The organism is Pseudomonas sp. URIL14HWK12:I6 (genome assembly GCF_000514195.1).
Taxonomy (GTDB): domain Bacteria; phylum Pseudomonadota; class Gammaproteobacteria; order Pseudomonadales; family Pseudomonadaceae; genus Aquipseudomonas; species Aquipseudomonas putida_A.
In genome coordinates, this window is sequence record NZ_AZVL01000003.1 from 57,672 (window position 1) to 114,608 (window position 56,937).

Sequence of the window (56,937 nt, forward strand, 5' to 3'; positions counted from 1 at the left end):
GCTCGACAAGCAGATTGCCGATGAAGGCTGGCACTGGCTCAACAATGCCCGCGAACTGTCGGATGTCGCCACGGCCATGGCCCGCGAGCGCTATCAGCTGGATTTCTGTGACCCGCGCGCTGACGGGCCGGGCGGGGCGGTGATCGATCGCGACTTTGAAGTGCTGGTGTATACCTGGACGGCGCGGTTGAAGAGCTTCGATCATCAACTCGATGAGATCGAGGTTCAGTATTCCTGATCTGCATTCATTTCACTAGCCTCTTCGCGAGCAGGCTCGCTCCCACAAGGGTAACACTGCACCTGTGGGAGCGAGCCTGCTCGCGAAGACGACCTGAAAAACGCCGAAACTCTCCCCGCCTGTCAGCTGTCCACACTCCCCATAGACACTCTTTAACCTTTAAACATTGGGCCGCCTCGCGCTGCCAGTGCTAATCTCCACCGCTAATTTCAGCGGAGTCGAGCCGCGACCCGGTCACGGGTTCAGGGAAGACGACCACACTTTCAGCCACGGACATTGATCAGGTCATTCATGAATAAATCAGCAGGCGTGCTTCTCGGGATTGTTGTTGCCATCGGTGCGATCAGCGCCGGCGGGGCTTGGTATACCGGGACCAAGATTGAAGGCGTACTGAACAACGCCGTCAGCAACGCCAACAAAGAGCTGCAGACCGCGATGGCCGGCTCCAATGGCACCGCGTCGCTGGAGCTGGTGTCGCTGGAGCGTCACACCTTCACCAGCACCGCGCACTACCGTCTCAAGGGCGAGGGCGAGATGTTCGGCGACCAGCCGGTCGAATTGCTGTTCGTCGACCACATCGAGCACGGCCCGCTGCCGTTCTCGCGCCTGGTGTCGCTGAAGTGGCTGCCGGTCATGGCCACCAGCAATTACGAGCTGGAAAAGAGCCCGGCCACCGAAAAATGGTTCGCCGCCGCCAAGGGCGCCGCGCCGCTCAAGGGCGTGACCAACATCGGCTACGACGAATCCACCACCAGCAGCCTTGAATTGCTGCCGCTGGAAACCGCGCTGGACGAGCAGTCGAGCCTGAAATTCTCCGGCCTGACCATGAACATCTCCGCCAGTGCCCAGGCGCAGAAGGTCAAGGCTGACGGCTACATGGACAGCCTGAAACTGGTCACCGTGTCGCAGGATCAAGCACCGGTGCAGGTCGAACTCAACGGTCTGACCCTGGCCAGCAACCTTACCAAGAGCAGCTACGGCTACTACACCGGGGAAAACACCCTGGAGCTGACCAGCAGCAAAACCACCTTCGGTCCCAAGCAGTCGGTGCTCGGCGTGAAGAACTTCGAAATGAAGAACCTCACCGAAGAGAGCGGCAGCAATGCCTCGGGCCGCGCTGACTACAAGGTGGGTGAAGTCACCCTCAACGACAAGAAAATCGGTTCGGCCAACATGGCCATGAGCCTGAAGAACCTCGACATCCCGTCGACCATGTCGCTGATGCAGATCTACCAGACCAAATTGCAGCCGTACGAGAAGGAAGCGGCGGCCGCTGCCGAAGCCGGCCTGCCGGCACCGGAGCTGAACCTGACCGAAGCCGAGTCGGCACAGGTCAAGGCTGACCTGCAGAAACTGCTGGCCGCCAGTCCACAGATCGCGCTGGAAAACCTGTCGCTGAAAACCGCCAACGGTGAAAGCCGCGCCAGCCTGGTGATTGATCTGACCAAGCCACAGTCGATGGATCTGCCGCCGGATCAACTGGGTAAACAGTTGGTCGCGCTGCTGGACCTGAACATTCAAGTGTCCAAGCCGATGCTGATCGATCTGCTCAGCGTGCAGGCGCAGCTCGACGGTCAGACTGACGCCAAAGCCATCGTTGATCAGGCAAGCGCCGGTGCCGACATGTTCTCCGGCATGGCAGTCGGTTCGCAGTTGGCGACGGTCGATGGCACCAATGTCGTGACCAAGCTGCATTACGCCGCCAATCAGGTGGAGTTCAACGGCCAGAAGATGACCGTCGAGCAGTTCGTCGGCTTCCTGATGAGCAAGTTCGCTGGCGTCACGCAAGTGCAGTAATCCTGCGCTCTTAATAGCAACGCCCGGCCTCTGATCCACGGACGCCGGGCGTTTTGCTGTCTGGTGTTCGGGTTTTCGTCTCAGCCGGCGCCGCGATTCTGAACAATTATTGCGTTCTGGATATTCGACTACGCTTGCATGCAAGACTGCCTGACTAAGCTTGGCTGGGTCTCTTTTGACTCGGTCTCCGTTACGAATGGGCAAGGGGGGCATTGCGACCCGGCTGGCCATGTAAGGATGCTGACGAATGCCGCGTATTGATGTTCCAGTTTTACATCGTGGTTTACGCCCGTTGTTTCGTGTAGCGCTGTGCAGCCAGTTGCTCTGGCCGGCACTGGCGTTTGCCGATACGCCCTATGATCAGATGGTGCGTGATGCCCGTGCCGGTCAGACCACACCTGCGCTGAACGTGCTGCGCCAGGTGCCACCGGGGCAATCGACCACCGGGCAGATCAGCGATCACCTGCAAATCGCCAGTTGGGCAGGTCTCGACGCCGAGGTGGTGCAGGTCTATGAGACCCAGGGCCGTGACCGGGTGCTGCCGGTGCAGGCACTGACCGCCACCGCGCGCGCCTATCGCAACCTCAAGCGTTGGGAGCAGGCGACCCAGGTCTACAACAAGGCCCTGGTGCTGGAGCCGGACAACGCTGACCTGCAACTGGGGCTGGCGCTGACTCAGGCCGACGCGGGCAAACCTGACGAAGCCGTGACCCGCGCCAAGGCCCTGGTCGCCGCCAAACCCGACGATCCCTCGCGCCGCCTTGCACTGGGCTATGCCCTGACCCGCGCCGGCAAGCAGTACGACGCACTGTTTGAATACGATCAGGCGTTCATGCGTGCCGGCAGCAAGCCGGAAGTCGCCCGTGAATACGTGGTCGCCCTGCAAAAGGCGCGGCTGCCGGAACCGGCACTGCGCCTGGCCAATCAACGTCCGGGGCTGATCGACCCGGTCACCCTGCGCCGCCTCGAAGGTGATCTGGCTGCCGAACGCGTGCGTCTGGCCGAACTCGCCACCCGCAGCGAAAAAGAACGCTATGTGATCGCCGACCGCGCGTTGGCCGATTACGACAAATTGCTCGCCACCTGGACCCCCGACGCCAGCGCCCACGATGACGTGATTCGCTGGCGCATCGACCGCATGGGCGCACTCAAGGCCCGGGCCCGCACCGCCGACGTCATCAGCGAATATCAAAAGCTGCAAGCCGAAGGCGTGAAGATTCCGACCTACGCCCTGCGCTGGGTAGCGGCGTCGTATCTGGATCAGCGCCAGCCGGAAGTCTCCACTGACCTGTATCGCCAGGTGCTGTCGGCCCCCGACGCCGATGTCGGTGATCGCCTCGAAGACACCACCGCGTTGTACTACTCGCTGCTGGAAAGCGACCGCGCCGATGAAGCGCGCAAAGTCGCCGAGGATCTGGCCAAGACCCAGAAACCGCGAGTCGAACTCAAGGGCCTGCCCATCGGCAACCCCAACGACGAATGGATGGACGCCCAGCAGCTCGCGGCGCAGGCCGGCACCTACGGCTCCGACTTGCCGCATGGCGAGGAGCGCCTGCAGGCCCTGGTCGATCAGGCACCGGGCAACCTCGGTTTGCGTCTGGCCCAGGCCGATCTGTACCTGGCCCGGCAGTGGCCACGCCGCGCCGAAAACCAGCTCAAGGAAACCGAGAGCATGGCCCCGCGCGACATGGGCCTGGAACTGGCTCAGGCGCGCACCGCGATGACCCTGCAGGAATGGCGGCAGATGGATGCGCTGACCGATGACGTGGTCGAGCGTTTCCCCGACAACCGTCAGGTGCAACGTGCGGCTCGCGAGCGTGAAGTGCACGACATGTCCGAACTGCGCGTCGAAGCCTACGGCGGCAAGGCCAATGGAGGTGGCGGCAGCGGTGGTGCGGGCGCGGTCAGTGGCAGCCGCGATTTCGGCATCCAGAGCACCTTGTACAGCCCGCCGATCGATGAGGACTGGCGGGTGTTCGTCGGTGCCGGTTATGCCACCGGCGACTTCGCCGAAGGCACCGGTACCGACCGCTTCCAGCGTGTTGGCCTGGAACGCCGTACCCGCGACATGAGCCTGGAAGCCGAGGTCTCCAACCACGATTACGGTTACGGCGCCAAGCAGGGCGCGCGTATCGCGATTGCCCGCGACATCAACGACCACTGGCAGTACGGCGGCAGTTTCGCCTACCTGTCGGCCGAGACGCCGTTGCGTGCGCTCAACAGCGACATCAAGGCCAACGGCGGCAACGCGTTCATCCGCTGGCGTGCCAACGAAAGCCGCGAGTGGAAACTGTCGGTCAGCCCGTCGCACTTCAGCGACGGCAACAACCGTGTCGAAGCCTTGCTCACCGGACGCGAGGGCGTCTACAGCGCACCGAACGTGCAGGTGGATGCCGGTCTGGAGGTCGGCACCAGCCACAACTCCAACTCCGAGGATGTGCCGTACTTCAACCCGAAGTCGGACTTCAGCGTGATGCCGACGGTCAACGTCAACCATGTGCTCTACCACCGCTACGAAACCTCCTGGAGCCAGCAGTTCCAGGCCGGGGCGGGTACGTACAGCCAGCGTGATCACGGCACCGGCGGCATGGCGATGCTCGGCTACGGCCAGCGTTATGCCTGGAACGACGTGTTCGAGGTGGGCGGCTTGTTCAGTGTGATCAACCGGCCCTACGACGGTGATCGGGAGACCGATCTGCGTCTGCTCGTCGACCTCACTTTCCGCTTTTAGAAGAGTTTGAAGATGCCTTTGATGACGCGTTTCATCCTTCTGCTGGGAGTGTTGCTGGTCAGCGCCTGCGCCCAGCAAGCCCCGGCCTTCGCGCCGCCGTCGCAACGTCCGGTGGCGGCCAGTGAAAAACCGTGGCCGAAAAACCACGTGTTGGGCATCGCCTATCACGACGTCGAAGATCGCGACCCCGATCAGGCCGTGGTGGCGGTGCGCACCGAGCGCATGATCGAGCAGCTCGCGTGGCTGCGCGAGAACGGCTACCAACCGGTCACCGTCGACCAGATCATGGCCGCGCGCAAGGGCGGTCCGGAACTGCCGGCCAAAGCAATCCTGCTCAGTTTCGACGACGGTTATTCGAGCTTCTATACCCGCGTGCTGCCGGTGCTGCGCGCCTACAACTGGCACGCCTTGCTGGCGCCGGTCGGCACCTGGATCGATACGCCGCTCAATCAACCGGTGGATTTTGCCGGTGCACCCCGCGCACGTTCGGATTTTCTGACCTGGGATCAGGTGCGGGAAATCTCGCAGTCGGGTCTGGTAGAAATCGCCGCACACACTGACGCCAGCCACAAAGGCATCCTCGCCAACCCGCAAGGCAACATGCAACCGGCAGCGGCAACCCGCCGCTACGATCCAGTCACCAAACGCTATGAGTCCGAAGAGGATTTCCGCGCCCGAATCAGCAATGACGTCGCGACCATTTCGGAAAAGATCCGCAAAGTCACTGGAAAAAAACCGCGCATCTGGGTCTGGCCGTACGGTACCGCCGACGGCACTTCGCTGACCGTGGTCGGCGAGCAGGGCTACGAAATGGCCCTGACTCTGGATGACGGTCTGGACGCCCTCGACAACCTGATGAGCAGCCCACGCTTTCTGGTCGCCTCCGATCCTGATGGCGAGCATTTCGCCAACAGCATCGTCGCGGCGCAGTCGGATTTCACCATGCGTGTGGTCCACGTCGATCTGGACAACGTCTACGACCCGGACCCGGCGCAGCAGGAAATCAACCTCGGCAAGCTGATCCAGCGCATGGCCGACATGGGCGCCAACACCGTGTTCCTGCAGGCCTTCGCCGATCCGAAGGGCGACGGACTGGTGCACTCGCTGTACTTCCCCAACCGTCACCTGCCGGTGCGCGCCGACATCTTTGACCGTGTCGCCTGGCAACTGCGCACTCGGGCGCACGTGAAAGTGTTCGCCTGGATGCCGGTCCTGAGTTTCGGCCTCGATTCGAAGCTGCCGCGTGTTACGCGCTGGGATCCGAAGACCGGCAGCACCTCGGTCGATCCGGGCCAGTATCAACGCCTGTCGCCATTCGATCCGCAAGTACGGCGGATCATCGGTGAAATCTACGAAGACGTGGCGCGTCTGACCTCGGTCGACGGCATCCTTTATCACGACGACGCGGTGCTCTCGGACTTCGAAGACGCCAGTCCGGAGGCCTTGAAAGCCTATACGGCGCACGGTTTGCCGGGTTCGATCGCCGCCCTGCGCGATGATCCGGCGGCGATGCAGCGCTGGACGCGCTTCAAGAGTAAATACCTGATCGATTTCACCAACGAACTGACTGCCAAGGTGCGTGCGATCCGTGGCCCGCAGGTGCTGACCGCACGCAACCTCTTCGCCGAACCGGTGCTCAATCCTGAGAGCGAAGCCTGGTTTGCGCAGAACCTCGACGACTTCCTCGTGACCTACGACTGGACGGCGCCGATGGCCATGCCGCTGATGGAAAAACAGACCCAGGCGCAATCCGGCCCGTGGCTCGAACAACTGGTGGCGAAGATCAAACAGCGCCCCGGCGCGCTGGATCGCACAGTCTTCGAACTGCAGGCCCGCGACTGGACGAAAAAGGATCAGGCCGACATCGATGGCGCCCAACTGGCCGACTGGATGGGCCGGCTCAAGCGTCAGGGTGCGACCAGTTTCGGTTACTACCCGGACAACTTCCTCGACAACCTGCCGGACCTGAAAACCGTAAGGCCTGCGCTCTCCAACAAATGGAACCCATGACATGCTGGATAGACTGTTAGCCCTGCTTGTTCTGGCGCTCGTCCTCGGCGTGCCGCTGGGGTTGATCTTCCTGGTCACCGGGCAATTCCTGATGGACTTCGTGTTCTTCTACCCGTTGTTCATGTCCGGGCTGTGGATTGCCGGCGGCCTGTATTTCTGGCTGCACTGGGAACGCCACTGGCCATGGAAGGACGACACTTTGCCGCCGCCACTGGAAGGCGAGCCGCTGATCTCGATCCTGATCCCTTGCTACAACGAAGGCGAAAACGCTGCCGACACCATTCACGCGGCGCTGGCCCAGCACTACCCGAACATCGAAGTCATCGCGATCAACGACGGCTCCAAGGACAACACCGCCGAAGTGCTCGACCGGCTCGCCCAGGAAGACCCACGCCTGCGGGTGCTGCATCTGGCAGAAAACCAGGGCAAGGCTGTGGCCCTGCGCATGGGTGCGATTGCTGCGCGCAGCGAATATCTGGTGTGCATCGACGGTGACGCGCTGCTGGCGCCGAACACTGCGGCCTATCTGGTGGCGCCGATGCTCGACAACGCGCGGCTTGGCGCAGTGACCGGCAACCCACGGATTCGTACACGTTCGACCTTGGTCGGGCGGGTACAGGTCGGCGAGTTCTCGTCGATCATCGGTCTGATCAAGCGTACGCAACGGGTGTTCGGGCGGATCTTCACCGTGTCCGGGGTGATCGTCGCGTTTCGTCGTACCGCGTTGAACCGGGTCGGCTACTGGAGCCCGGACATGATCACCGAAGACATCGACATCAGCTGGAAGCTGCAACTCGATCACTGGAGCATCTTCTACGAGCCGCGCGCGCTGTGCTGGATCCTGATGCCGGAAACCCTGCGCGGTCTGTGGAAGCAGCGCCTGCGCTGGGCCCAGGGCGGTGCCGAGGTGCTGTTCAAGAACATTCGCGGGATCTGGCAGTACCGCCATCGTTACCTGTGGCCACTGCTGTTCGAATACTGCCTGTCGACCGGGTGGGCCTTCACCTTCCTGCTATCGGTGATCTTTTGGGGCGTGGGCAAGTTCGTGGTCATGCCGGAATCGATTGCCGTGCATCACCTGATGCCCCCGGCGTTCACCGGCCTGTTGCTGGCGTTCGTCTGCCTGGTGCAATTCGCGGTCAGCATCATCATCGACCGGCGCTATGAACCGGGTCTGGGCCGAACCATGTTCTGGGTGGTCTGGTATCCGATCGCGTTCTGGCTGGTCAGCCTGCTAACCACCTTGGTCAGTTTCCCCAAAGTGCTGTTTGGTCAGCATCAGAAGCGTGCACGCTGGGTCAGCCCTGACCGCGGCATCAAGCCGGTTGGCGACGACGAAGAGGAGGTCATCAAATGAAAATCATCCGGACCCGCCAGCGGCCCTTCCTGGTGGTGGTCGACGTGGTCCTCACCGTGCTGGCCTGGGTCGGCCTGCTGTTTCTGCTGATTCGCGGACTGTGGCCGTTGATCGAGACCCACGCCGGTGGGCCACGCATCGATAATTCGGCATTCGAGGCCCTGGGTACGTTGCAGATCTACCTGTGGGTGGCGCTGGTCAACGCTGTGATCCTGATTGGTTGGGCGCGTTATCAGCAGCGCAAAAGCAGAAGCTTCGCCCAGCGTCGTTTGCCGGCACCGGTGGTCGATGATGAAGGGCTGAGCAAGAGCTTCCGCCTGTGCGATGACCGCCTGGAGAAGCTGCGCACACCCGGGGTGATGACCATCCACAACGATCAGGAAGGTGATATCAGCCATGTGGTGCTGAACTTTCGTCCACTGGCACCGACGGAATTGCCGCCACCGCTGGCGCCGCTGGAACATCCACGGGTGATCTTTCTGCACGCCGAGGATGACGCAAACCGTGATCCGATAAATCGGCCCACCTGAGTTTCCACATCGTCGAGCGTTCAGCTGCGAATCAGCCGCCAAGCCTCCTCCATGGTGAGCGGCTGCTTTATCCGTTCGGCCAGCATCGCCATGGCCCGCTCCTCCTCGCAAGCCACAGCGGCAACCACCACGCCGTTGTGGCCGAACAGGCCAATAAAGGGCGGATGCTCGGGCTCGCCTTTGAACTCGATTTCATCCCACTGACTGGCGTGGCCCAGGTAGTCGTAGTTCCTGCCGAAGTGCCAGGTCCAGAAAAACGGCACATCCAGATAATGCTCATCGGCGCCCAACATGTTGGCGGCAGCGATGCGTGCGTGCTGCTGGGCCAGGCGCCAATGTTCGATGCGTTGCGGCTGGCCGCTCAGGGTGAACGTGGCGATATCGCCAATCGCCCATAGACCTTCGCAGACCCGCAGACCGGCATCGACGCGCAGTGACTGGTCTTTCTCCCTTGGCAGCGAAGCGAACGCTTCTGTGGCCGGATGCACACCAACCCCCGCCAGCACCAGATCCGCCGAAACGCGCAAACCGTTGTCCAGCAGCACCGCCTCGACTTTGCCATCACCGGTGATTTCCCGGGCTTCGTGATCGGTGATGAATTTCACCCCGTGTTGTTCGTGGAGCGCGCGGATCGCCTTGCCCACCGCTTCGCCGAACTGCGCGGTAAACGGGATGGCGTGGCGGGCGATGACCGTGACGTCGAGGCCGAACTGACGCAGGGCCGAGGCGCATTCGAGGGCGATAAAGCTGTCGCCGATGATCAGCGCCCGCTGTTCGGGTTTGGCGGTGCGCATGATCTGTTCGGCCTGGGCTTTCGAGCGCAGGACGAACACCTGCGGCAGGTCGGCGCCGGGCAGTTGCAGCGGATTAGGCTCGCCGCCGGTGGCGAGCACCGCGGCGTCGTAACCAAGGGTCTGGCCATCCTTCAAATGCAGGGTTTTCGTTGTTGTGTCGAGGGCCGAAATTTCGCCTTGTCGGCGTTCGATGCGCTGCTCCTTATAAAAGCTTTCATCGCGCAGCGGCGGGGTTTCCTGCGCCGACATCTCGCCGGCGAGGACGAATTTGCTCAGCACCGTGCGGTCGTAACCGGCGTCCGCTTCGCGGTCGATCATGACGATCCGGCCGCCGAAACCTTTTTCCCGCAGAGCTGCCGCACATGCCGTGCCCGCTGCACCTGCGCCGACAATCACAAAGGTGCGTGAATCATCGGCCGGAGGCGTGTGAGCATCCGGCAGCGGTTGATCATCGACCCAGACTTCCTCGCCGCGTAGTTCCATCGGATAACGCTTGAGACTGTCGAGGGCCGGTGGTTCGCACAACGCGCCGTCTTCGGCGCGAAACGCGGCTTTGTGCCACGGGCAGACCAGGCGTCCGTTGCACAACGCGCCGTCAGCCAATGGCGCGCCAGCGTGTGGACATTCGCCCTGAAATGCACGCAGTTGGCCATTGGCGTGGAGCAGGACAATCTTGCGCTCGCCGATTTCGACTTGCAGGCCACGGTCTTCGGGGACATCGGCGACACGGGCGACACGGTGCAGGCTCATGTTCGTGCTCCTGACAGGCATTTCTCTTACGAGTTTGCGCCGCCGTGCGAGGTTCAGCCAATTGCCACTGCCAAGGTACGAACGGTACAGCTATAGTTTGCAGGCCGACGAAGGCCCAACTGCACAAGGTGCTCCCGGAATGACCCGATTGACCTCTCTCAACCCTTGGCTGGCGGCCGTCGCCGTCGCCCTTTGCGTGCAGTTTCCGGCGCAGGCGGCCGAGCGCTTTACCCTCGACATCCCCGGTGTCTCGGACAATCGCCTGTTCACCTCGGCCGCCGCGAGCGATGCGGCCGGTTGCGGTGGCAAGAACCAGTCCCCGGCACTGGCCTGGAACGCCGGGCCTGCCGGCACCCTAAGCTACGCGATCGTCATGCACGACCCGGACGGCCAGAAAGGTGCTGGCGTCGATCACTGGATTCACTACGGCATCAAGGCCACCACCCGGCAGATCCCGGCCGGCGTCGGCGCCAAATCCAGTCTTGAAGGCGTGGGCGGTACCAACAGTAAAGGCACCACCCATTACATCGGGCCGTGCCCACCGGTCGGCGACAGCGCCCACCACTACATCATTCAGATTTACGCCCTGGATCTGGCCCCGGACGCCTTGCCCGCCGGTCTGACCCGCGCCGAGCTGATGGACAAAATCAAAGGACACGTACTGCGTAACAGCAGCGTGGTGCGGCGTTATCACCGCTGAAAATATTTTCAGCGGCGCTTAACCCGATCTGAAGGGGCTGCCCGTCTCAGTGGATGAATGGATCACTTTCATCCCGAGGTCAGCCCCCATGTCCCGCTCCCTGCCTTTTCTGCGACCCGTTGCCGTCGGTGTGTTGTTGACCGTCGCCGGTTGCGGCGTGTCTTCCAATCCCGAATCGGCTGCCGTTCCGGCGCCGGCCCAGCCACAGGCGTCGCTTCAGCATGAGGCGCTCGTTACCGACAGTGCGCTGGCCAAGCGCAGTGCGCGTCCGGCGCCGATTGCCAGTTTCGCGGCGATGCCCGCCCAGGAAAGTTATCCACAAGGCTATCGCGACGAGCAGCGCGAGCAGTATCAGGCGCTGGCCGACAACCCGATCCACAACGTGGCCGAGGCCCCGGTCTCGACCTTCAGCGTTGATGTTGATACGGGTGCCTACGCCAACGTCCGGCGCTTGCTCAATCAGGGACGTTTGCCGCCGGAGGGCGCGGTGCGACTGGAAGAGATGGTCAATTACTTTCCCTATGACTACGCGCTGCCCAGCGATGGTTCGCCCTTCGGCGTAACCACCGAACTGGCCGCCACCCCGTGGAATCCACACACCCGCCTGCTGCGCATCGGCATCAAGGCCTCCGACCGGGCTGTAGCGGAACTGGCCCCGGCGAACCTGGTGTTTCTGGTGGATGTGTCCGGCTCGATGGATCGCCGCGAAGGGCTGCCACTGGTCAAAAGCACGCTGAAGTTGCTGGTCGATCAGTTGCGCGAGCAGGATCGGGTGTCGCTGGTGGTGTATGCCGGCGAATCCCGTGTGGTGCTGGAGCCAACGTCCGGACGCGAGAAAGCCAAAATTCGCACAGCCATCGAGCAATTGACCGCAAGCGGTTCAACCGCTGGTGCGTCGGGCATCGAACTGGCCTATCAAATGGCCCAGCAGGCGTTCATCCCCAAAGGCATCAACCGCATCCTGTTGGCCACCGACGGTGACTTCAACGTCGGCGTGAGCGACTTCGACAGCCTCAAACAAATGGCTGTGGATAAACGCAAAACCGGGATTTCCCTGACCACCCTGGGTTTCGGTGTGGATAACTACAATGAACACTTGATGGAGCAGCTGGCCGACGCCGGTGACGGCAACTACGCCTACATCGACAACCTGCGCGAGGCGCGCAAAGTGCTGGTGGATCAACTCGGTTCGACCCTGGCGGTGGTGGCGAAAAACGTCAAATTGCAGGTGGAGTTCAACCCGGCGCAGGTCAGTGAATATCGCCTGCTTGGCTACGAAAACCGCACCTTGAAGCGTGAGGATTTCAGCAATGACAAAGTCGATGCCGGTGAAGTCGGCGCAGGACACACGGTGACCGCGCTGTATGAAATTGTCCCGGCAGGTAAGCAGGGCTGGCTGGAACCGCTGCGCTACGGTAAATCGGAGAAGGTGGTTGCTGCGAAGGATGGAGAATTGGCGATGCTGCGTGTGCGTTATCAACAGCCCGAAGGTGGGAAAAGTCTGCTGATCGAGCGGCCGATTGCCAATCAGGTCGCACCGGCCAGTGAGGACCTGCGTTTCGCGGCGGCAGTGGCGGCGTTTTCCCAGCAGCTCAAGGACGCTCGCTACACTGGCGACTTCGGCCTGAAAGACACCGAAGCACTGGCCCGGGGCGCTCGTGGCGATGACCGTTTCGGTCTGCGCAATGAGTTCGTGCAACTGGTCGAACTGGCGCAGAGCCTGCTCAGCTCAACCGCATCGAATACGCTGCCCACTGAGCGACGGATTGAATAGTGAGTCGTCTGAAAGGCTTCATCAGTCAGCTGTTTGCTTCACCAGACAGCCCGGCCGCCGGCAGCGATGAAACGCTGCTGGCGCGTTATCGCGAGGGCGATGGCGCGGCGTTCGAGATCTTGTACGCCCGCCATCGTCAGGGTTTGTATCGGTTTCTGCTGGGCTTGAGCGGCAAGCCGGAACTGGCCGACGAAGTGTTTCAGGACACCTGGCTGAGCCTGATCCGCAGTACCAGTCAGCCACAAGGACGGGCGACGTTTCGTACATGGTTGTTCCAGATTGCCCGCAATCGGCTGATCGATCACTGGCGCAAACACGGCGCACATCAGCCGCTGCACGACAGCTACGACGAACAGCTGCATGCGATTGGCGACGAGACCAATGATCCCGAACAATTGCTGAACCTCAGCCGCGACAACCAGCGCCTGGAAAGCGCTCTGCAAACCTTGCCTGCCGACCAGCGTGAAGTGTTCCTGCTGCGTGCCCACGGCGACCTCGACCTGGCACAAATCGCCAGCCTCACCGAAACACCGCTGGAAACCGTCAAGAGCCGCTTGCGCTACGCCCAGCAAAAACTGCGTCGGCTGCTGGCCGAGGAGGTAATGACATGACTGACGCCCGCCAGACACCCGAAGATCCCGTGATCAAACATGTGCGCGAACAGCACAACGTTGAACCGCCGGCGCACCTTGATGCGTTCATCCTCAATGCTGCTCACCGCGAAACACCCGTGTCCAAGCCAGGCCTGTGGCAACGCTGGCTGCGGGCCTGTCAGAAGCCGCGTTGGCAGGTCGCATTTGCCAGCCTGGTCGGTGTGGCACTGATGCTGTCGCTGGTGCCACACACGCCGGAACCACAACCGCAATTCGACTTCGCCCCGGCGGCCAAACCGGCCGCGCCATTGGCGCGTAAACAAGCCCCGGAAGCGCAATCACTGCCCGCTCCACCCGCTGCGGCCATGTCCGCGCCGGCGCCGATGATGGAAATGGCCGCGCCGATGCAAAGCGACGCGATCAGCGGCGACCAAGCCAAACTCAGCAAACGCGCCGCCGCCCCGGCCAACGGCCTCGACACGCAACTGCGCGAAGTTATGCGCCTGCGCGACTCCGGCCAGTCGCAAGCCGCAGATGCGCTGTACAACAACCTACACAAACGCTACCCCGGGGTGAACCTCGACCTGCGACTTGAGCGCATCCGCCAGAACTGACCGCTTGTTCGCCCAGCCATTTGGCATTGCCCGGCAAAAACGCGCACTATCGGGCCATGGCTGAAGCGCTGGAGAACAAAGTGGCAGCAAAAATCGACCGCATCGCCCAACTCCTCAACTGCCCGCAGAAGGGCGAGGAGATGCGGCGCGCGATTACCGAGGCGCGCAAGGAGTTTCTGCTGAACCAATCGGAAGAAGAGGTCGTGGAAGAAGACGAGGTTTTTGAGGAGGTTGGGGAAGAAGACGAAGACGACGATTACGATGAGTTTGACTGGACGACGGAGTGAGCGTCGTTGCATGAAACACCGCGCCCACAAAAAAGCCCCGGACCATCACAGTCCGGGGCTTTCTCGTTTCAATTCATGGCGCACCAGGCGGGATTCGAACCCACGACCCCTGCCTTCGGAGGGCAGTACTCTATCCAGCTGAGCTACTGGTGCAGCGGGCGACATCATACCTAGGTCGGCTCGGGGCGTCCATGCCGGGTTTTGGCGGTTTTGTCAGTGCGCGTGTCCGTAGAATCGCTGCATTCCTTAAAGCTGTAACGTCCTGCAAAACCCTCGCTTGGCGCTTTTTTCTGGCTGATCTATGGTTTGGCTGCGGCCGGGGCTTTTTGCTCGTTGATCTGAAAAAACCAGCAAACGCTGGGTTTTTGTTCTTTTTTTCGAACGACCTATTGTCCTTTACCCCCTTTGCTCCTACGATCCGTTTGAGATTTCAAACGCTCTTTGACGGGGTGTGGATGCGCAGATGCTGTGAATAACGCACGATCGCTGCGCCTCACCCGGTAGATGATTTCCCTGACGGCAGCCTTGCGAGGCGCCTTTCTACAATCATAATTTTGCTCCGCGCAGGCCGCGGTGCTGTTAAGGAAAGCCGACATGCAGCTTAAAGATACCCAGTTGTTCCGCCAGCAAGCCTTCATTGATGGCGCTTGGGTCGATGCGGACAACGGTCAGACGATCAAGGTCAACAACCCGGCCACCGGCGAAATCCTCGGCACCGTGCCGAAAATGGGCGCCGCCGAAACCCGCCGCGCCATCGAAGCCGCTGACAAAGCGCTGCCGGCCTGGCGTGCACTGACCGCCAAGGAGCGTGCAGGCAAGCTGCGTCGCTGGTTCGAACTGATGATCGAGAACCAGGACGACCTCGCGCGCCTGATGACCCTCGAGCAGGGCAAGCCGCTGGCTGAAGCCAAGGGCGAAATCGTTTACGCCGCTTCGTTCATCGAGTGGTTCGCCGAAGAAGCCAAGCGCATCTACGGTGACGTGATTCCGGGCCACCAGCCGGACAAGCGTCTGATCGTGATCAAGCAGCCGATCGGCGTTACTGCTGCCATCACTCCGTGGAACTTCCCGGCGGCGATGATCACCCGTAAAGCCGGCCCTGCGCTGGCCGCCGGTTGCACCATGGTGCTCAAGCCGGCGTCGCAAACCCCGTTCTCCGCCTTCGCACTGGCTGAACTGGCCCAGCGTGCCGGCATCCCTAAAGGTGTGTTCAGCGTGGTCTCCGGCAGCGCCGGCGACATCGGCAGCGAACTGACCAGCAACCCGATCGTGCGCAAGCTGTCCTTCACCGGCTCGACCGAAATCGGCCGTCAGCTGATGTCGGAATGCGCCAAGGACATCAAGAAAGTCTCGCTGGAACTGGGCGGCAACGCGCCGTTCATCGTGTTCGACGACGCGGACCTGGATAAGGCCGTCGAAGGCGCGATCATTTCCAAATACCGCAACAATGGCCAGACCTGCGTCTGCGCCAACCGTCTGTACATTCAGGATTCGGTCTACGACGCGTTCGCCGAGAAGCTGAAAGTGGCGGTGGCCAAGCTGAAGATCGGCAACGGTCTGGAAGAAGGCACCACCACTGGCCCGCTTATCGACGAAAAAGCCGTGGCCAAGGTGCAAGAGCACATCGCTGACGCCGTGGCCAAAGGCGCCACCGTGCTGGCCGGTGGCAAGCCGATGGAAGGCAACTTCTTCGAGCCGACCATCCTGACCAACGTGCCGAAAGACGCGGCTGTCGCCAAGGAAGAAACCTTTGGCCCGCTGGCGCCGCTGTTCCGCTTCAAAGACGAAGCCGAAGTGATCGCCATGTCCAACGACACCGAGTTCGGTCTGGCGTCGTACTTCTACGCTCGTGACCTCGGTCGTGTGTTCCGTGTGGCTGAAGCGCTGGAATATGGCATGGTCGGCGTCAACACCGGGCTGATCTCCAACGAAGTCGCGCCGTTCGGCGGCATCAAGGCGTCGGGCCTGGGCCGTGAAGGCTCCAAGTACGGCATCGAAGATTACCTGGAAATCAAATACCTCTGCCTTGGCATCTAAGCCTCGGTAGAAGATCGCTGTAAACGCAAAGGGCACGAGAGCGCTGTCCCTTTGCGTCGTTTCAAACCGGAATTTTCTCTGCGGCCGGGAACGCCGTGGCAGTCGATCATCGCATGCTGCCACCGCCGATTCCTCCCGCTTAATCCTTGAACCACGCCGCCCGATGAGCGGTGAATGAGGACTGTAATGAGCAAGACTAACGCTGAACTGATGGCCCGTCGTACCGCAGCTGTTCCACGTGGTGTTGGCCAGATTCACCCGATCTTCGCTGAATCGGCGAAGAACGCTACCGTGACTGACGTTGAAGGTCGTGAATTCATCGACTTCGCCGGCGGTATCGCTGTGCTGAACACCGGCCACGTGCACCCGAAAATCATCGCCGCCGTGACCGAACAGCTGAACAAGCTGACCCACACTTGCTTCCAGGTACTGGCCTACGAGCCGTACGTTGAGCTGTGCGAAAAGATCAACGCCAAGGTGCCAGGTGATTTCGCCAAGAAAACCCTGCTGGTGACCACCGGTTCCGAAGCCGTGGAAAACGCCGTGAAAATCGCCCGTGCCGCCACTGGCCGTGCCGGCGTGATCGCCTTCACCGGCGCTTACCACGGTCGCACCATGATGACCCTGGGCCTGACCGGTAAAGTCGTGCCTTACTCGGCCGGCATGGGCCTGATGCCAGGCGGCATCTTCCGCGCGCTGTACCCGAACGAACTGCACGGTGTGAGCATCGACGATTCGATCGCGTCCATCGAACGCATCTTCAAGAACGACGCCGAGCCGAAAGACATCGCCGCGATCATCATCGAGCCTGTGCAGGGTGAAGGTGGTTTCTACGTCGCGCCGAAAGAATTCATGAAGCGTCTGCGTGCCCTGTGCGACCAGCACGGCATCCTGCTGATCGCTGACGAAGTGCAGACTGGCGCTGGCCGTACCGGCACCTTCTTCGCCATGGAACAGATGGGCGTTGCCGCCGACCTGACCACCTTCGCCAAATCCATCGCTGGCGGCTTCCCGCTGGCGGGTGTCTGCGGCAAGGCCGAATACATGGACGCCATCGCTCCGGGCGGCCTGGGCGGCACCTACGCCGGTAGCCCGATCGCTTGCGCTGCGGCGCTGGCCGTGATGGAAGTGTTCGAAGAAGAGCAACTGCTGGACCGCTGCAAGGCTGTTGGCGAGCGTCTGGTAACCGGTCTGAAGGCCATCCAGGCCAAGTACCCGGTGATCGGTGAAGTGCGTGCGCTGGGCGCGATGATCGCGGTCGAGCTGTTCGAAAACGGCGACAGCCACAAACCAAACCCGACCGCCGTTGCGGCTGTGGTGGCCAAGGCGCGCGACAAGGGCCTGATCCTGCTGTCCTGCGGCACCTACGGCAACGTGCTGCGCGTTCTCGTACCGCTGACCTCGCCGGACGAGCAACTGGACAAAGGTCTGGCGATCATCGAAGAGTGCTTCTCGGAGCTGTAATTCCGGGCACTGTGTGATCTGATCGAGAAAAACCCGCTTCGGCGGGTTTTTTTATGCCTCGGAAACCCTTTTGCGCTGTATCGATAGGCCAGCATTGGCTAAGGTTCAGGCATTGCAAGGGAGAGCGCGCATGACCGCCGTTGATTTACCCGCCGTACCCCGAGTGCTGATTGCCGAGGCCGATCCGTGGTCTCGTGACCTGCTTAAACAAGTGTTGCTCAACGTGCGCTGTGATGCGCGGCTGGACTTGTGTGCCGATGGCCAGCAAGCCATGTCGTTACTCAGCGAAGTGCCTTATGACCTGGCTATCGTCGATTGGGAGTTGCCGGGCATCGATGGTTTGAGCGTGCTGCGCAGCGTGCGCCAGCGCAAACGCAATCCGCCGCTGCCGTTCATTCTGATGAGCAGTCGCGCTGACAGTGCCAGCGTACGCGAAGCTCTGCCACTGGCGCCGACGGCGTATCTGACCAAGCCCCTGAACATGGAAACCCTGACCGAGCGCCTTCAAGGATTGCTGCTGGATGCCGGCGAAGAAGTGTTCTGCGAAGTGCCGACGCTGGCGCCGGGCATGACCTTGTCGGTGTTCCTTGAGCGGCGTCGCGAGCAGGCCGACGGCGCGCCATTGATGACCGATGTGCAAGTGGCGGTCAAACGCAGCCTCAACCCCAATGGCCTCGACCTGAAGCTGCTCGAAGAAGAGATCCGCACCGATCCGCAGATCACCGCCGTACTGATCGCCGCCGCCAACAGCGCGGCGCAGCACCATGGCGCAGCGGTACAGACCCTCGGACAGGCGCTGCATCGGCTCGGCACCGGGCAGAGCATGAACCTGATCCTCGGCCTGGCGCTCAAACGCAGCGCCAAGCTCAGTGACCCATGCCTGGCGGACTACGCCGAGCGCTACTGGGGGCTGTCGCTGCACACGGCGGAATACGCGCGTACGTTGGCGCGCCTGCTCGATCTGGATCAGGAACGTTGCTACTGCGCGGGCATGTTGCATCGTCTCGGTGATTTGGCCTTGCTGCGCTGTTTGCAGGAGTGGAAACAGGCCGGTGGCGAGCTGGATGAGTGGGAGGAAGTCGGTGACGCGCTGGCGGAGTTTGGCGCGGCCTACGGTTCGGCGCTGCGGACACGCTGGCGCCTGCCGCTGGAGCTGCGCGAGTTGATTGCGTCGGTCTATCAGCTCGGTGGCGGGGTCTATTCCCGGGAAGCGTTGGTGATGAACATGGCGGCGCAGATGGCCCGTCTGACCGAGCATGAGGGCATTGAGGAGCTGGCCAGGAGTCGTACGGCGCGGCTGCTGAAGATCGGGCTGCCGGAATTGATGCGGATGCGTAAATAACCGACGTTTTAACAAAACCCCTGTGGGAGCGGGCTTGCTCGCGAAGGCGGTGTATCAGCCAACATAAATGCTGAATGACCTACCGCCTTCGCGAGCAAGCCCGCTCCCACATTGGATATTGGGGTGGCTGAAATTCTGGATCAAGCAGAAATGATCCGGTTCTTGCCCTGCCGTTTTGCCTCGTACATAGCCGCATCCGCTCTGGCGAACAGGCTCTCGAGACTGTCGTCGCCATCCCTGAGGCTGGTCAGGCCCTGGCTGACGGTGATGCCGAATGTCTGCCCCTCGTGGTTGAAACTCAGGCGCTGAATCTCCTGCTGCAGCCGCTCGGCCACTTGCAGCGCCATGTCCGGTGCGCAACCGGGAAACACCGCAGCGAACTCCTCGCCGCCAATGCGCCCGAACAGATCGCCCCGGCGTAACGACCCACGTCCGCATTCGGCAATCCGTTGCAGCACGTTGTCACCCTCCGGGTGGCCGTAGCTGTCGTTGATCTGCTTGAAGTCATCGATGTCCAGCAGCAGGAAGGCCAGTGGTGCACCTTGCAGGCGTGCCTCTTCGAACTCGCGGTTGGCGCATTCGAAGAAATGGCGGCGGTTGCTGCTCTGGGTCAGTACGTCGGTGGTCGCCAGGCGATGCAACTCGGTTTCCATGTGCTTCTTGTCGGTGATGTCTTCGGCGATGCCGACGATGATCACCGGTTGCCCGGGTTCGTCCTGACGGTTGATGAAGCACTTGTCGCTGAGCCAGCGAACCTGGCCGTCGGCGGCGATGATCCGGTATTCGCGGTCTTCCACCGCGCCTTTGTGCAGCACTTCGGCCAGGCTGCGCTCGGCATAGTCGAGGTCGTCGGGGTAGATGCTGTCGCGCCATTGGTTGTAGTCAGCCAGCAACAGTCCTGCGGAACGACCGAAAATCCGCTCGTAGGCAGGGCTGACATAGAGCACCTGACGGGTTTCCCAATTGAATGCCCAGAGCACCGCGTTGACGCTCACCAGCAAGGAACTGAACAGTTGTTCGCGCTCGCTCAGCCGGGCGACTTCGCCTTGGGCGTGCATCAGCGCCATCAGGGTTTGCGCGGCCTCGGGCCACTGCGCAAGGGATGAGTCTTGTTGATTGTTGTTGACCATCGGCACATTTCTCAAAGGGCGTGCCGCGATTTCGACAACGGCCACAGTACAGCCCGCCGGGGTGGCGAAGTGTCTTTGAGATAGGGCTTTCGGTGCTAAGTTCCGCGCTTTTGTAGAGAGGGAGCCTGCTCCCGCCGGGCGGTAGAGATGACGCGTTTCAGCAATGAGAACGCGTCGACATATTTGCGGTAGCTGCGCTACCGATCGGGGATGAATCCCCTCGCCACAGGGGATTCGTTCATGGCGGTCAGGCTGCGGCGGGGCGCAGCGAGTAGGTTTTCAGCTGGTCGGCGAATTCACGCAGGGACTGGATGCCGCTGGCTTCGGCCTCGTGCACCCATTCCTTGATGGCGGCGAGCATGTCGTGGCCATTGGCGCTGGTCTTGACCCAGATCTGCTGCAGGGCCAGGCGTTTTTCGTAAATGACCTTCAGCGCCTGGCTGTGCTCGAGCATGTTCTGGATGCGCAAGTGATGACGGTCTTCCAGCAGGCTGGTTTCCCGCGACAGCAGGCGCTTGGCCCGATGGAATTGATGACGTACCGAATGATCGACCTTGTCCAGCTCCTGCTTGACCAGCGGGCCGATCACCAACTTGCGGTACTGGGCCATGATCTGGAAGCGGTTGTTGAGGATCGCCATGGCGGTGTCCATGTCCAGATGGCCCTTGCCTTCGACGCGGTGGGCAATCGGTGCCACACGCTGCACCTTGGCCAGACCGAAGAAGCTGAAGACCTTGATCCACGCCCAGCCGAGGTCGAACTCCCACTTCTTCACCGACAGCTTGGCCGAGTTGGGGTAGGTGTGATGGTTGTTGTGCAGTTCTTCGCCGCCGATCAGGATGCCCCACGGCACCAGATTGGTCGCCGCGTCGCGGCATTCGAAATTGCGGTAGCCGATGGCGTGCCCCAGACCGTTGACCACGCCGGCGGCCCAGACCGGGATCCACATCATCTGGATCGCCCAGATGGTGATGCCGATGGTGCCGAACAGCAGCAGGTCGATGACGCCCATGATCGCCACGCCCAGCAACGGGTAGCGGCTGTAGAGGTTGCGCTCGATCCAGTCTTCGGGGCAGTTCTTGCCGTAGATGCGCAGGGTCTCCGGGTTCTCGGCTTCGGCGCGATACAGCTCGGCGCCTTTGCGCAGCACGGTGGACAGACCCTTGATGACCGGGCTGTGCGGGTCATCTTCGGTTTCGCATTTGGCGTGGTGTTTGCGGTGGATGGCAGTCCACTCGCGGGTGTTCTGCGCCGTGGTCAGCCACAGCCAGAAACGGAAAAAGTGTTTCAGGCCGGCATTCAGCTCCAGCGAGCGATGGGCCGAGTAACGGTGCAGATAGACCGTGACGGCGACAATTGTCACGTGGGTCATCAGCAGGGTGACCGCGACCAGAGACCAGGCCGACAAGCCAAGAAAACCTTCGTACCACATAGGCTATAGGGCCCTCGATAAAGATAAAAACAGCCGTTGCATTATCACCAAGCACACAGATAAAACCAGTCGCCCTTTCAGATAAGAGTCGCTGGATGTTTCTTGACCTATAATTCCAACCTTTTTTGTAGGGACATGGACAGCCGAATGCCTGCCACTTACCGCGATGCCTTGCGTGCAGCGCTGCTTTACCTGTTGCTTGCTGTGGTCTGGCTGCAGGGAACTGGTTACTTATTGAACAGTTTCTTTGATGAGTCTGTCGATCTGCAGCGATGGCAACTGATCAACGGTTACGTCTGGGCTGCCGTCAGCGCTGGCCTGATTTTCCTGGCACGGGCCAGATTGTGCGAATTTCTCGGCATTGGAGCGCGGCTACGCGAGCGTCAGTCTGACCGTGAACGCTTGCGTCAGGCGGCAGCCGTGTTCGATTGCACCCGCGAAGGGGTGCTGGTCACCAACCGTCAGGGCCTGATCGTGCACGTCAACCGTGCGTTCATGGAAATCACCGGCTACCAGTACGACGAAGTTCTCGGCCATCAGCCAAGCCTGTTCAAGTCCGGCCACCATCCGCCGGGCTTTTACCAGGCGATGTTCGCCACGCTGGAGAGCGAGGGCGAATGGAGCGGTGAGATCTGGAACCGACGCAAGAGCGGCGAGATTTATCCACAGTGGCAGACCATCCGCGTGATTCACGATGATCAAGGCCGGCTCAGTCACTACGTGGCGGTGTTTTCCGACATCAGTGCGATCAAGGACTCCGAACACGAGCTCAAGCACCTAGCACATCACGACCCGCTGACCGACCTGCCCAATCGCCTGTTGTTCAGCGACCGCGCCGAGCAGGCGCTGGCCTCGGCGCAGATCCACAAGCGTGGCTGCGCCCTGCTGATTATCGATCTGGATCACTTCAAGATGATCAACGACAGCCTCGGGCACAACGTCGGCGATCGCCTGCTCAAAGCGGTGGCGGCGCGCCTGCAGGACCTGTTCGGCCCCGGGATTACCCTGGCACGGCTCGGCGGTGACGAATTCGCGGTGCTGGCGGAAAGTTGTCCACAACTGGTTCAGGCAGCGGCGCTGGCCCAGCGCATTCTCGATGCACTGAAGGAACCGTTCAGCATCGAGCGGCACCAGCTGTTCATCAACGCCAGTATCGGTATCAGCCTGTTTCCCAGTGATGCATTGAGTGCCGATCAATTGCTGCGCAATGCCGACGCCGCGCTGTTCAAGGCCAAGAGCAGCGGCCGCAACGGCTACGCGCTGTACACCGAAGAGTTGACCGCCCATGCGCAGCAACGGGTCGAGATTGCCTTCGAGCTGCGTCGCGCGCTGGAGCAGCAGGAGCTGCGCGTCTATTACCAACCGGTTCACGATTTGCACAGCAGTCGGCTGATCGGCGTCGAAGCGCTGGTGCGCTGGGAGCATCCGCAGCGCGGTCTGGTGTCACCGGCGGAATTCATCCCGATCGCCGAGCGCACCGGGCTGATCGCCGAAATCGACGCCTGGGTGATGCGTCAGGCGTGTTCGCAGATGTGTCAATGGCAGCAGGCCGGGATTGTGTTGTCGTTTGTCGCGGTGAATGTGTCGTCGCGCCTGTTTGCCCGGCGTGAGCTGTATCAGCAGGTGGCGCAGGTGCTGCACGAGACCGGGCTGGATCCGGCGTATCTGGAGCTGGAAGTCACCGAAAGCGCGGTGATGGATGACCCGGAAGTGGCGCTGGAGCAGATGCATCGCTTGCGTGAATTGGGCATTCGCCTGGCCATCGATGACTTTGGCACCGGGTACTCGTCGTTGTTGCGGCTCAAGCGCTTGCCGGTGCAGAAGCTCAAGATCGATCAGGGTTTTGTCGCCGGTCTGCCGTGGGACGAGGATGACGCAGCCATCGTTCGGGTGATCGTCGCCCTGGCACGCAGCATGGGCATGCAGGTGCATGCCGAAGGCATCGAGCAGGCCGAGCAGGCGGCGTTTCTGCTGGAGCAGGAATGTGATCTGGGGCAGGGGTACTGGTTTGGGCGGCCAGTGCCGGCGGGGGAGATCGATTGGGCGAAAGCACCTGTTATCGGTTAGCAGTCCTGTTATGGCTGACACAAAACCTGTGGTGAGGGGATTCATCCCCGATGGGTCGCGCAGCGGCCCTGAAAAACAGGGACTGCTACGCAGTCCATCGGGGATGAATCCCCTCACCACAAGGTTTCATAAAGGCTTCAAACACGGTGAACACCGCGCAAACCCTTGCCCCGTCAGATAATGTTTTCTAGTTATATAAACATTCTTAAATAGTCTTTTTAAGAATATCTGCGCCTCTCTTATATTGCTCCCACGCCGAACGCAGTGCCGCCCACTGCCAGGCACATCCCATTCAAAGGAGCAGCACCATGAGCGCATCCCTTCGCAGCGTTGACGGTCAGGACGAAACCACCATCTTGCGTGAAATCCAGAGCGCCCTGCGCGATCTGCGGTTTGGCGCGGTGGAGATCACTGTGCACAACGCCCAGGTCGTGCAGATCGAACGCAAAGAGAAATTCCGTTTGCAGCAGCCGGGTAACAAGCCGAGCTGAAAAAGATCGCAGCCTGCGCCAGCTTTTGCAGGGGGCTGTGCGCAAGCGCTGGCGCAGGCGGCGATCTTTGAATGAGCAACCCGATTCCAGCAACACATAAGAAAAAGCCACCACCAAGAATTCCAGGAGCTTTCACCATGTCGTCGATTCGCCGTTACGCTTTGGCCGCGCTGGCCAGTGCTGTGTTTGCCGGTTCCGCGGTTGCCAAGGATTACGAACTGCTCAATGTGTCGTACGACCCGACGCGCGAGCTGTATCAGGACTACAACGCCGAATTCATCAAGTTCTGGCAGAAGGATCATGCCGGCGACACCGTGAAAATCCAGCAATCCCACGGCGGTTCAGGCAAGCAGGGCCGTGCGGTGATCGACGGTCTGCGCGCCGACGTTGTGACCCTGGCACTGGCCGGCGACATCGACGAAATCGCCAAGCTCGGCAAGACCCTGCCGGCCGACTGGCAGAAGCGTCTGCCGGACGCCAGCACCCCGTACACCTCAACCATCGTGTTCCTGGTGCGCAAGGGCAACCCGAAAGGCATCAAGGACTGGGGCGACCTGGTCAAGAACGACGTCTCGGTGATCACCCCGAACCCGAAAACCTCCGGCGGTGCGCGCTGGAACTTCCTCGCCGCGTGGGCCTATGGCCTGAAAGCCAACGGCGGCAGCGAAGAAAAAGCCAAAGAATACGTACAGACCCTGTTCAAGCACGTGCCGGTATTGGACACCGGTGCTCGTGGCTCGACCATCACCTTCGTCAACAACGGTCAGGGTGACGTGTTGCTGGCCTGGGAAAATGAAGCGTTCCTGGCACTGAAAGAAGACGGCGGCGCTGACAAGTTCGATATCGTTGTGCCGTCGTTGTCGATCCTTGCCGAACCACCGGTGGCGGTGGTCGACAAGAACGCCGAGAAGAAGGGCAACGAGCAGATCGCCGAAGCCTACTTGAAGCACCTGTACAGCCCGGCCGGTCAGGAGATCGCCGCGAAGAACTTCTACCGTCCGCGTGACAAGGACGTGGCGGCGAAGTACGCCCAGCAGTTCCCGAAACTGGAGCTGGTGACCATCGACAAGGACTTCGGCGGTTGGAAATCCGCCCAGCCGAAATTCTTCAACGACGGTGGCGTGTTCGACCAGATCTATCAGGCGCAGTAATCTCACTCGAAACGAGCCTGAAGTTCAGGCACAAAACATGTGGGAGCGAGCCTGCTCGCGAAGGCGGTATTTCAGGCGACAGGGATGTTGACTGATACTCCCTCTTCGCGAGCAGGCTCGCTCCCACATTGATGCGTTTTTAACCAAGGACTTTTATGTCGCGTCGTATCTCCCCCGTCATACCCGGCTTCGGGCTGACGCTGGGCTACACCTTGGTGTACCTCAGCCTGATTGTGCTTATCCCGCTGGCGGCGATGTTCGTCCACGCCGCCCAACTCACCTGGGATCAGTTCTGGACGATCATCACCGCGCCACGCGTGCTGGCAGCGTTGAAGCTGAGCTTCGGCACCGCGCTGTGTGCGGCGATCATCAACGGCATCATCGGTACGCTATTGGCCTGGGTGCTGGTGCGCTACACGTTCCCGGGACGCAAGGTGATCGACGCGATGATCGACCTGCCGTTCGCCCTGCCGACGGCGGTGGCCGGTATTGCCCTGACCGCGCTGTACACCCCGACCGGCCTGGTCGGCCAGTTTGCCGCCGACCTTGGGTTCAAGATCGCCTACACCCCGTTGGGCATCACCCTCGCCCTGACTTTCGTGACCCTGCCGTTCGTGGTACGCACGGTGCAACCGGTGCTGGCTGACATTCCCCGTGAAGTCGAAGAAGCCGCCGCCTGCCTTGGCGCGAAACCGTTGCAGGTGTTTCGCCATATCCTCCTGCCAGCGCTGTTGCCCGCCTGGCTGACCGGTTTTGCCCTGGCGTTCGCCCGCGGTGTCGGTGAGTACGGCTCGGTGATTTTCATCGCCGGCAACATGCCGATGAAAACCGAGATCCTGCCGCTGCTGATCATGGTCAAACTCGACCAGTACGATTACACCGGCGCCACTTCCATCGGCGTGCTGATGCTGGTGGTCTCCTTCGTCCTGTTGCTGCTGATCAACCTGTTGCAGCGGCGCATCGAAACCCCATAAGGAGGCGCGAACCATGTCCCAATCGTCTATTGCGGCCGCGTCCTCGGCCAACGCTGCACGCCGTGGCAGTGCTACGTCACGGCGCGTGCTGATCGGTCTCGGCTGGCTGATCTTTTTCCTGTTTCTGGTACTGCCGCTGTTCATCGTGGTGTCGCAAGGTTTGAAGAATGGCCTCGGCGCATTCTTCACGGCGATCTTTGAACCGGACGCCTTGTCGGCGCTGAAACTCACGGTGATCGCCGTGCTGATTTCGGTGCCGCTGAACCTGGTGTTCGGGGTCAGCGCCGCATGGTGCGTGAGCAAGTATTCGTTCCGCGGCAAGAGCATGCTGGTGACGCTGATCGACCTGCCGTTCTCGGTGTCGCCGGTGATCGCAGGTCTCGTCTACGTGCTGATGTTCGGCGCTCAGGGCCTGTTCGGCCCGTGGCTGCAGGATCACGACATTCAGATCGTCTTCGCTCTGCCGGGCATCGTGCTGGCGACGATCTTCGTCACCGTGCCGTTCGTGGCCCGTGAGCTGATTCCGCTGATGCAGGAACAAGGCACGCAGGAAGAAGAAGCCGCGCGGCTGCTCGGCGCTAATGGCTGGCAGATGTTCTGGCATGTCACCGTCCCCAACATCAAATGGGGCCTGATCTATGGCGTGGTGCTGTGTACCGCGCGGGCCATGGGTGAGTTCGGTGCGGTGTCGGTGGTTTCCGGGCACATTCGCGGGGTGACCAACACCTTGCCGCTGCACGTCGAGATCCTCTACAACGAATACAACCACGTGGCCGCGTTCGCCGTGGCGAGCCTGTTGCTGATCCTGGCGCTCTTCATCCTGCTGCTCAAGCAGTGGAGCGAAAACCGTATCAACCGCCTGCGCGCCAGCGCCGCGGAGGAATAATTCATGTCGATCGAAGTGCGTAACGTCAGCAAGAATTTCAATGCGTTCAAGGCGCTGGACAACATCAGCCTGGACATCCAGAGCGGTGAACTGGTGGCGCTGCTTGGCCCGTCCGGTTGTGGCAAGACCACGCTGCTGCGGATCATCGCCGGCCTGGAAACCCCGGATCAGGGCAACATCGTGTTTCACGGCGAAGACGTCTCCGGCCACGATGTGCGTGATCGCAACGTCGGTTTCGTGTTCCAGCACTACGCCTTGTTCCGGCACATGACGGTGTTCGACAACGTCGCGTTCGGCCTGCGCATGAAACCGAAAAACCAGCGCCCGAGCGAAAGCCAGATCGCGACCAAGGTCCACGAACTGCTGAACATGGTGCAACTGGACTGGCTGTCGGATCGCTACCCGGAGCAATTGTCCGGCGGCCAGCGTCAGCGTATCGCCCTGGCCCGTGCCTTGGCGGTGGAACCGAAAGTGCTGCTGCTCGACGAGCCGTTCGGCGCTCTCGACGCCAAGGTGCGTAAAGAGCTGCGCCGCTGGCTCGCGCGGCTGCACGAAGACATCAACCTGACCTCGGTGTTCGTGACCCACGACCAGGAAGAAGCGATGGAAGTCGCCGACCGCATCGTGGTGATGAACAAGGGCGTGATCGAGCAGATCGGCTCACCGGGCGACGTCTACGAAAACCCGGCCAGCGATTTCGTCTATCACTTCCTCGGCGACTCCAACCGCTTGCTGCTCAGCGACGACAACCACGTGCTGTTCCGGCCGCACGAAGTGTCGTTGTCCAAGCATGAACTGGAAGATCACCACGCCGCGGAAGTGCGTGATATCCGCCCATTGGGCGCGACCACGCGGGTGACGTTGAAGGTGGAAGGGCAGACCGATCTGATCGAGGCCGAAGTGGTGAAGGATCACGACAGCCTGATCGGACTGGCCAAGGGTGAAACGCTGTTCTTCAAGCCGAAGGTCTGGCAGAAAGTCGCCAGTCTTTAAGATCAAAAGCTTCGCGAGCAGGCTCGCTCCCACAGGGAAATACATTCCAGATGTGGGAGCGAGCCTGCTCGCGAATGCGGTCTACACAGCTACGCGATTCGGATTGACCCGCACCACCCCCGCCCGCGCCTCGATCTGCGCTTTCAACTCATGGCGCATTCCCAGCAGAAACGCCACTTCGGCCACCACAAACAGCGGCCCGACAATCAACCCGCTGACATCATCGACAAACGCCGGTTTGCGCCCCTCGTAGTGGTGCCCGACAAACTGGATCACCCAGCCAATCACAAACATCGCCAAGCCGCTGCTGAGCCAGACCATCGTGCTCTGCTGCGCCAGTGCATGTCCGGCCCAGACCGAAAGGCCCATCAACAGGCTCATCAGCACGCCCAGCTTCAATTCCAGGCGCAGGTAGAACCACGCCGACGCCAGTGCCAGCAGCACCGCCGGAGATATCCACAAGCCGCCCAGTGACCATTCTGGTCGCGACAGCAACACCGCCACTGCCACCACGATCAGCGGAATGCCGATAAAGTGGCTGGCGATGTTGCGCGGGTCGCGGTGGTAGGCGGCGTATTGACTCAGATGGTCGACGAGGCTTTTCATTGTTGTTCCTCCTGTAGGGTGCGTGCAGCATGCCTCGGGTTCGGCGTTCGCTCTGTCAGGCAGGCGACAATTGGGAGTGATCATGGATAAGCGTTCACGGCTGCTGACCGGGCAATGGTTCAGTCATCTGCCGGCATCCTTTCAGGATAGTCTGTTGGCGGCGGCTCGGGAGCGGCGGCTGACGGCGGGGCAGCGCTTGTTCCAGCGCGGTGATCCGCCCTGCGGGTTGTACGCGGTGCTCGACGGCGCGATCCGGATCGGGGCGGTGAGCGAGCAGGGCAAGGAGGCGTTGCTGAGCCTGGTGGAGGCGCCGCACTGGTTCGGCGAAATCTGCCTGTTCGACGGCCAGCCGCGCACTCACGATGCCTACGCCGTCGGGCCGAGCACACTGTTGAATATCCCGCAGGCCACGCTGCTGAAAATCCTCGACCAACAGCCGGTGTACTGGCGCCATCTGGCGTTGCTGATGAGCCACAAACTGCGCCTGACCTTTATCAATCTCGAACAATTGAGCCTGCTGCCGGCCCCGGCACGCCTGGCGCATCGTTTGCTGATGATCGCCGAGGGCTACGGTGAAATCGATGCGCCACGTCGGGTCCTGCAACTGCCGCAGGAACAGCTGGCGTCGATGTTGTCGTTGTCACGGCAGACCACTAACCAGATCCTCAAGGATCTGCAGGGGCAGGGGATTATCGGGTTGGGGTATGGCGAGATCGAGATTCTCGATGCCGAGCGATTGCGCGCGCTGGCCACAATTTGACGGGCACCTGAGATCCCCTGTGGGAGCGAGCCTGCTCGCGAAAGCGGTGGGTCATTCAACGGTGATGTCGAGTGAACCGACGCCTTCGCGAGCAGGCTCGCTCCCACATTTTTGATCTGTGTTGATTCAGGAGCCGTGATAGGTCGAGAAACCATAAGGGCTGAGCAGCAGCGGGATGTGGTAGTGCTGGCCAGTCTGCTTCACTTGAAAGATCACCGGGATTTCCGGGAAAAACGTCTCGCGCTTGTTCTTCTCGAAATACTCGCCGGTCTTGAACACCACCCGGTATTCGCCCGCTTCGAAAGGCTGTTTGGCCGGGAACAGTTCGGCGATGCGTCCCTGTTCGTTGGTGGTGCCCTGGGCCAGTGGCTGCCAGTTCTGGCCGACGTGTTTTTCCAGCGTCACGTTGACGCCCGGCGAGGGCAGGCCGTTTTCCAGGTTGAGCACGTGCACGCTCAGTGGATTGCCGGCGGCCAGCGCCAGGCTGGAGAAGGCACTCAGGCCGAGTGCGGCGAAGGTCATGCGCAGGGTGGTCATGGTCAGTCTCCTTAGTGGGAACGGGTGAGAGTCAGGCCGGCCTTATCGACGGCCTTGATGGCACAGTTTTCGTCCTGCTCGCCGCCGCCGGAACCGGCCACGCCCATGGCGCCGACCAGTTCATCAGCGGCGAATAACGGGATCCCGCCGCCGAGCAACAGCAGCTCATCGAGGGTGTTGAGGTTGGCGGTTTCCGGATTGCTGCGGGCGCGCTCGGCGAACAGCCGGGTCGGGGTTTTCGTCGACAGCGCGGTGTAGGCCTTGCGCTGGCTGGCAGCGGTGTTGTGCGGGCCGATGCCGTCGCCGCGCAGGGTCACCAGCAAGTTGCCGCCACGGTCGAGCACCGATACCGTGGCGGTGCAATTGCTCAGCGCCGTGTCGGCCAGCAGGCGTGCGGTTTTCAGATCGAGGTCAGCGTGGCGCGGCAGTTCAGGGGCGGCGAAAACACTGACGCTGAGGCCGAGGGCGAGGCTCGCTGCAAGGTATTTGACGGTCATGGACAGGCTCCAAAAACGAAGGACATCACCTTAGCCGCCGCTCTTCGTCAGAACCCCGTCAGTCGGATTACAAGTTTGTAATGGGCAATCGGGCCGAAGGCGCCTAGCCTGTGTGCCTGATCAATCGAGGTGTACCATGCGTTTGCTGGTCGTAGAAGATGAAGCCAAAACCGCGAATTTCCTGGCCAAGGGCCTGGGCGAGTCGGGTTTTGCCGTGGACGTGGCGCTCAATGGTCTCGATGGGCGCTATTTCATCGAGCAGCAGGAATATGACCTGATCATCCTCGACGTGATGCTGCCGGGCCTCAATGGCTGGCAGCTGCTGCAACTGATCCGCCAGCGCGGCGCCACCCCGGTGTTGTTCCTGACCGCCAAGGACGCCATCGAAGACCGCGTGCGCGGCCTCGAACTGGGCGCCGATGATTACCTGCTCAAACCCTTCGCCTTCGCCGAATTGCTCGCGCGCGTGCGCACCCTGCTGCGCCGCGGGCCGCTGCGCGAGGCCGAGTCCTACAGCATCGCCGATCTGGAAATCGACGTGCTACGGCGTCGGGTCAGTCGGGGCGGTCAGCGCATTGCCCTGACCAACAAGGAATTTGCCTTGCTGCAATTGCTCGCCAGCCGTCAGGGCGAAGTGCTGTCGCGCACGCTGATCGCCTCGCAGGTGTGGAACCTGAATTTCGACAGCGACACCAACATGGTCGAAGTTGCAGTGCGCCGCCTGCGGGCCAAGGTCGATGACCCGTACATGCCGAAACTGATCCACACCGTGCGCGGGGTCGGCTATCAGCTGGAGGCGCCCGACGATGCGGTCTAGGTCGATCGCCTGGCGTCTGGCGCTGGCGTTCGCCGTGGTTTGCGCGTTGGTGTTGAGTGCGATCGGTGTGTTTCTCTACCGCTCGCTCGACTCGGAAATCGCCTACCGCGACGACCTCGCGTTGCTCGGCCGTCTGGAGCAGGTGCGCGCCTTGCTCGCCGACAGTGACAGCCTCGGCGCCTTGCAGGCGCGGCCACGTCTCTATCAGAACATGCTCGGTAACCTCGACAGCCTGCTGTTGGTGCGGCGCGCCGATGGCTCGAACGTGATTGCGATCAACCCGCGCCAGCGCGACCTACCGCCATTGAACGCAATCGCACGCGAGCAAACGCCGCAGCGTCGCGACGTGCTGACCTGGCAGGCGCCGGACGGTGCCGAGCTGGCGCTGCTGTCCGGTGACGTCCAAGGGCCGAACGGCGAACCGCTGACGGTGATCGCGGGCAAGGTACTGACCGAACGTGAACAGATGCTCGCCAGTTATCGCTTGCGCCTGTATCTGGCCGTCGGGCTTGGCGCGTTGCTGGCGTTCGCGCTGGGCCTGGTTTTGCTGCGCCGTGGTCTGCAACCGTTGCGCCAGTTAAGCGCGGCGGTGCGTGGCATTGATCTGCGCAGCCTCGACCAGCGTCTGCCCGCCAGTGGCACCCCCGCCGAACTGCTCGAACCGGTGCAGGCGCTCAACGGCATGCTCGCGCGGCTGGACGACAGCGTGCAGCGGCTGTCGCAGTTTTCTGCCGATCTGGCTCACGAGATCCGCACACCGCTGCACACCTTGCTCGCCAGCAACGGCCAGGCGCTGAACCACCCGCGCAGCACGGCGGAGTATCAGGAGCTGCTGGCGTCGAACATGGAAGAGTTCGAACGCCTCAAACGCATGGCCGAGAACCTGATGTTCCTCGCCCGCGCCGAACAGGCGGAGCGCGCGCTCGACTTGCAAACACTGAATCTGCACAGCGTCGGCAGCGAGCTGTGCGATTACTTCGAGGCCCTGGCCGATGACCGCCAGTTGCGACTGGAAAACCGGTTGCACGGCGAACTGCTGGCCGACCAGCAACTGCTGCAACGCGCCCTCGGTAATCTGCTGGCCAACGCGGTGCGTCACGCCGATGAAGGCACGCTGATCAGCCTGCGCCGCCGCGATGAGCCGGGTGTGTGCTGGTTGCAGGTACACAACCACGGCCCGGCGATTGCGCCAGAACATCTGGGCAAACTGTTCGACCGCTTCTATCGCGTCGACCCTTCACGGGCGCAACCTGGGGATTCCGGTGGGCTGGGGCTGGCGATTGTGCAGTCGATCATGCTGTTGCATGGTGGGCGGGTGCGGGTGAGCAGTGATGCGGAGGGCACGGTATTTGGGCTGGGTTTTGTGGTGAATTGAAGGACGCCTTCGCGAGCAGGCTCGCTCCCACATGTGAAACGCATTCCAAATGTGGGAGCGAGCCTGCTCGCGAAGACGTCGGAACTGACGACCCAACCCTGGGGTCAGTCAGCGCAACCCGTCGCGAAACTGCCCCGGCGTCATTCCCGTCCAGCGTTTGAACGCGCGGCTGAAGCTGCTGGTGTCGGCAAACCCCAGCAGGTAACTGACTTCACTCAACGAACACTGCGGATCGCGCAGGTGCAGCAGCGCGAGGTTTTCGCGGCTCTCGTTGAGCAGCGTGTCGAAGCGACAGCCCTCATCCGCCAAGTGCCGTTGCAGGCTGCGCAAGCTCAGGTGCAAGGCCTGGGCGATGCGTTCGGCGCTAGGTTCGCCTTCAGGCAGTTGCTCTTCGATAGCGTCGCGCACCTTGCGCTCCCAGGTCAGCGGTTGGAGCTGGGCCAGGGTGCGCTTGAGCACCGCTTCGTTGTGTTCGGCCAGTTCCGGGTTGGCGTCGTCGAGGTGGCTGTCGAAGTCGGCGAGGGCAAACTCCAGGCGATCTTCGGCGCAGGAGAAATGCACCGGAGCGCGGAACACCTTGTGCCACTGATGCGCATCGGACGGTTCCGGGCGGCGCAGGTACACCGCCAGCGGCGCGTAATCGCGACCCAGGCGATTGCGGCAAGTACGCACGTAGATCGCGGCAAACGCATCGATGGCTTCGAAGGCCGGCGCCGGATTGCCTGACGGAATTTTCAGACGAAACAGATAGCGGTCATCGCTGCGGCTCAGCTCCAGTTCCAATGCATCGCTGACCACCGGGTGATAACGCACGATGCGCTCGAATACCTCACGCAGGCTGCCGCTGGCCACCAGCGCGTAACCCAGCGCATGGAACGTGGTCGGGCTGACGAACCGCGACACTCGCAGACCGATCGCCGGATCGCCGCTGAACTGCACTGCCAGTTGCCACAGGCGCGTGGTGCCGGACAACGGATAACGCGCGTTCGGGTCGTCCATCAACTGCGGATCGAGTCCGGCCTGTTGGCACAGGCCGAGACTGTCCAGCCCCAGCGCATCGAGTTGCTTGCGCAAGGCACGGGTCCAGCTGGCGAGCGAGGTCGGTTCCTTCATGCTGATTGGCGCTTCCGGTCAACAGGTTGGCGTTCACGGCTACCATCAATAAAGCGTTCGCAGGGCAGGATGCGAACATCAATAACCAGAGGATGGAAGCATGGACCGTACTTCTGCAAGTCCCCAGCGACACAATGCTGCTCAGCGATCAGCGCATATTCGCGAAGTGGTGCTGGCCAAGGGCGTCGAGTTGCGTCAGCGCTATCCGATTTTGCAACACCAGGACGCCCTCGGCGCGGGGATTCTGGCCTTCGCCCTGGCCGGGATGATCGGTTCGGCGACGCTGTACATCACGGGTCACATGGCGTGGTGGGTGTGTCTGCTGCTGAATGCGTTTTTCGCGTCCTTGACCCACGAGCTGGAGCACGACCTGATCCACAGCATGTATTTTCGCAAGCAGCGTGTGCCGCACAATTTGATGATGGGCCTGGTCTGGCTGGCGCGGCCGAGCACGATCAACCCGTGGATCCGCCGCCATCTGCACCTCAATCACCACAAGGTCTCCGGCACCGAAACCGATATGGAAGAACGCGCGATCACCAACGGCGAACCGTGGGGTTTTGCGCGGTTGCTGATGGTCGGTGACAACGTGATGTCGGCGTTCATCCGCATGCTGCGGGCCAAGACCTGGGCGCACAAATTCAACATCATCAAACGTACCCTGAAGGTTTACGCGCCGCTGGCGCTGGTGCATTGGGGCGCGTGGTATGTGTTCCTCGGCTTCCATGCGGCGAATGGCATTGCCTACCTTATGGGTTCGCCGATTGAATGGTCGGCGACCACGCTGTCAGTGATGCAGGTGATCGACATCGCGGCAGTGGTGATCATCGGTCCGAACGTGCTGCGCACCTTTTGCCTGCACTTCATCAGCTCGAACATGCATTACTACGGCGACATCGAGGCGGGCAACGTGCTGCAGCAATGCCAGGTGTTGAACCCATGGTGGCTGTGGCCGTTGCAGGCGTTCTGCTTCAACTTCGGCAGCAGCCACGGGATTCATCATTTTGTGGTGAAGGAACCGTTTTACATCCGGCAGATGACCGTGCCGGTGGCACATAAGGTGATGCGCGAGATGGGCGTGCGCTTCAATGATTTCGGCACGTTCGGGCGGGCGAACCGGTTTGTTCGGCGGGATGAAGTGGTAGCGGAGGAGGCGCGTACGGCTCAGGCTTGATGGTGAATTTGCGGGCCTCTTCGCGAGCAAGCCCGCTCCCACAGGGGAACGCATTCCAACTGTGGGAGCGGGCTTGCTCGCGAAGGCGTCGGATCAGGCAACCTCAATCCGGCTGAAACGGCGAAGCACTCAGAATCACCCCGGTCTCCTCCACATATTTCTGCCAATGCCCAATCAAGGTGCTGAGCTTGTCCGGCTGACTCGACGCCAGATCATGAATCTCCCCCGGATCCCTGCTCAGGTCATACAGCTGCCAGGTCGCCGGCCCCACCGGCCCGGGGATCCACACGGCTTTCCACGACCCTTGGCGAATCGCCCGGCGGCCAAACAATTCCCAACCGGTGACGGTGTGCTCGTCATGCACCTGCGCCGTCTCGCCGGACAAAAAGCCCAGCCATGATTTACCGCGCAGCGACGCCACCGGTTTGCCGTGCCATTGCTTGCCCGGATGACGCACGCCGGCCAGATCGAGAATGGTCGGGGTGATGTCCATCACCGTGCCAAAGCCGTGGCTGATCTGCCCTTTGATCGGCAGTTGCGGATAGTGCAGCAGCGCCGGTACGCGAATCCCGCCTTCGGTGGTGAACGCCTTGAACAGCCGTGACGGCGCCGTCGCCACCTGCGCCCAGCTCGGCCCGTACCAGACGTAGGAATTGGCGCGGCCGATGTTGTCGAGGCTGTTGTCGTAATGCTGATTGAGGTAAGTCAGCAGTTCCGGGCCGAACTTGGGGAACGCTTCCAGCAGCGCGCCTTCGGCGCCGTTATCGGACATGAACAGGATGAAGGTGTTATCGAGTTGGCCCTGCTGGCGCAGGTAATCGACCACCCGGCCGATGTTCCAGTCCATGCGCTCGACCATGGCCGCGTAGACCTCCATGGCCCGCGCGGAAATCTGCCGTTGCTCATTACTCAGCGCGTCCCATTGCGCATTCAGTTGAATCAGCGGATGCGGCTCGACATCCGGTTCGATCAGGCCCAGCGCCTTGAGTTTTTCCAGGCGTTCCAGACGCAGGACTTCGGGACCGGCGTCATAGCGGCCACGGTATTTTTCGACTACCTCGGCCGGTGCCTGCAACGGCCAGTGCGGTGCGGAGAAGGGCAGATAAGCGAAGAATGGCCGGCTCTGATCGCGCTCCTTGAGGTACTGCAGCAGCTTGTCGCCGAAGGCGTCCGACGAGTAGAAATCCTTGGGTAATTTGTCGACAAAGGTGTCGTCTTCGATGTACAGCGCCGGAGTCGATTTCAGCAGGCCAGGGGTGTGTTCATCGTAGGTCGGCTCGAAACCATAGTGGTTGGCCGCACCCGGCAGCAACGAAAACGAACGCTCGAAACCGCGGGCCTGCGGCGCCAGTTCAGCAGTCAGGCCGAGGTGCCATTTGCCGCTCATCAAGGTTTGATAACCGGCCTCGCGCAGCAGCTCGGGCAGGGCCACAACGCGGTCGTTGAGATAGCCTTCGTAACCCGGTTTGCCGATCAGCTCCGGGGTCAGCGCTTCGGCCATGGTGCCGATGCCGGCGATGTGGTGGTCGGTGCCGGTCAGCAGCATCGAACGCGTTGGCGAGCAGGTCGGAGCGGTGTGGAAATCGGTCAGGCGCAGGCCATTGTTGGCCAGAGCGTCGAGGTTCGGCGTGGCGATTTCGCCACCGAAGGCGCCGATGTCGGAAAAGCCGAGATCGTCGGCCAGAATCACCAGAAAGTTGGGGCGTTGCGGCATCGAAAAGCTCCTCTCAGCAGGCAATGAACGACAGCGGCAGATCGCGGATCTGGACCGGCAGGCTCGGTTGGTAATGGTCGTCACTGGTCAGTTCGTGCAGCAGCTCTTCGCGCAACTGATGGAAGTCGAAACTGCTGCGCTGACGCGGGTGCGGCAAGGCGATGTCGACCACTTGCTTGATCCGTCCCGGACGCGGCTCCATCACCACCACGCGATCGGCGAGAAAGATCGCTTCTTCGACGTCGTGGGTGACGAGGATCGTGGTGATTTTCGCCCGGTCGCGGATCGCCAGCAGCTCGTCCTGCATTTGCTGACGGGTCAACGCATCGAGCGCGCCGAACGGTTCGTCGAGCAACAGGATCCGTGGGCTGGCGACCAGTCCGCGAGCAATCGCCACGCGCTGGGCCATGCCGCCGGAGAGCTGGTGCGGATAGGCGCGGGTGAAATCGCGCAGGCCGACCAGATCGATGAAATCGTTGATGCGCTGCTGCTTTTCGGCGGTGCTCAGTGGCTCGTTGACCAGGCCCAGACCGATGTTGTCGGCCACGGTCAGCCATGGGAACAGCCGATGCTCCTGAAACACGATGCCGCGCTCGCCGCCGATGCCGCTGACCGCTTTGCCATCGACGCTGATCTGCCCGCGAAACTGCGTATCCAGACCCACCAGCAAACGCAGCAAGGTGGATTTGCCGCAACCGCTGGACCCGACGATGGCGACAAATTCGCCCTCGGCGATGTCGAGGTTGAATTCGCGAATCGCCTCCAGTTCGAAACCGTCGACGTCGAAGGATTTGCCTACATGGGTGAAGCTGACAATCGGTGCGTTCATGCGTGTCTCCAGCGAGTAGCGCGAATTTCCAGGCGTTGGCCGATGAGGTTGAGCAGGGCGCCGGTGAGGCCGACCAGCAGCATCCCGGCCATGATCAGATCCATGCGCAGCAGTTGTTGGGCGCCGATCATCTGGCTGCCGATGCCGCCGTTGGACGGCATGAAATATTCGGCGCCGATGGTGCCGAGCCAGGCGTAGATCAGACTCAGGCGCAGCCCGGCGAAAATCCCCGGCGCCGCACCCGGCAGCACCAGACGACGCAGGCGCTGGCCGAGGCTCAGGCGCAGCACCTGCGCGGCTTCGTTGAGTTGTGGCGAGAGGTTGGCGACGCTGCGCTGGGTGGCGATGAACAGCGGGAAAAACGCGGCGAGGGCGACGAACACCCACTTCGCCAATTCACCCAAACCGAACCACGCGGTGAGCAGCGGCACCCAGGCGAAAATCGCGATTTGGCGGATGGCGGCTAGGGTCGGGCCGAGCAGCCGTTCGCTGGTATGTGAAAGCCCCAAAAGCAAGCCGAGGGCGAAACCGAGTCCGCCGCCCAGCAACAAACCGCCAAGGGTGCGACCGAGGCTCAACGCCATGCCGCTGATCAGCGTGCCGTCGAACAGCCCATTTTTTGTTGTTTCCAGTACCGCCAGCGGGCTGACCAGAATGTTCGCATCGATCCACTGCTGATCGCTCGCCACTTGCCATAAGCCGATCAGGCTCAGGGGCAACAGCCACGGTTGCAGCCTCTGCCAGCCTTGATAGCGCGGGCCACGGCGGATTTCTGCGGTCGCCGGGTGCGGCCAGTGCACCAGTTTGCCGTCGAGAAAACCGATGCCGCGATCCATCGCGACACCGAGCACACCGATGACCACGATGCACACGAACACGATGTCGAGCATGAACAGTTGCCGTGCCCAGACCATCAGGTAGCCGATGCCTTCGCTGGACGCCAACAGCTCCACCGCCAGCAATGAAGTCCAGCCGGCGGCCAGGGCCAGACGCACGCCGGCCATGAACGCCGGCAGCGCGGCAGGCAACACCAGACGCCGGATCAGCAAGTACGACGGCAGGCGCAGTACGGCGGCGGCTTCGCGCAGTTTCGGTTGCGCATCACGAACGCCGACCAGGGTGTGCAGGGTCACCGGCACCACGATGGCCTTGATCAGCACCACCAGTTTCAGCACTTCGCCGATGCCGAAAAACACCATGAACAGCGGAATCCACGCCAGCGTCGGCACCTGTGCCAGACCGGCGAACGTCGGGAAGACCAGGCGTTCGAGGCGACGGCTGAAGCCCAGCGCGGCACCCAGCAGCGCACCAGCTGAGATCCCTGCCAGCAAGCCCCAGAGCAGACGTTGCAGGCTGATCCACAAATGACTCCACAACTCGCCCTGGGACAGTTCGATGGCGCTGTTCCACACCAGCGATGGCGCCGGCAGGATCTGCTCGCTCATCCATTGATTGCGTGCGGCCAGCCACCACACAGCGAACAGGCTGATCGGCAACAGCCATGGCAACAGACGTTGGTTGAGGCTCGGCCACGCGCGCCGGCTTTTCAGAGGTGGCGCGGGCAGCGGCAGGCTGAGCAGGGAATCACGGGCCATGGGTGACCTCCGTTGTCGGGTTGCATGGCGAACCGCTGTGCCTGTGTGGGAGTGGGCTTGCTCACGAAGACGGAGTGTCAGGCACCGATGATGGTGAATGACACGGCCTCTTCGCGAGCACGCCCGCTCCCACAAATGGCTAGCGTGTATGCAAAATCGATCTATAAAAATTCAAATCAATTCTATTGAGAGATAAGCCAGACCATTTAAGGCTTGCAGCGCGACGCGCATCCAATGCATTCGAAGAATATTTTCGATGCTGTTAATGCATACGCCGCTGCAGCCCGCGTGATTTCACGCTTAGCGCTAAAGGCTATAAAAATGTGCATTTATAGTATTTAAGCGAAGGTCATGCTTCGGCCTACTTTCGGCTCCTCAACGCCTGTCGTGATCTAGGAGCCGTACCCATGAACCTTCCCTTCAAACGAGTCTTCAGTCTGTTTGCCATTCCGGCACTGGCGGGCCTGCTGGCGTTTAACGCGCAGGCTGACGAACTCAAGGAAATCAGGATCGCCGTGCCTGACCTGAGCGCCGGCACCCAGCACAGCGGCGGCGGTGTGGTGGACGTGCTGCGTGACCAGCAGATCTTCGAAAAAGCCTTCGCCGATCAGGGCATCAAGATTCAGTGGAGCTTCTTCAAGGGTGCCGGGCCGGTGATCAACGAAGCGTTTGCCAATGGTCAGGTCGATCTGGCATATCTGGGCGACCTTGCGGCGATCATCGGCAAGTCCAATGGCCTCGACACGCGTTTGCTCAGCGCCAGTGCGCGTGGGGTGAAACAGTATCTGGGCGTGGTGCCGGGGTCGGGGATCAAGACACTGCAGGATCTGAAGGGCAAGCGCGTGGCGATCTTCCGTGGCACCGCCACGCAGCTGTCGTTTGATGCGGCGCTGGCCAGTCAGGGCTTGAGCGAGAAGGATCTGAAAGTGATCAATCTCGACTTCAGCGGGGCGGTCGCGGCATTGGCGGCGAAACAGATTGACGCGTCGTGGGGCAGTTCAGGGCTGACGGCGCTGCAAGCCAAGGGGCTGGCGGAATTGCCGCTCAATACCAAGGATCTGGGTGGCGCCGGCAGTGTGCAGTCAGTGCTGGTCGGCACCGGCAAGTTTGTCGACGGGCACCCGGAGGTCGTGGCCAAACTGCTGAAGGCGCAGCAGCAGGCGGTGGAGTGGCTGACCCAGGACAGCAACAAGGACGCTTATGTGCAACTGGTGTCGGGGCTGGCGAGTTATCCACCGGTGATCCTGACCCAGGACCTTCAGGATCAGAAACTCAGCGAAGTGTTCCCGTCGACGCTGGACCCGGTGTTCCTCGGCAAGTTGCAGGACTCGGTAGACCTGGCGGCGCAGCAGAAGCTGATTCGCAAGCCGTTCAAGGTCAGTGATTGGGTGGCGCCTGAACTGGCGGCGGCCAAGCTCTGAATCTCCAGTGTCTGGACGGGCCTTTTCGCGAGCAAGCCCGCTCCCACAGGGATCTTCAGTGAACACAGATTTTGTATTCACAACGATCCCCTGTGGGAGCGGGCTTGCTCGCGAAGGCGTCCTCAAACCGCGACACTGATTGCCTGTTTATCCACCGCCACCAACGTCTCGATCATCTCTCTGGCTGCCGGCGACAAGCGAAATCCTGTGCGACTGACAATCCCGCAGCGCGCGTTCATGCTCTCCAGATTCTGCGGCAGATTGCGCCAGTGCAGCAGCGCCAGTGAACCCTGGGCAATGTCCTCGTAAAACGCTTCTTCCGTACCGATGCCGATGGCATTCGATTGCAGCACCACTTTCACCAGCGCCGGGAAATGCTCGGTCTCGATGGTCGGGGAAAAATCGATCCGGCCGCTGAGGTTCGCCAGCAGTTTGCGAATCCCTGGCGGGATCAGCGTGGTCGCCAGCGGGTAGTCGAACATGTCGTTGGTCGACAGGCTTTCCTTGGCCAGCAGCGGATGCCCGGGTCGGCAGAAAAACACCCCGCGCTTGGGCGTCAGGGCCTGGGTCTGGAAGTTCGGGTCGGCTTCGAAGTGGCGGATGTCGGCGATGAAGAATTCGATCTCTTCACGGCTCAGCGCACGGCTGAGTTTTTCCCAGTTATCCACCTGAAAACAGGTGCGCACTTTCGGGTGCGCGTTGATGAATTGCGCCACCGCGTCCGGCACCAGTTTCACCGCCGGGGCCGGGCCGCAGCCGAAGTGCAGTTCTCCGGCATCGAGCTTGGTCATCTGCGTCACTTCCGCGCTGAGCAGCGCCGCGCCTTGCACCAGGGTCAGGGCGTGTTGCAGCACCACCTGGCCTTCGGGTGTCGGGCGCAGATCCTTGTTGCCGCGATCCACCAGCACGCAGCCAAACTCCTGCTCCAGCCCTTGAATGCTGCGGCTGAACGCCGGTTGAGTGATGCCCATCGCGTCCGCCGCACGGACAAAACTGCGGTGTTCGTTGAGGGCGATGAAGTAGCGCAACTGGCGAAGATCCATATGCTTTTCCGGCATCCTAAAAATAGCTCGAAGGCATTTGCGACGAGGGTTGCTTGAGGTTTTAAATGCAAGCTCTTATTCCGTCAACGAAGCATGTGAATATCTATTAGATGTAAATGGAATATAGATAGAGCGATGTTTCGCTGCCGCCTAACTGCAAGCAGTCGATGAGGGTCTACCCATGAGCAATGCCGCACTCGCTGTAAAACCTGCTGTCCACGCGTTGGAAATCCATCCGGTGGCCGGCCGTATCGGCGCCGAGATTCGTGGCGTGCACCTGTCCGGTGAACTGGACGCCGCCACGGTCGAAGCCATTCAGCAAGCGCTGATCCAGTACAAGGTGGTGTTCTTCCGCGAGCAGACCCAGCTCGACGATCAGCGCCAGGAAGCCTTCGCCCATCTGCTCGGCGAGCCGGTGGCGCATCCGACCGTACCGGTGCGTGAAGGCACGCGTTATCTGCTGGAGCTGGACGGGGCCGAAGGCCAGCGCGCCAACTCCTGGCACACTGACGTGACCTTCGTCGACGCCTACCCGAAAGCCTCGATCCTGCGCTCGGTGGTGGCGCCGGCCTTCGGTGGCGACACGCTGTGGGCCAACACCGCGACCGCCTACAACGAACTTCCGAGCGAGCTGCGTGAGCTGGCGGACAAACTGGTCGCCGTGCACAGCAATGAATACGACTACGCCGGGGCCAAGCCGGACGTGTCGGCGGAGAAGTTGGAGCGCTATCGCAAGGTCTTCACCTCGACTGTCTACGAGACCGAGCATCCGGTGGTGCGTGTGCATCCGATCAGCGGCGAGAAAAGTTTGTTGCTGGGGCACTTCGTCAAACGCATCAAGGGGTATTCGCAAGCCGATTCGGCGCACCTGTTCGGCCTGTTGCAGAGCCATGTGATTCGTCAGGAAAACACCGTGCGCTGGCGCTGGAAGGCGGGTGATGTGGCGATCTGGGATAACCGTTCGACCCAGCATTATGCGATTGATGATTACGGCACTCAGGATCGTATCGTGCGGCGGGTGACGCTCAAGGGTGAGGTGCCGGTTGGGGCATCGGGGCAGCGTAGTCAAACCATCAAAGGGCTTGATATCGGCGGCGTTTGATCGGGCCCTTTCGCGAGCAGGCTCGCTCCCACATTGGAAGTGTGTTGAACACAATGGATGTGAACAACATATGGCCCTGTGGGAGCGAGCCTGCTCGCGAAGCTTTTAATTCACCAAACGCCAATCTGCACGACCTTCTCGGTCTCCGGCTCGCCATAGCGAAACCGCTGTCCACGCAAATCAATCTCCTGATGACTGATCGTGGTCCGCCGCTTCAAGCCGCGTACCCACTCGAACAGATATCCCGCATGCTCCTCGCGCACTGCAGCGTAATCAGGATCATCACCCAGATCGCGCAACTCCTGCGGATCATTCAGCAGATCAAACAACTGCGGCCGGAAGCCGTCGTACGCCAGGTATTTCCAGCGCTCGCTGCGCACCATGGTCATGCGGCAACGGTCGATCGGCTGGCCAAGTCGCTCGCGTGCCGGGGCCTGAAAGGCGTAGTCGTATTCGCTGATGGCGTAGCGGCGCCAGTCGGGATTTTCCCCGTGCAACAGCGGGATCAGCGAGTGTCCTTCCAGCCGATGCTCGGCGCCCGCAAGGCCCAGCGCCTGGAGAAACGTTGGCAAGGCATCAATGGTTTCCGCCAGCCGCTCATCCACCGTGCCCCGAGTGATGTCCGCCGCGGCGCGCGGGTCGCGCACGATCAGGGGCACGCCCACTGCCTGTTCCAGCAAAAACTCCTTCTCGCCCAGCCAGTGGTCGCCGAGAAAGTCGCCGTGATCGCTGGTGAACACGATCAAGGTGTCATCCCAACGACCGTTGCTCTGCAGAAAATCGAACAGCCGCCCGAGCTGATCATCCACTTGCTTGATCAGGCCCATGTAGGTGGGGATTACATTCAATCGTACTGAATCACGGGAGAAGTTGAGGCTTTCCTCATGCTGGCGAAACGCCGCGTATACGGGGTGTTTGCTCGCTTCGGAGGGCGTCGCGCGGACCGGTTCGAGAATCGATTTCGTACTGTACAAGGCGTGGTATGGCGCCGGTACGATGTAGGGCCAGTGCGGTTTGATGTAGGAGAGGTGTAAACACCAGGATTTCTCACCTTGCTCGGTGATGAAGTCGATGGCTCGATTTGTAGTGTAGACAGTCTCTGAGAACTGCTCGGGAATTCGCGCTGGCAAATGCGCATGACGCATCTGCCAGCCGCTGAGGATTTCGCCGTTCTCGCCTTCGGCGGCGTTGGCCCAGTCGTGCCAGGGGTTGCGCCCGTCGAAGCCCTGCTCGCGCAGGTAATGGGTGTAGGGCGCGGATTCGCGCTTGTCGTCGAACAGTGGGGCGTCGGGGAAGATCCCGTCGTGGCGAAAGTACGGCTCGAAACCGACCTCGTTGAGCACCTCGGCCTGCGCGCTGTCCGGGTTGATCGCCAGACGCTGCAAGGCGTCGACATTGGCCGTGGCGTGGGTCTTGCCGACCAGCGCGGTGCGAATACCGTGGGGGCGCAGGTAGTCGCCAATCGTCAGCTCTTCCAGCGGCAATGGCACGGCGTTCCACGCGACCTGATGGCTGCTGACGTAGCGCCCGGTGTAGGCCGACATCCGCGACGGGCCGCAGATCGTGCCCTGGGTGTAGGCACGGCTGAAGCGCACGCCGGCGGCGGCCAGGCGATCGATGTTCGGCGTGTGCAGATGCGGATGGCCGTAGCAGGACAGGTAATCGCGGCGCAGCTGATCGCACATGATGTACAGCACATTGCGCACAGGGTTTTGCGGGTTGGACATGGGGTTCACCGGTCAGAAAAGACAGGCGAGGGTTGTCGCTTTCGGCAGGGGTGTTCGGCAAGTGCATTTGGGGAATGGGTTTTATGCGGGGATTGCATTGGCGCCTGTAACGGCCTCTTCGCGAGCAGGCTCGCTCCCACAGTGGATTGTGGTGAGCGCAGAATTTGTGATCGACGCTAACTCTGTGGGAGCGAGCCTGCTCGCGAAGGCGGTGGATCAGACTGCAAAATTCTCCAGCGAACACACCTCCTCATCCACCGCATCAATCGCCTTGATCTGCTCAATCATCGCCTCGGCCAGCGGCGACAAGCGATACCCCGCCCGACTGACAATCCCATAGCGGGTGTACAGCTCTTCCAGATCATCCGCCAGGCCGTCGATCCGCAAACACACCAGCTCACCCTTGGCCTGATGCAGCGCATCTGAATACGCCCCGACAATGCCGATCGCATCCGAACGCAGCACCACGCTGAGCAGGCTCGAGCTGTTTTCGCATTCCACATTCGGCGTGAAATCCGGGCGGCCGCTGAGGTCGACGATGACCTTGCGCAAGTTCGGCGGACGAATGCTCACTGCCAGTGGATAGCTCATCAATTGCTCGGCCGAAACCCGTTCAAATGCCGCTAACGGATGCCCGGCACGGCAACAGAAATGCCATTTGCGCGGCCGCAAGCGGTACGTCAGGTAATCCGGATCGGCCTCGAAGTGTCGAGTGTCGGCGACGAAGAACTCGAACTCCTCGCTGAGCAGGCGTTTGCTCAGGCTCTGCCAGTCATCGACCTGAAATTGCACCCGCGCTTTCGGGTAGCGCCCGATGAACGCGCCGATCGCGCGCGGGATCAATCCGGCCGCCGGCGCCGGGCCGCAACCGAAGCGCAACTCGCCCGCCTCCAGACCATTGAACTGACTGATCTCGTTGGCCATCTGCTGCGCGCCGCTGACCAGTCGCCGTGCATGTTCGAGCAGCACCTGACCCTGCTTGGTCGGCGGCAGATCCTTGCGCCCGCGATCGACCAACTGACAGCCGACGCTGTGTTCCAGCGCCTGAATGCTGCGGCTGAACGCCGACTGCGACAGGTTCACCGCCTGCGCGCCGGCGACGAAGCTGCGTTGTTCGGCGAGGGCGATGAAGTGACGAAGTTGGCGCAAGTCGATATGCATTTTTCACATAAAAAATATCCGGGAAATGCATTGGATATGCATTAGGTCGACTCCTTATAAAGGCAATCTCTTATGCAGTAAATATTTGTAAATCCATAAATAAATAACCGAAAAGAATATGCAGCGCTGAAGATGTCTGTGTGTTTTTTGACCAGGAGCCGCGCCATGAGTCCGTTGAACCTTGCGTCACCCTTAACGCCACGACGGCTCAAACGCCTGCCTCTGGCCCTGTTGCTGGCGGGGAGTGCCAGCTGGACTCACAGCTACGCCGCCGACGCCGAGACCCCGCCGCCAGCTCCCGCCGGTAAACCCGCGGCCAACAGCTCGCAGCTGGAAACCGTGACCGTTACCACCCGCCGGCGCGAAGAAAGCTCGCAAAACGTGCCGACGCCAATGAGCGTGGTCAGCGGTCAGAATCTGGAGACGCAGCGGGTCTACCGGATTCAGGATTTGCAGCAACTGGTGCCGAGCGTCAACGTCGCCTACATGCACGCGCGCCAGTCCAGCGTGTCGATTCGCGGCCTGGGCAACAACCCGGCCAGTGACGGCCTGGAAGGCAGTGTCGGTCTGTACATCGACAACGTGTATCTGGGCCGTCCGGGGATGGCGGTGTTCGACCTGATGGACATCGAACAGCTCGAAGTCCTGCGCGGGCCACAGGGCACACTATTCGGCAAGAACACCACCGCTGGGGTGATCAACATCAGCACCCGCGCACCGACGTTCACCCCTGAGCGCAGCATCGAAACCTCGTTCGGCGAGGACGGTTATTTCCAGACCAAGGGCACCATTTCCGGGCCGCTCAACGATGAACTGGCCGGACGTTTTTCGGCCTATCGCACCCGTAGCGATGGCGACATCAAGAACGAATACAACGGTCATGAGCTGAACGGTGGCTCGCGCGATGGCTTCCGTGCGCAGTTGCTGTTCAAGCCCAACGAAGACTTCAACCTGCGCTGGATCGGCGATTACAACGAAGAGGATTCCAGCGCCGGCACCCGCGTGCTGTACAACACCGGGCCGACCATCAACGGCGTCAATCTCTACCAATCGCGGGCCAATGCCGCCGGTGCGACGCTGGTCAATGGCTCGCACCGCAAGGTCAATCTGGACAACAACCAGCACGTCACCGTGCATCAGGGCGGTACGTCGGTAGAGGCCAACTGGACGTTGCCGAGCGATTTCACCCTGACCTCGATCAGTTCGTATCGCTTCTGGAATTTCACCCCGGCCAACGACGATGGTCTCAACGTCGCGGCGACTTACAACGCCGGGGTTTCGGTCGAAGACAAACAGTACTCGCAGGAATTCCGCCTGGCCTCGCCCAAGGGCGAGTTCTTCGACTACGTGGTGGGCGCGTACTACTTCGGCTCGGATCTGGACAACAAATCCTTCGCCTATTACGGCCCGCAGGCCGACATCTGGAACGGCACGCCACGCGGTGCGCTGGCCAACGTCGGCAGCGTCGGCAACGGCCACATCAAGACCGACAGTTTCGCCCTGTTCGCCCAAGGCACCTGGCACCTCACTGAGCGCCTGGACTTCACCGCCGGGGTGCGCGGCACCTATGAAGAGAAGAACGCCTGGGTCACTCGCGATGCGCCGGTCGGTGGCGCCACTGTCACCGGCGCAGCGGCCACGGCACGCCGCGGACGCACTGGCGCCTACGATTCCGGCGATCTCAATCAGTACAGTTCCAGCCCCTCTGGGTTGCTCAACCTCAGCTATCGCTTCACCGATGATCTGCTCGGTTACGCCACGCTGTCCCACGGCGAAAAATCCGGTGGGGTGAACCTCGCAGTGGGTTCGGCGCCAACCGCCGGCGCCGACTCGCTGCTGATCGGCACCGAACGCGCGAACAACGCCGAACTCGGTTTCAAAAGCACCTTGTGGGACCGGCGTCTGCAGCTCAACGCCAACGTTTTCTGGACTCAGGTCAACGCCTATCAGACCAACGCCTACGACGACCTCAACCGCGTGCAATACCTGACCAACGCCGGCTCGGTGCGCTCGCGCGGCGTCGAATTTGAAAGCACGGTGATCCCGTTGCGCGGCCTGACCCTGAACTTCAACGGCTCGTACAACGACGTCAGCTACCTCTCGTACAAAGATGCACCGTGCCCGCCGGAAGTCAGCCAGGCACCGGGCGCACCGGCCTCTTGCGACCTCAGCGGCCACCAGGTGGTCGGCGCGTCGAAATGGATCGGCAACGCCAACGGCAAATACGAATGGAATCTGGCCAACGGTCTGCAACCCTACGTCACCGGCAGTTACGCGTTCCGCTCCAAAGCGGTGGGCACGGTCGAGGATTCCGATTACGGGCAGATCCCGAGCTACGCAGTGGTCAACCTGTCCACCGGTCTGCGCGGCGATTTCAATCAGGGCCAGTGGGACGTTTCGCTGTGGCTGAAAAACGCCTTCGACAAGACCTACTACACGACCCTGTGGACCGGCGGCAACGGCGGTTATGAAGGCCTGCTCGGTACGCCGCGCACCCTTGGCGTTACCGGTCGCTACGACTTCTGATCTGTCATTCAAGGAGCTGCATCATGTTGCCAGGCAAAACCGCTTTAGCGCTGTTGTTATCCGGCGCAGCGTTGAGTACCACGGTGTTCGCCGCACCCAGCGTGTACCCGACCGGCGTCACCCGTTACGACCCGGACAAGGCGTTCAATCAGTACGTGATCTTCAGTGGCGCCGACAAGCAGACGCACCTGATCGACATGAACGGCAACGAGGTGAAAACCTGGCCGCAGGCGGGGTTTCCGTCGGCGATCATCGACCCGCAACTGGTCGGCGGCGAGCGCGGGCATGTGCTGTTGCAACTGAGCGACAAGGATCCGGGCAAGCTCGGCTCCGCCGGTAACGGCCTGGGCAATCAGAGCGTCGGCGAGCTGGACTGGAACGGCAAAGTGGTTTGGCAGTGGGGCGACAAGGCGCCCGGCGGCGCAGCGCAGCAACACCATGATCAGCGGCGCCTGAGCAACGGCAACACCGTGGTGCTGGCGAACAAGGTGCATAAGGTCAAAGGCTTCAAAGTCCCAGAGGTGATCGACGATGCAATCTATGAAGTCAGCCCCGACGGGCAGGTGAAATGGCAGTGGCTGGCCTCGGAACACCTGAACGAATTCGGCTTCACCCAGGAGCAACTGAAGCTGGTGCGCGCCAGCGACAACCCGGATTACCTGCACATCAACAACCTCAGCGTGGTCGGGCCGAACAAGTGGTTCGATGCCGGGGACAAGCGCTTCAATCCAGACAACCTGTTGCTCGATTCACGCAACGCCAACTTCATCGCAATCATCGACAAACACAGCGGCAAAGTGGTCTGGCGCCTCGGCCCGAACCTGCCGCTGATCAACCCGAAAACCGCACAGAAACTGCCGCGTCCGGTGGATCAATTTGTCGGCCAGCACGACGCGCACATCATCCCTGTCGGGCTGCCCGGTGCGGGCAACCTGCTGGTGTTCGACAACCAGGGTTCGGCGGGGTATCCGAACGTCACCCTCGGGCTGATTTCCGGCTCGCGAGTGCTGGAAATCGACCCGCAGAAAAATGAAATCGTCTGGCAGTACAGCGCGGCGAATTCGAAGCAGCCGGGGTGGGCGTTCTATAGCTCGTTCATCAGCAGCGCGCGACGTTTGCCCAACGGCAATACGCTGATCGACGAAGGCATGAATGGGCGCTTTTTCCAGGTCACGGCCGGCGGCGAAAACGTCTGGGAATACGTCAGTCCTTATCTGGGTAAAGCACCGGGCAGCGACGCGATCAGCAACTGGGTCTATCGGGCGTTGCCCGTGAGTTACGACTGGGTGCCGAAGGGTACGCCGCGCTCCGAGACCGCCGTGATTGCCCCGACATCGGCAGTGCAGCAGACCAGTGCCAGTCGTTAGTTGAAAAGGAATTAATGCTCGAATGAATGGCGATAAGTTATGTGCGGTTTGAATACTGCTTATTGCAATTTCGTTGAAAAGTCGCGTGGACAATAAGTGAATGGCCAACCATCCTGAGTGTCGTGAGTTTCCAGGAGGAAACTTGCTCTCATCGGAAGACACTTATCCAACGATAAAGGAAATCACGTTATGTCGAGCATTAATGGCAATTATGTAAACGCTAACGCTGGCGCCAAACTGACGATTACCGATGGCAACGATTCCAACGGCACCTTCAGCGGCAAGTTCAGTCAGAACGGCGTGAACTACGACATCGCTTACGGGCATTACCATTTCCAGAACAGCACCGGGCAGCCTACGATCATCACCTTCGCGGCTCTGAATGACGGCACCGGTTATCAATCCTGGACGCTGTTCTCGCCGGATCACAACTACTCAAAAGTTCGTGCGGTGGGTTCGCGTACCAACTTTGATGGTGATGTTGTTGGCCTGGCTGGAGAGTTTGTTAAACAGTAATTTTGTGTCACAAAAAAGCCGTCATGCTATTGAGCCTGGCGGCTTTTTTCTTACATGAAATAAGTCATTTTCATGTTGGTTGTGTTTCCTGTGGATGACAGCGTTTTCTGGCGTCTGATTCTAAGCTCGTGGTGAACTCAATCATTCGAGCAGGACGCTTACATGCAAAACGCGCTTTATTCCAACACCCTCGATGGGCCCTCTCTGACCATTGTCGATTCCGATGACCGCACCGGGGGCTTCGCCGGCACGTTGCATCACCAGGGCATCAACTACGGCATTGTCAGTGGCCGTTATGCCAGCCTCAACGGCTACCAGCCGCCAACCGTGGTCACGCTGATTGCCAATAACCAGGATCACGGTTATTTCGCCCTGACCCTGTTCTCGCCAAGTCGCGGCACTCACGAATTGCAGGGGCACTGCGTGCGCGTTACTTATGACGGCGTGGTCAGCAGCCTGCCGGGCGACTTCGTTCGCCACCCATGAGGCGCAGCCAGCGCCAGATTTCTTCTCAAACACAAGCAAGGATGCTGCACATGTCCACGATCAATGGCGTTTATCGTCATGAACCTTCAGATACAACCTTGACCCTGACCGAGGGCGATGACCGCACCGGCAGTTTCACCGGCACGTTGTCCGTGTCCGGCACCGATTACCCGATCGCATTTGGCAATTTTCATTTCAGGCATGGCTTTTCAACAGGCCCGGTCGCTATCTCTTTCAATACGCTGACGGCCGATGGCACGGCGCATGCCTGGGTGATGTTCTCGCCCGATCAGGCCTACACACGCTTGCGGGCAATGGGCAGCGCGGCGGACATGATGGGCAACACCGGGTTGAATGGCCTGGAATTCATCCGGCAAAACCGCTGAAGAAGCGCGAAATGAGCGGGTTTCGCATGCCTTCGCCGAATATTTTTCATGCTTGAAAAGCATTGTAAATTCAGCCCTCGGCGCCAGGCCTTGCAGGCCGTGGCTTCGCGACAATCTGCGAAAACTGATATTCGTAAAAAATCTAAACACATCGATAAAAGTTACTTTCGGAGATAAGCGATTGCTCCAATGATTCACCCAACGACCGGTCGCCCGGGGGATGTTTGCGGCGACCGGTCGGGTACTTCGCAAAGAGACCGCAGGGAGTGAATCAATGGGCAATGTCCAGACCGCCGCCAGCGCACAGGAATTGCTGTGGCGTCAGACGCCGAGTGGCGAATTGGTCGATCTCGGCCGGCCGCATCGTGTGCCGCTGGGGCAGTTGCGTTTGCAGCGTGCGCCCAAGGGCATTCTGAGCCGCCGTGAAACCGTTCTGCTCGGCGTGCTGGCGCTGCTGGTGCACGGTGCGGTGATCTACTGGATCAACCAGCATCCGACGCCGGCGTTGCCGATCGTGCCGCCGGAAATTCCGCCGATGACCATCGAGTTTTCGCGGCCGGCGCCACCCGCGCCACCAGTGGTCGAACCGCCGCCACCGGCACCGGTCGTTGAGCCACCGCCGCCGGTTGAAGACGAGTTGGCGGTGAAGCCTCCGCCACCCAAACCGATTCCCAAACCCAAGCCGAAACCGGTGGCCAAACCGGTGCCGAAACCGGCGCCCAAAGCTGTTGAACAACCGCCCGCGCCGCCGCAACCGGCCGCTCCGGTTGCCGCCCCGGCGCCACCTGCACCACCGGCCCCGGCGCCCGTGACGCCGGCCTCGGCCAACGCCGCGTATTTGAAGAATCCGGCGCCGGAATATCCGTCGCTGGCCCAGCGTCGCGGCTGGGAAGGCACGGTGATGTTAAGGGTGCACGTGTTGGCCAATGGCAAACCGGGCGAGATCCAGATTCAGAAAAGCAGTGGTCGGCAACAGCTCGACGATGCGGCACTCAATGCCGTCAAACAGTGGAGCTTTGTGCCGGCCAAGCAGGGTGATGTCGCCCAGGACGGCTGGGTCAGCGTGCCCATCGATTTCAAGATTCATTAAACCGAAACCTATTCGCGCTAAATGTTTACACGAGGGAATACATCATGACGTTACTGGCCTCTCCACTGGAATCCATCGAAAGCGCGGTGATCTGGCTGCTGGTGGTTTTTTCCGTTGCCACCTGGGGACTGGCGCTGCTCAAGGCTGTGCAGTTCGGTCGTCTGAAGGCGCAGGATCGCAAGTTTCATAAACGCTTCTGGGCGGCCTCGAGTCTGGATTCCGCCGCTGAGTTGAGCGAAACCCAGCCCGGTGCTGCGGCACGAGTCGCTCAGGCCGGGTACGCGGCGATTCAGGTGGGTGAGGCGCCGCAGGCCAATGACCTGAGCCAGGCGATCAACCATCAGGATCGTCTCGAACGTGCCTTGCGCCAGCAGATCGTCCGCGAACGGCGTTCGCTGGAAACCGGTCTGGCGGTGGTCGCGAGTATTGGTAGTACGTCGCCGTTCATTGGTCTGTTCGGCACGGTGTGGGGAATCATGGAGGCGCTCAAAGGCATCAGCGCGGCAGGCTCGGCGAGCCTGGAAACCGTCGCCGGTCCGATCGGCGCGGCACTGGTTGCCACCGGTGTGGGGATTGCCGTCGCGGTGCCGGCGGTGCTGGTTTACAACTACTTTTTGCGGCGTCTGAAACTGACGGCGGCGGATCTGGATGACTTCGCCCACGACTTCTACAGCCTGGCGCAAAAGAGCTCGTTTCGCGTGCTGATCCACCCGACGGCGCACAAGGTCGCAGCACCGGGCAACGCGACAAAAGTGAAGGAGGCGTCCTGATATGGCCTTCTCCACGCAAGACAGCGATGAGGTGCTGAGCGAGATCAACGTGACACCGCTGGTGGACGTGATGCTGGTGCTGCTGGTGGTGTTCATCGTCACCGCGCCGCTGCTGACCAATGCGATCCCGATCAACCTGCCGAAAACCGAAGCGGTGGCGCCGGTCGAGCAGAAAGATCCGCTGGTGGTGAGCATCGACGGCGCCGGCAAACTGTTTATCAACAAGGATGAAATTCAGCCGGACTTGCTGGAATTCAACCTTAAGTCGGCCAAGGCAAAAGACCCGGAAGTGCGCGTGCAATTGCAGGCCGACGACGGGGTGAACTACGGCGAAGTGGCGCGGGCCATGGCTTCGATCGAGCGGGCAGGGATTACCAAATTGTCGGTGATCACCGCGCGGTAACAGGATTTACGTTTTTCCGGGGCCGTCTCCTTGGCAGGGTGCGGCCCTTTTTTTATTCCGCAAAACCAGCCTCACCACCGACCTATTGTGGGAACGGGCTTGCTCGCGAAAGCATCAGCTGCATCGACATCAATGTTGACTGAGACACCGCATTCGCGAGCAAGCCCGCTCCCACAGATGCATCTCTTATATTCTTTTCGGGTCTTAATAAATAGCTTCTTATTCCTTAACGAATATAAATCCCGTCCCTATACTCGATCAGGAACAGACACGACGCAGGAGAGCTCCCCATGCGCAACGAATCAATCCGCTACCTGATTGTGCCGGGCTGGCAAGGATCGCCAGAAGATCATTGGCAAACCCACTGGCAGAACAGTCTGCCCAACAGCGCACGCGTGGAGCAGGCCGACTGGCTGACGCCGCGCCGTGAAGACTGGGTCGCGGCGCTGGCCGAAGCGATTGCTGCCGACAGCACGCCGGTGATCCTGATTGCTCACAGCCTGGGTTGCATCACCGTTGCGCATTGGGCTGCCACCGCGCCCGTGCAATACCTGCGTCAGGTGCGCGGCGCGTTGCTGGTGGCGCCGGCGGATGTCGAGCGTCCGGCCTGCGCGCCTGCACTGCGCAATTTCGCCCCGATCCCCACCGACTTGCTGCCGTTCCCCAGTCAGGTGGTCAGTTCCGACAACGACGCCGCCGTCAGCGCCCCGCGTGCCCTGGAGCTGGCGCGCAATTGGGGCGCCGAAGCGGGAATTCTTGCCGGGGCGGGGCACATCAACGTCAAGTCTGGGCATCAGCGCTGGGAGCAGGGTTTCGCTTATCTGTATCGCCTGCAAAACCGTATGGAACACCACGCCCGGCGTCGCGCTTGAACCTTTTTCTTTTCTGAACGCCCCCGTCTGCCGGCGGTTCTGGGCGGGAGTCTGCCATGAGTTTCGAAACGTTCGGTCAGCCGTTGCTGACCTTTCCCGATGCGGAAAAAAGTCCCCTGAGCATTCGCGCCAAGGCGCTGGTGTTCGTCGATCCCCGCTCCCGCAAGTTGCGCGAAGAGCTGGAACACCTGGCGCCGCGTGCCATCTCGGTGCTTATTCGCGGCGAGACCGGCACCGGTAAAGAGTTGCTCGCCCGTCACATCCACCGAGCCAGTGATCGCAGCGGCCTGTTCGTCTCGGTCAACTGCGGTGCGATCAGCCCGACCTACGCCGATGCCGAACTGTTCGGCTATGCCGCCGGCAGTTACACCGGTTCGGCGAGCAGTCGCGCCGGCTGGTTCGGTTCGGCCAACGGCGGCACTTTGTATCTGGACGAGATTGGCGACTTGCCGCTGCCGATCCAGATCAAACTGCTCGCCGCCCTGGAAAACCACGAAGTCACCCGCGTCGGCGCACATCAGCCAAGCCCGGTGGATGTGCGGCTGGTGGCGGCAACCAGCATTGATCTGGCGCAAGCGGTGGACGCGGGGAAATTTCACGAACGGCTCTATCACTACCTCAGCGAAGGTCAGCTGGAATTGCCGGCCCTGCGCGAACGAATCGGCGACATCCTGTCGCTGGCGGAATATTTCCTCGGCATCTACAGCCAGCGCCTTGATCTGCCGGTGCCGTTGATCAGCGAAGCGGCGCAGCACCTGCTGGAGCGCCACAGTTGGCCGGGCAACACCCGTGAGCTGGAAAACGTCATCCACTTTGCGCTGCTGGTCAGTACCGGCGATGAAATCCTGCCGGAGCACCTGAACCTGCCCGAAGCGTCTGAGCCGCAGCTTCAGATCGAACGACTGGTGGCACAAATCAACATCGGCGGCAGCGTCGACGAACGTAAGGCTTTGAAAGATCTGCTGATTGGTTTGAGCCAGCAGTTGTAGCCGTCAGGTTCTGTATGAACGAAATGGAATATCAAAGTGAATAAACGTTATTGTCCGGGAATAAAAAATCCCGGTATTGTCCGCATCACGCCAGAGATAGCACTTCACTGGCACTCGTATTAATAGCCGTCGCCATTCGCGACCGTGATTCTCGATAAGGACACTGCATGAAAAAGGTTCTGTTGTTTACCGCATTGGCGGCTGCTCTGACTGCTTCCCTGGCCCAGGCCGGCGAGAAACTGGTGGTGGCGGCGACTCCGGTGCCGCACGCGGAAATTCTCGAGCTGATCAAACCGACCCTGGCCAAAGAAGGCGTGGATCTGGAAATCAAGGTCTTCACCGACTACGTGCAGCCGAACGTGCAGGTTGGCGAGAAGCGTCTGGATGCCAACTACTTCCAGACCAAGCCTTACCTGGACAGCTTCAACGCCGGCAAATACAAGGACGACAAGTCCAAGTACCTGGTGACCGTGCAAGGCGTGCACGTTGAACCGTTCGGTGGCTACTCGAGCAAGTACAAGAAACTGGCTGATCTGCCAGACGGCGCGACCATCGCCATCCCGAACGAAGGCAGCAACAGCGGCCGTGCGCTGATCCTGCTGCAGAAGGCTGGCCTGATCGAACTGAAAGATCCGAAAAACGCCTTGGCGACCCCTAAGGACATCGCCAAGAACCCGCACAACTTCAAGTTCAAGGAACTGGAATCGGCCCTTCTGCCACGCGTCCTGAAGGAAGTTGATCTGGACATGATCAACACCAACTACGCGCTGGAAGCCAAGCTGAACCCGACCAAGGATGCGCTGGTGATCGAAGGCGCTGACTCGCCTTACGTGAACTTCCTGGTGGCCCGTGAGGACAACAAGAACAGCGACGCCATCAAGAAACTGGCCGCTGCCCTGACCAGCCCGGAAGTCAAAGCGTTCATCGAGAAGAAGTACAACGGCGCGGTACTGCCGGCGTTCTGATCCGACGCTTGAACCACCCCTTCAAGGTATGAAAACGCCGATGGCCAGTGATGGGCATCGGCGTTTTTGTGCGTGCGTTGAAAAGCCCCTCACCCTAGCCCTCTCCCAAAGGGAGAGGGGACTGATTGGGGGATGCTGTAGAAGTACACCGACGTGAAAGTTTTCTGCCGAATCCATAATCGACTCGATCTTTCAGGTCGATGTTAATCGCCAGACACTGCGGTCGGCCCCCTCTCCCTCGGGGAGAGGGCTGGGGTGAGGGTGCTGTTGATCCTGACCTCAGGTTACCTGAGCCTTCAACGCCCGGCGCAACGCCACGAGCAATTTCACGATGTCCTGCGGATCCAGTCGCTGCGGCACTTTTACGTCCATGTTGTCTTCCTTGTAATGGTTTGGCCGGGGGAGTCTGGCCAAAAGCTGTTCGTCCTTGGAGGGCTTTCATGCAAAAAAGATCCTTCCTACAGCGCAAGGGAAAATAGCCTTCTTATTCCTTCCCGGCAAACCCACAGGATAGTTTTTTGCGTGATATCAATATGCTTTAACGGTATTTAAATTCTTGTTTTTATACCTTTAAAGTCAGCGCCTGCCGGACAGTTACCCGCTGTCCATGGACTGCATGACCGTCGCTTACCGAGCGACGTCCAGGATGCTTCATGACTTTCGATTACGCATTTATCCTCAGTACCCTGCCGGCCTTTCTCAAGGCTGTGGGCGTGACGCTGCAAGTCGGGTTCATCGCCATCGGCACGTCGCTGCTGGTGGCGCTGCTCAATGCAACGATCCTGGTGTTCCGCACACCGTACCTGCAAAAACTGGTGGGCCTTTATGTGGAGTTGGCGCGCAACACGCCGCTGCTGATTCAACTGTTCTTCGTCTACTTCGCCTTGCCGGCCATCGGCATCCAGGTTTCCGGATTCACCGCGGCAATCATCACCATGACGTTTCTCGGTGGCG

General features: G+C 61.0%; 51 protein-coding genes, 1 tRNA gene and 1 pseudogene (2 of these 53 running past the window's edge). 38 read left to right on the top strand and 15 right to left on the bottom strand.

The window, feature by feature from the left end:
• The 6 genes from H043_RS0106235 to pgaD all read left to right on the top strand — a co-directional run.
• On the top strand, positions 1–238 hold the 3' end of the coding sequence (locus tag H043_RS0106235) for a hypothetical protein (RefSeq protein WP_025113416.1). 398 nt of this gene lie to the left of the window's left edge; only the last 238 of its 636 coding nucleotides appear in the window; the start codon falls outside the window, past its left edge; its stop codon occupies positions 236–238.
• Positions 239–529: 291 nt separating this feature from the next.
• A complete protein-coding gene (locus H043_RS0106240) occupies positions 530–2,035 on the top strand; it encodes a YdgA family protein (RefSeq protein WP_027611132.1) in 1,506 nt (501 codons plus the stop codon).
• 247 nt (positions 2,036–2,282) lie between these two features.
• Complete coding sequence (pgaA, locus tag H043_RS0106245) at positions 2,283–4,766, top strand: poly-beta-1,6 N-acetyl-D-glucosamine export porin PgaA (protein WP_027611133.1); 2,484 nt, start codon at positions 2,283–2,285, stop codon at positions 4,764–4,766.
• A 12-nt stretch (positions 4,767–4,778) separates the two neighbouring features.
• Positions 4,779–6,776, top strand: a complete 1,998-nt coding sequence (gene pgaB, locus H043_RS0106250; RefSeq protein ID WP_027611134.1) for a poly-beta-1,6-N-acetyl-D-glucosamine N-deacetylase PgaB — start codon at positions 4,779–4,781, stop codon at positions 6,774–6,776.
• Between the two features lies 1 nt (position 6,777).
• Positions 6,778–8,133: a poly-beta-1,6-N-acetyl-D-glucosamine synthase gene (pgaC, locus tag H043_RS0106255; RefSeq protein WP_007961454.1), complete on the top strand. Its 1,356-nt coding sequence runs from the start codon at positions 6,778–6,780 to the stop codon at positions 8,131–8,133.
• A complete protein-coding gene (gene pgaD, locus H043_RS0106260; protein ID WP_027611135.1) occupies positions 8,130–8,663 on the top strand; it encodes a poly-beta-1,6-N-acetyl-D-glucosamine biosynthesis protein PgaD in 534 nt (177 codons plus the stop codon). Before pgaC ends, pgaD begins: the two co-directional genes overlap by 4 nt.
• A 20-nt stretch (positions 8,664–8,683) precedes the next feature.
• On the opposite strand, the gene H043_RS0106265 is transcribed toward pgaD, so the two are convergent.
• A complete protein-coding gene (locus H043_RS0106265) occupies positions 8,684–10,207 on the bottom strand; it encodes an FAD-dependent oxidoreductase (RefSeq protein ID WP_027611136.1) in 1,524 nt (507 codons plus the stop codon).
• Positions 10,208–10,346: 139 nt separating this feature from the next.
• Here H043_RS0106265 and H043_RS0106270 point away from each other — a divergent pair, with 139 nt between their 5' ends.
• The 5 genes from H043_RS0106270 (at position 10,347) to H043_RS0106290 (ending at position 14,175) form a co-directional block, all read left to right on the top strand.
• Positions 10,347–10,907, top strand: a complete 561-nt coding sequence (locus H043_RS0106270; RefSeq protein ID WP_027611137.1) for a YbhB/YbcL family Raf kinase inhibitor-like protein — start codon at positions 10,347–10,349, stop codon at positions 10,905–10,907.
• 88 nt (positions 10,908–10,995) lie between these two features.
• On the top strand, positions 10,996–12,681 hold the full coding sequence (locus tag H043_RS0106275; RefSeq protein WP_027611138.1) for a VWA domain-containing protein: 1,686 nt from the start codon (positions 10,996–10,998) through the stop codon (positions 12,679–12,681).
• A 29-nt stretch (positions 12,682–12,710) separates the two neighbouring features.
• Positions 12,711–13,292 carry an RNA polymerase sigma factor gene (locus H043_RS0106280; protein ID WP_027611139.1) on the top strand — a complete coding sequence of 194 codons (582 nt, stop codon included), beginning with the start codon at positions 12,711–12,713 and terminating at the stop codon, positions 13,290–13,292.
• Positions 13,289–13,888 (top strand): hypothetical protein, encoded by a 600-nt coding sequence (locus tag H043_RS0106285; protein ID WP_027611140.1) that lies wholly within the window; start codon positions 13,289–13,291, stop codon positions 13,886–13,888. The genes H043_RS0106280 and H043_RS0106285 overlap by 4 nt, the downstream gene beginning before the upstream one ends.
• A gap of 56 nt (positions 13,889–13,944) precedes the next feature.
• Positions 13,945–14,175 carry a hypothetical protein gene (locus H043_RS0106290; protein ID WP_177325609.1) on the top strand — a complete coding sequence of 77 codons (231 nt, stop codon included), beginning with the start codon at positions 13,945–13,947 and terminating at the stop codon, positions 14,173–14,175.
• A 76-nt stretch (positions 14,176–14,251) separates the two neighbouring features.
• Here the strand turns inward: H043_RS0106290 and H043_RS0106295 are convergent.
• A tRNA-Arg gene (locus H043_RS0106295) sits at positions 14,252–14,328 on the bottom strand.
• Between the two features lie 441 nt (positions 14,329–14,769).
• Between H043_RS0106295 and gabD the strand changes: the two genes are divergently transcribed.
• From gabD to H043_RS0106310, 3 genes are all read left to right on the top strand, one after another.
• Positions 14,770–16,212, top strand: a complete 1,443-nt coding sequence (gabD, locus tag H043_RS0106300; protein ID WP_007963502.1) for an NADP-dependent succinate-semialdehyde dehydrogenase — start codon at positions 14,770–14,772, stop codon at positions 16,210–16,212.
• 186 nt (positions 16,213–16,398) lie between these two features.
• Complete coding sequence (gabT, locus tag H043_RS0106305) at positions 16,399–17,676, top strand: 4-aminobutyrate--2-oxoglutarate transaminase (protein WP_003220503.1); 1,278 nt, start codon at positions 16,399–16,401, stop codon at positions 17,674–17,676.
• Between the two features lie 130 nt (positions 17,677–17,806).
• On the top strand, positions 17,807–19,018 hold the full coding sequence (locus H043_RS0106310) for a response regulator (RefSeq protein WP_027611142.1): 1,212 nt from the start codon (positions 17,807–17,809) through the stop codon (positions 19,016–19,018).
• Positions 19,019–19,158: 140 nt separating this feature from the next.
• Here the strand turns inward: H043_RS0106310 and H043_RS0106315 are convergent, their stop codons facing one another.
• Both H043_RS0106315 and desA read right to left on the bottom strand, forming a co-directional pair.
• Positions 19,159–20,148, bottom strand: a complete 990-nt coding sequence (locus tag H043_RS0106315; RefSeq protein WP_027611143.1) for a sensor domain-containing diguanylate cyclase — start codon at positions 20,146–20,148, stop codon at positions 19,159–19,161.
• Between the two features lie 247 nt (positions 20,149–20,395).
• Positions 20,396–21,580, bottom strand: coding sequence for a delta-9 fatty acid desaturase DesA (gene desA / locus H043_RS0106320; RefSeq protein WP_027611144.1), 1,185 nt, complete (start codon positions 21,578–21,580; stop codon positions 20,396–20,398).
• Between the two features lie 147 nt (positions 21,581–21,727).
• On the opposite strand from desA, the gene dibA reads away from it, so the two are divergent.
• The 6 genes from dibA (at position 21,728) to H043_RS0106350 (ending at position 28,142) form a co-directional block, all read left to right on the top strand.
• A complete protein-coding gene (gene dibA / locus H043_RS0106325; protein ID WP_027611145.1) occupies positions 21,728–23,647 on the top strand; it encodes a phosphodiesterase DibA in 1,920 nt (639 codons plus the stop codon).
• 308 nt (positions 23,648–23,955) lie between these two features.
• Positions 23,956–24,138 carry a sulfur starvation response protein OscA gene (gene oscA, locus H043_RS0106330; RefSeq protein WP_003220508.1) on the top strand — a complete coding sequence of 61 codons (183 nt, stop codon included), beginning with the start codon at positions 23,956–23,958 and terminating at the stop codon, positions 24,136–24,138.
• 137 nt (positions 24,139–24,275) lie between these two features.
• Positions 24,276–25,289, top strand: coding sequence for a sulfate ABC transporter substrate-binding protein (locus H043_RS0106335; protein ID WP_027611146.1), 1,014 nt, complete (start codon positions 24,276–24,278; stop codon positions 25,287–25,289).
• Between the two features lie 155 nt (positions 25,290–25,444).
• Positions 25,445–26,263, top strand: coding sequence for a sulfate ABC transporter permease subunit CysT (cysT, locus tag H043_RS0106340; RefSeq protein ID WP_027611147.1), 819 nt, complete (start codon positions 25,445–25,447; stop codon positions 26,261–26,263).
• Positions 26,264–26,276: 13 nt separating this feature from the next.
• Positions 26,277–27,149 (top strand): sulfate ABC transporter permease subunit CysW, encoded by an 873-nt coding sequence (cysW, locus tag H043_RS0106345; protein WP_003220512.1) that lies wholly within the window; start codon positions 26,277–26,279, stop codon positions 27,147–27,149.
• A 3-nt stretch (positions 27,150–27,152) separates the two neighbouring features.
• Positions 27,153–28,142, top strand: a complete 990-nt coding sequence (locus H043_RS0106350) for a sulfate/molybdate ABC transporter ATP-binding protein (protein ID WP_027611148.1) — start codon at positions 27,153–27,155, stop codon at positions 28,140–28,142.
• 81 nt (positions 28,143–28,223) lie between these two features.
• Here the strand turns inward: H043_RS0106350 and H043_RS0106355 are convergent, their stop codons facing one another.
• Complete coding sequence (locus H043_RS0106355) at positions 28,224–28,748, bottom strand: DUF962 domain-containing protein (protein WP_027611149.1); 525 nt, start codon at positions 28,746–28,748, stop codon at positions 28,224–28,226.
• A gap of 82 nt (positions 28,749–28,830) precedes the next feature.
• Here H043_RS0106355 and H043_RS0106360 point away from each other — a divergent pair, with 82 nt between their 5' ends.
• On the top strand, positions 28,831–29,508 hold the full coding sequence (locus H043_RS0106360; protein ID WP_027611150.1) for a Crp/Fnr family transcriptional regulator: 678 nt from the start codon (positions 28,831–28,833) through the stop codon (positions 29,506–29,508).
• A gap of 5 nt (positions 29,509–29,513) precedes the next feature.
• Here H043_RS0106360 and H043_RS30625 read toward each other — a convergent pair.
• The 3 genes and pseudogenes from H043_RS30625 to H043_RS0106370 form a co-directional block, all read right to left on the bottom strand.
• Positions 29,514–29,663: pseudogene (locus tag H043_RS30625) on the bottom strand (DUF4381 domain-containing protein); the annotation flags it as partial.
• Positions 29,635–30,045 carry a hydroxyisourate hydrolase gene (gene uraH, locus H043_RS0106365; RefSeq protein WP_027611151.1) on the bottom strand — a complete coding sequence of 137 codons (411 nt, stop codon included), beginning with the start codon at positions 30,043–30,045 and terminating at the stop codon, positions 29,635–29,637. The pseudogene H043_RS30625 and the gene uraH, both read right to left, overlap by 29 nt.
• 11 nt (positions 30,046–30,056) lie before the next feature.
• The gene (locus H043_RS0106370) at positions 30,057–30,542 is read right to left on the bottom strand and encodes a heme-binding protein (protein WP_027611152.1); all 486 of its coding nucleotides are present in this window, start codon (positions 30,540–30,542) and stop codon (positions 30,057–30,059) included.
• A gap of 136 nt (positions 30,543–30,678) precedes the next feature.
• Here H043_RS0106370 and H043_RS0106375 point away from each other — a divergent pair, with 136 nt between their 5' ends.
• Positions 30,679–31,359 carry a heavy metal response regulator transcription factor gene (locus H043_RS0106375; RefSeq protein ID WP_027611153.1) on the top strand — a complete coding sequence of 227 codons (681 nt, stop codon included), beginning with the start codon at positions 30,679–30,681 and terminating at the stop codon, positions 31,357–31,359.
• On the top strand, positions 31,349–32,734 hold the full coding sequence (locus H043_RS0106380; RefSeq protein WP_027611154.1) for a heavy metal sensor histidine kinase: 1,386 nt from the start codon (positions 31,349–31,351) through the stop codon (positions 32,732–32,734). Before H043_RS0106375 ends, H043_RS0106380 begins: the two co-directional genes overlap by 11 nt.
• 108 nt (positions 32,735–32,842) lie before the next feature.
• On the opposite strand, the gene H043_RS0106385 is transcribed toward H043_RS0106380, so the two are convergent.
• Complete coding sequence (locus H043_RS0106385) at positions 32,843–33,847, bottom strand: AraC family transcriptional regulator (protein ID WP_027611155.1); 1,005 nt, start codon at positions 33,845–33,847, stop codon at positions 32,843–32,845.
• Positions 33,848–33,947: 100 nt separating this feature from the next.
• Between H043_RS0106385 and H043_RS0106390 the strand changes: the two genes are divergently transcribed.
• A complete protein-coding gene (locus H043_RS0106390) occupies positions 33,948–35,021 on the top strand; it encodes a fatty acid desaturase (RefSeq protein ID WP_027611156.1) in 1,074 nt (357 codons plus the stop codon).
• A gap of 103 nt (positions 35,022–35,124) precedes the next feature.
• Here H043_RS0106390 and H043_RS0106395 read toward each other — a convergent pair whose 3' ends face one another.
• From H043_RS0106395 to H043_RS0106405, 3 genes are read right to left on the bottom strand one after another with little or no spacing between them, the layout of a single operon-like run.
• Positions 35,125–36,735: an arylsulfatase gene (locus H043_RS0106395; protein ID WP_027611157.1), complete on the bottom strand. Its 1,611-nt coding sequence runs from the start codon at positions 36,733–36,735 to the stop codon at positions 35,125–35,127.
• Positions 36,736–36,748: 13 nt separating this feature from the next.
• On the bottom strand, positions 36,749–37,564 hold the full coding sequence (locus tag H043_RS0106400; RefSeq protein ID WP_027611158.1) for an ABC transporter ATP-binding protein: 816 nt from the start codon (positions 37,562–37,564) through the stop codon (positions 36,749–36,751).
• Complete coding sequence (locus H043_RS0106405) at positions 37,561–39,159, bottom strand: ABC transporter permease (RefSeq protein WP_027611159.1); 1,599 nt, start codon at positions 39,157–39,159, stop codon at positions 37,561–37,563. Before H043_RS0106405 ends, H043_RS0106400 begins: the two co-directional genes overlap by 4 nt.
• 407 nt (positions 39,160–39,566) lie before the next feature.
• Here H043_RS0106405 and H043_RS0106410 point away from each other — a divergent pair, with 407 nt between their 5' ends.
• Positions 39,567–40,580: an ABC transporter substrate-binding protein gene (locus tag H043_RS0106410; protein ID WP_027611160.1), complete on the top strand. Its 1,014-nt coding sequence runs from the start codon at positions 39,567–39,569 to the stop codon at positions 40,578–40,580.
• 122 nt (positions 40,581–40,702) lie between these two features.
• On the opposite strand, the gene H043_RS0106415 is transcribed toward H043_RS0106410, so the two are convergent.
• Positions 40,703–41,623 (bottom strand): LysR family transcriptional regulator, encoded by a 921-nt coding sequence (locus H043_RS0106415; protein WP_027611161.1) that lies wholly within the window; start codon positions 41,621–41,623, stop codon positions 40,703–40,705.
• 181 nt (positions 41,624–41,804) lie between these two features.
• Between H043_RS0106415 and H043_RS0106420 the strand changes: the two genes are divergently transcribed.
• Complete coding sequence (locus H043_RS0106420) at positions 41,805–42,725, top strand: TauD/TfdA family dioxygenase (RefSeq protein WP_027611162.1); 921 nt, start codon at positions 41,805–41,807, stop codon at positions 42,723–42,725.
• A gap of 110 nt (positions 42,726–42,835) precedes the next feature.
• Here H043_RS0106420 and H043_RS0106425 read toward each other — a convergent pair whose 3' ends face one another.
• On the bottom strand, positions 42,836–44,452 hold the full coding sequence (locus tag H043_RS0106425) for an alkaline phosphatase family protein (RefSeq protein WP_027611163.1): 1,617 nt from the start codon (positions 44,450–44,452) through the stop codon (positions 42,836–42,838).
• Positions 44,453–44,668: 216 nt separating this feature from the next.
• A complete protein-coding gene (locus tag H043_RS0106430) occupies positions 44,669–45,613 on the bottom strand; it encodes a LysR family transcriptional regulator (RefSeq protein WP_027611164.1) in 945 nt (314 codons plus the stop codon).
• Positions 45,614–45,778: 165 nt separating this feature from the next.
• Here H043_RS0106430 and H043_RS0106435 point away from each other — a divergent pair, with 165 nt between their 5' ends.
• The 12 genes from H043_RS0106435 to H043_RS0106495 form a co-directional block, all read left to right on the top strand.
• Entirely contained in the window at positions 45,779–48,139 is a 2,361-nt protein-coding gene (locus tag H043_RS0106435) for a TonB-dependent receptor (protein WP_027611165.1), read from the top strand.
• 23 nt (positions 48,140–48,162) lie between these two features.
• Entirely contained in the window at positions 48,163–49,506 is a 1,344-nt protein-coding gene (locus H043_RS0106440; protein ID WP_027611166.1) for an aryl-sulfate sulfotransferase, read from the top strand.
• 189 nt (positions 49,507–49,695) lie between these two features.
• Positions 49,696–50,022: a hypothetical protein gene (locus H043_RS0106445; RefSeq protein ID WP_007952780.1), complete on the top strand. Its 327-nt coding sequence runs from the start codon at positions 49,696–49,698 to the stop codon at positions 50,020–50,022.
• A gap of 162 nt (positions 50,023–50,184) precedes the next feature.
• Positions 50,185–50,508: a hypothetical protein gene (locus H043_RS0106450; protein ID WP_027611167.1), complete on the top strand. Its 324-nt coding sequence runs from the start codon at positions 50,185–50,187 to the stop codon at positions 50,506–50,508.
• 50 nt (positions 50,509–50,558) lie between these two features.
• Positions 50,559–50,894, top strand: coding sequence for a hypothetical protein (locus H043_RS0106455; RefSeq protein ID WP_027611168.1), 336 nt, complete (start codon positions 50,559–50,561; stop codon positions 50,892–50,894).
• A gap of 274 nt (positions 50,895–51,168) precedes the next feature.
• Positions 51,169–51,984, top strand: coding sequence for an energy transducer TonB (locus tag H043_RS0106460; protein WP_027611169.1), 816 nt, complete (start codon positions 51,169–51,171; stop codon positions 51,982–51,984).
• Positions 51,985–52,028: 44 nt separating this feature from the next.
• Positions 52,029–52,754: a MotA/TolQ/ExbB proton channel family protein gene (locus tag H043_RS0106465; RefSeq protein ID WP_027611170.1), complete on the top strand. Its 726-nt coding sequence runs from the start codon at positions 52,029–52,031 to the stop codon at positions 52,752–52,754.
• A 1-nt stretch (position 52,755) separates the two neighbouring features.
• Positions 52,756–53,157, top strand: a complete 402-nt coding sequence (locus H043_RS0106470) for a biopolymer transporter ExbD (protein ID WP_003220570.1) — start codon at positions 52,756–52,758, stop codon at positions 53,155–53,157.
• Between the two features lie 290 nt (positions 53,158–53,447).
• On the top strand, positions 53,448–54,029 hold the full coding sequence (locus H043_RS0106475) for an alpha/beta hydrolase (RefSeq protein ID WP_003220572.1): 582 nt from the start codon (positions 53,448–53,450) through the stop codon (positions 54,027–54,029).
• Positions 54,030–54,085: 56 nt separating this feature from the next.
• Entirely contained in the window at positions 54,086–55,018 is a 933-nt protein-coding gene (locus H043_RS0106480; RefSeq protein WP_027611171.1) for a sigma 54-interacting transcriptional regulator, read from the top strand.
• A gap of 167 nt (positions 55,019–55,185) precedes the next feature.
• Entirely contained in the window at positions 55,186–55,983 is a 798-nt protein-coding gene (locus tag H043_RS0106485) for a MetQ/NlpA family ABC transporter substrate-binding protein (RefSeq protein ID WP_027611172.1), read from the top strand.
• Positions 55,984–56,636: 653 nt separating this feature from the next.
• On the top strand, positions 56,637–56,937 hold the 5' portion of the coding sequence (locus tag H043_RS0106495) for an amino acid ABC transporter permease (protein ID WP_027611173.1). 365 nt of this gene lie beyond the right edge of the window; the window shows 301 of its 666 coding nt (coding positions 1–301); the start codon lies at positions 56,637–56,639; its stop codon lies beyond the right edge, outside the window.

Excerpts from the sequence above, each read along its gene's own strand:
- H043_RS0106240 (WP_027611132.1), top strand. The coding sequence starts at position 530 with ATGAATAAATCAGCAGGCGTGCTTCTCGGGATTGTTGTTGCCATCGGT.
- uraH (WP_027611151.1), bottom strand. The coding sequence starts at position 30,045 with ATGACCACCCTGCGCATGACCTTCGCCGCACTCGGCCTGAGTGCCTTC.
- H043_RS0106480 (WP_027611171.1), top strand. The coding sequence starts at position 54,086 with ATGAGTTTCGAAACGTTCGGTCAGCCGTTGCTGACCTTTCCCGATGCG.
- H043_RS0106405 (WP_027611159.1), bottom strand. The coding sequence starts at position 39,159 with ATGGCCCGTGATTCCCTGCTCAGCCTGCCGCTGCCCGCGCCACCTCTG.
- H043_RS0106465 (WP_027611170.1), top strand. The coding sequence starts at position 52,029 with ATGACGTTACTGGCCTCTCCACTGGAATCCATCGAAAGCGCGGTGATC.
- H043_RS0106410 (WP_027611160.1), top strand. The coding sequence starts at position 39,567 with ATGAACCTTCCCTTCAAACGAGTCTTCAGTCTGTTTGCCATTCCGGCA.
- pgaA (WP_027611133.1), top strand. The coding sequence starts at position 2,283 with ATGCCGCGTATTGATGTTCCAGTTTTACATCGTGGTTTACGCCCGTTG.
- oscA (WP_003220508.1), top strand. The coding sequence starts at position 23,956 with ATGAGCGCATCCCTTCGCAGCGTTGACGGTCAGGACGAAACCACCATC.
- H043_RS0106445 (WP_007952780.1), top strand. The coding sequence starts at position 49,696 with ATGTCGAGCATTAATGGCAATTATGTAAACGCTAACGCTGGCGCCAAA.
- H043_RS0106315 (WP_027611143.1), bottom strand. The coding sequence starts at position 20,148 with ATGGTCAACAACAATCAACAAGACTCATCCCTTGCGCAGTGGCCCGAG.
- H043_RS0106360 (WP_027611150.1), top strand. The coding sequence starts at position 28,831 with ATGGATAAGCGTTCACGGCTGCTGACCGGGCAATGGTTCAGTCATCTG.
- H043_RS0106425 (WP_027611163.1), bottom strand. The coding sequence starts at position 44,452 with ATGTCCAACCCGCAAAACCCTGTGCGCAATGTGCTGTACATCATGTGC.
- H043_RS0106275 (WP_027611138.1), top strand. The coding sequence starts at position 10,996 with ATGTCCCGCTCCCTGCCTTTTCTGCGACCCGTTGCCGTCGGTGTGTTG.
- H043_RS0106475 (WP_003220572.1), top strand. The coding sequence starts at position 53,448 with ATGCGCAACGAATCAATCCGCTACCTGATTGTGCCGGGCTGGCAAGGA.
- H043_RS0106420 (WP_027611162.1), top strand. The coding sequence starts at position 41,805 with ATGAGCAATGCCGCACTCGCTGTAAAACCTGCTGTCCACGCGTTGGAA.
- H043_RS0106355 (WP_027611149.1), bottom strand. The coding sequence starts at position 28,748 with ATGAAAAGCCTCGTCGACCATCTGAGTCAATACGCCGCCTACCACCGC.
- desA (WP_027611144.1), bottom strand. The coding sequence starts at position 21,580 with ATGTGGTACGAAGGTTTTCTTGGCTTGTCGGCCTGGTCTCTGGTCGCG.
- H043_RS0106380 (WP_027611154.1), top strand. The coding sequence starts at position 31,349 with ATGCGGTCTAGGTCGATCGCCTGGCGTCTGGCGCTGGCGTTCGCCGTG.
- H043_RS0106265 (WP_027611136.1), bottom strand. The coding sequence starts at position 10,207 with ATGAGCCTGCACCGTGTCGCCCGTGTCGCCGATGTCCCCGAAGACCGT.
- H043_RS0106470 (WP_003220570.1), top strand. The coding sequence starts at position 52,756 with ATGGCCTTCTCCACGCAAGACAGCGATGAGGTGCTGAGCGAGATCAAC.
- H043_RS0106290 (WP_177325609.1), top strand. The coding sequence starts at position 13,945 with ATGGCTGAAGCGCTGGAGAACAAAGTGGCAGCAAAAATCGACCGCATC.
- H043_RS0106270 (WP_027611137.1), top strand. The coding sequence starts at position 10,347 with ATGACCCGATTGACCTCTCTCAACCCTTGGCTGGCGGCCGTCGCCGTC.
- H043_RS0106370 (WP_027611152.1), bottom strand. The coding sequence starts at position 30,542 with ATGACCGTCAAATACCTTGCAGCGAGCCTCGCCCTCGGCCTCAGCGTC.
- H043_RS0106335 (WP_027611146.1), top strand. The coding sequence starts at position 24,276 with ATGTCGTCGATTCGCCGTTACGCTTTGGCCGCGCTGGCCAGTGCTGTG.
- H043_RS0106460 (WP_027611169.1), top strand. The coding sequence starts at position 51,169 with ATGGGCAATGTCCAGACCGCCGCCAGCGCACAGGAATTGCTGTGGCGT.
- dibA (WP_027611145.1), top strand. The coding sequence starts at position 21,728 with ATGCCTGCCACTTACCGCGATGCCTTGCGTGCAGCGCTGCTTTACCTG.
- pgaB (WP_027611134.1), top strand. The coding sequence starts at position 4,779 with ATGCCTTTGATGACGCGTTTCATCCTTCTGCTGGGAGTGTTGCTGGTC.
- H043_RS0106385 (WP_027611155.1), bottom strand. The coding sequence starts at position 33,847 with ATGAAGGAACCGACCTCGCTCGCCAGCTGGACCCGTGCCTTGCGCAAG.
- H043_RS0106430 (WP_027611164.1), bottom strand. The coding sequence starts at position 45,613 with ATGCATATCGACTTGCGCCAACTTCGTCACTTCATCGCCCTCGCCGAA.
- cysW (WP_003220512.1), top strand. The coding sequence starts at position 26,277 with ATGTCCCAATCGTCTATTGCGGCCGCGTCCTCGGCCAACGCTGCACGC.
- pgaD (WP_027611135.1), top strand. The coding sequence starts at position 8,130 with ATGAAAATCATCCGGACCCGCCAGCGGCCCTTCCTGGTGGTGGTCGAC.
- H043_RS0106310 (WP_027611142.1), top strand. The coding sequence starts at position 17,807 with ATGACCGCCGTTGATTTACCCGCCGTACCCCGAGTGCTGATTGCCGAG.
- pgaC (WP_007961454.1), top strand. The coding sequence starts at position 6,778 with ATGCTGGATAGACTGTTAGCCCTGCTTGTTCTGGCGCTCGTCCTCGGC.
- H043_RS0106400 (WP_027611158.1), bottom strand. The coding sequence starts at position 37,564 with ATGAACGCACCGATTGTCAGCTTCACCCATGTAGGCAAATCCTTCGAC.
- H043_RS0106440 (WP_027611166.1), top strand. The coding sequence starts at position 48,163 with ATGTTGCCAGGCAAAACCGCTTTAGCGCTGTTGTTATCCGGCGCAGCG.
- gabD (WP_007963502.1), top strand. The coding sequence starts at position 14,770 with ATGCAGCTTAAAGATACCCAGTTGTTCCGCCAGCAAGCCTTCATTGAT.
- H043_RS0106375 (WP_027611153.1), top strand. The coding sequence starts at position 30,679 with ATGCGTTTGCTGGTCGTAGAAGATGAAGCCAAAACCGCGAATTTCCTG.
- H043_RS0106350 (WP_027611148.1), top strand. The coding sequence starts at position 27,153 with ATGTCGATCGAAGTGCGTAACGTCAGCAAGAATTTCAATGCGTTCAAG.
- H043_RS0106485 (WP_027611172.1), top strand. The coding sequence starts at position 55,186 with ATGAAAAAGGTTCTGTTGTTTACCGCATTGGCGGCTGCTCTGACTGCT.
- H043_RS0106390 (WP_027611156.1), top strand. The coding sequence starts at position 33,948 with ATGGACCGTACTTCTGCAAGTCCCCAGCGACACAATGCTGCTCAGCGA.
- H043_RS0106455 (WP_027611168.1), top strand. The coding sequence starts at position 50,559 with ATGTCCACGATCAATGGCGTTTATCGTCATGAACCTTCAGATACAACC.
- H043_RS0106395 (WP_027611157.1), bottom strand. The coding sequence starts at position 36,735 with ATGCCGCAACGCCCCAACTTTCTGGTGATTCTGGCCGACGATCTCGGC.
- H043_RS0106415 (WP_027611161.1), bottom strand. The coding sequence starts at position 41,623 with ATGGATCTTCGCCAGTTGCGCTACTTCATCGCCCTCAACGAACACCGC.
- H043_RS0106450 (WP_027611167.1), top strand. The coding sequence starts at position 50,185 with ATGCAAAACGCGCTTTATTCCAACACCCTCGATGGGCCCTCTCTGACC.
- cysT (WP_027611147.1), top strand. The coding sequence starts at position 25,445 with ATGTCGCGTCGTATCTCCCCCGTCATACCCGGCTTCGGGCTGACGCTG.
- H043_RS0106285 (WP_027611140.1), top strand. The coding sequence starts at position 13,289 with ATGACTGACGCCCGCCAGACACCCGAAGATCCCGTGATCAAACATGTG.
- H043_RS0106435 (WP_027611165.1), top strand. The coding sequence starts at position 45,779 with ATGAGTCCGTTGAACCTTGCGTCACCCTTAACGCCACGACGGCTCAAA.
- gabT (WP_003220503.1), top strand. The coding sequence starts at position 16,399 with ATGAGCAAGACTAACGCTGAACTGATGGCCCGTCGTACCGCAGCTGTT.